Origin of the sequence: Streptomyces callyspongiae (genome assembly GCF_047200695.1) — a bacterium.
In the GTDB taxonomy this organism is placed as follows: Bacteria; Actinomycetota; Actinomycetes; order Streptomycetales; family Streptomycetaceae; genus Streptomyces.
The window spans coordinates 1-50,298 of record NZ_JBJZOM010000027.1; the positions used below are offsets into that span (position 1 = coordinate 1).

44 protein-coding genes and 1 pseudogene are annotated in these 50,298 nt (G+C 71.2%); 20 read left to right on the top strand and 25 right to left on the bottom strand.

Features of this window, described 5'->3' with window-relative positions; all coding sequences use genetic code 11:
* Positions 1-23: 23 nt before the first annotated feature.
* The 5 genes from ACL06G_RS20565 to ACL06G_RS20585 form a co-directional block, all read right to left on the bottom strand.
* Positions 24-764 carry a class I SAM-dependent DNA methyltransferase gene (locus tag ACL06G_RS20565; protein WP_412786447.1) on the bottom strand — a complete coding sequence of 247 codons (741 nt, stop codon included), beginning with the start codon at positions 762-764 and terminating at the stop codon, positions 24-26.
* A gap of 112 nt (positions 765-876) precedes the next feature.
* Positions 877-1,344, bottom strand: coding sequence for a MarR family winged helix-turn-helix transcriptional regulator (locus tag ACL06G_RS20570; protein ID WP_412786446.1), 468 nt, complete (start codon positions 1,342-1,344; stop codon positions 877-879).
* Positions 1,345-1,364: 20 nt separating this feature from the next.
* A complete protein-coding gene (locus ACL06G_RS20575) occupies positions 1,365-2,117 on the bottom strand; it encodes an AIM24 family protein (protein WP_412786445.1) in 753 nt (250 codons plus the stop codon).
* On the bottom strand, positions 2,114-2,764 hold the full coding sequence (locus ACL06G_RS20580) for an AIM24 family protein (RefSeq protein ID WP_412786444.1): 651 nt from the start codon (positions 2,762-2,764) through the stop codon (positions 2,114-2,116). Before ACL06G_RS20580 ends, ACL06G_RS20575 begins: the two co-directional genes overlap by 4 nt.
* The gene (locus tag ACL06G_RS20585) at positions 2,764-3,402 is read right to left on the bottom strand and encodes an AIM24 family protein (protein WP_412786443.1); all 639 of its coding nucleotides are present in this window, start codon (positions 3,400-3,402) and stop codon (positions 2,764-2,766) included. The genes ACL06G_RS20580 and ACL06G_RS20585 overlap by 1 nt, the downstream gene beginning before the upstream one ends.
* Positions 3,403-3,494: 92 nt before the next feature.
* Between ACL06G_RS20585 and ACL06G_RS20590 the strand changes: the two genes are divergently transcribed.
* From ACL06G_RS20590 to icmA, 6 genes are all read left to right on the top strand, one after another.
* Positions 3,495-3,845, top strand: coding sequence for a DUF3817 domain-containing protein (locus tag ACL06G_RS20590; protein WP_412786442.1), 351 nt, complete (start codon positions 3,495-3,497; stop codon positions 3,843-3,845).
* Positions 3,842-4,132: an MTH1187 family thiamine-binding protein gene (locus ACL06G_RS20595; protein ID WP_412786441.1), complete on the top strand. Its 291-nt coding sequence runs from the start codon at positions 3,842-3,844 to the stop codon at positions 4,130-4,132. The genes ACL06G_RS20590 and ACL06G_RS20595 overlap by 4 nt, the downstream gene beginning before the upstream one ends.
* 124 nt (positions 4,133-4,256) lie before the next feature.
* Positions 4,257-6,014, top strand: a complete 1,758-nt coding sequence (locus ACL06G_RS20600; RefSeq protein ID WP_412786440.1) for a glycosyltransferase family 2 protein — start codon at positions 4,257-4,259, stop codon at positions 6,012-6,014.
* 79 nt (positions 6,015-6,093) lie between these two features.
* Positions 6,094-6,606 carry a MarR family winged helix-turn-helix transcriptional regulator gene (locus ACL06G_RS20605; protein WP_412786439.1) on the top strand — a complete coding sequence of 171 codons (513 nt, stop codon included), beginning with the start codon at positions 6,094-6,096 and terminating at the stop codon, positions 6,604-6,606.
* Between the two features lie 46 nt (positions 6,607-6,652).
* Positions 6,653-6,985, top strand: coding sequence for a DUF3817 domain-containing protein (locus ACL06G_RS20610; RefSeq protein WP_412786438.1), 333 nt, complete (start codon positions 6,653-6,655; stop codon positions 6,983-6,985).
* A gap of 185 nt (positions 6,986-7,170) precedes the next feature.
* Entirely contained in the window at positions 7,171-8,871 is a 1,701-nt protein-coding gene (gene icmA, locus ACL06G_RS20615; RefSeq protein ID WP_412786437.1) for a coenzyme B12-dependent isobutyryl-CoA mutase large subunit, read from the top strand.
* A gap of 43 nt (positions 8,872-8,914) precedes the next feature.
* Here icmA and ACL06G_RS20620 read toward each other — a convergent pair whose 3' ends face one another.
* A complete protein-coding gene (locus ACL06G_RS20620) occupies positions 8,915-9,505 on the bottom strand; it encodes a TetR/AcrR family transcriptional regulator (RefSeq protein WP_412786436.1) in 591 nt (196 codons plus the stop codon).
* A gap of 155 nt (positions 9,506-9,660) precedes the next feature.
* Here ACL06G_RS20620 and ACL06G_RS20625 point away from each other — a divergent pair, with 155 nt between their 5' ends.
* The 4 genes from ACL06G_RS20625 to ACL06G_RS20640 all read left to right on the top strand — a co-directional run bounded on the left by ACL06G_RS20625 (position 9,661) and on the right by ACL06G_RS20640 (position 13,783).
* Positions 9,661-10,626 (top strand): tetratricopeptide repeat protein, encoded by a 966-nt coding sequence (locus ACL06G_RS20625; protein WP_412786435.1) that lies wholly within the window; start codon positions 9,661-9,663, stop codon positions 10,624-10,626.
* Between the two features lie 587 nt (positions 10,627-11,213).
* The gene (locus ACL06G_RS20630) at positions 11,214-11,831 is read left to right on the top strand and encodes a DUF6230 family protein (protein ID WP_412786434.1); all 618 of its coding nucleotides are present in this window, start codon (positions 11,214-11,216) and stop codon (positions 11,829-11,831) included.
* Between the two features lie 91 nt (positions 11,832-11,922).
* The gene (locus ACL06G_RS20635) at positions 11,923-12,489 is read left to right on the top strand and encodes a DUF6114 domain-containing protein (protein WP_412786433.1); all 567 of its coding nucleotides are present in this window, start codon (positions 11,923-11,925) and stop codon (positions 12,487-12,489) included.
* The gene (locus ACL06G_RS20640) at positions 12,479-13,783 is read left to right on the top strand and encodes a hypothetical protein (protein ID WP_412786432.1); all 1,305 of its coding nucleotides are present in this window, start codon (positions 12,479-12,481) and stop codon (positions 13,781-13,783) included. The genes ACL06G_RS20635 and ACL06G_RS20640 overlap by 11 nt, the downstream gene beginning before the upstream one ends.
* Before the next feature lie 102 nt (positions 13,784-13,885).
* Here the strand turns inward: ACL06G_RS20640 and pyk are convergent, their stop codons facing one another.
* The 3 genes from pyk to pta are packed head-to-tail and all read right to left on the bottom strand — an operon-like array spanning position 13,886 to position 18,758.
* Positions 13,886-15,322, bottom strand: a complete 1,437-nt coding sequence (gene pyk / locus ACL06G_RS20645; protein ID WP_412836458.1) for a pyruvate kinase — start codon at positions 15,320-15,322, stop codon at positions 13,886-13,888.
* Positions 15,323-15,375: 53 nt separating this feature from the next.
* On the bottom strand, positions 15,376-16,635 hold the full coding sequence (locus ACL06G_RS20650) for an acetate kinase (RefSeq protein WP_412836459.1): 1,260 nt from the start codon (positions 16,633-16,635) through the stop codon (positions 15,376-15,378).
* Positions 16,632-18,758: a phosphate acetyltransferase gene (gene pta / locus ACL06G_RS20655; RefSeq protein WP_412786429.1), complete on the bottom strand. Its 2,127-nt coding sequence runs from the start codon at positions 18,756-18,758 to the stop codon at positions 16,632-16,634. Before pta ends, ACL06G_RS20650 begins: the two co-directional genes overlap by 4 nt.
* A 248-nt stretch (positions 18,759-19,006) precedes the next feature.
* Between pta and ACL06G_RS20660 the strand changes: the two genes are divergently transcribed.
* The 4 genes from ACL06G_RS20660 to ACL06G_RS20675 all read left to right on the top strand — a co-directional run bounded on the left by ACL06G_RS20660 (position 19,007) and on the right by ACL06G_RS20675 (position 21,803).
* Entirely contained in the window at positions 19,007-20,032 is a 1,026-nt protein-coding gene (locus ACL06G_RS20660; protein WP_412786428.1) for a 6-phosphofructokinase, read from the top strand.
* A gap of 19 nt (positions 20,033-20,051) precedes the next feature.
* The gene (locus ACL06G_RS20665; protein WP_412786427.1) at positions 20,052-20,552 is read left to right on the top strand and encodes a methylated-DNA--[protein]-cysteine S-methyltransferase; all 501 of its coding nucleotides are present in this window, start codon (positions 20,052-20,054) and stop codon (positions 20,550-20,552) included.
* A gap of 61 nt (positions 20,553-20,613) precedes the next feature.
* Complete coding sequence (gene paaI / locus ACL06G_RS20670) at positions 20,614-21,030, top strand: hydroxyphenylacetyl-CoA thioesterase PaaI (RefSeq protein ID WP_412786426.1); 417 nt, start codon at positions 20,614-20,616, stop codon at positions 21,028-21,030.
* Positions 21,027-21,803, top strand: a complete 777-nt coding sequence (locus ACL06G_RS20675; protein ID WP_412786425.1) for an SDR family NAD(P)-dependent oxidoreductase — start codon at positions 21,027-21,029, stop codon at positions 21,801-21,803. The genes paaI and ACL06G_RS20675 overlap by 4 nt, the downstream gene beginning before the upstream one ends.
* Positions 21,804-21,879: 76 nt before the next feature.
* Here ACL06G_RS20675 and ACL06G_RS20680 read toward each other — a convergent pair whose 3' ends face one another.
* From ACL06G_RS20680 to pstS, 6 genes are all read right to left on the bottom strand, one after another.
* Complete coding sequence (locus ACL06G_RS20680) at positions 21,880-22,335, bottom strand: hypothetical protein (RefSeq protein ID WP_412786424.1); 456 nt, start codon at positions 22,333-22,335, stop codon at positions 21,880-21,882.
* A 173-nt stretch (positions 22,336-22,508) separates the two neighbouring features.
* Positions 22,509-23,273: a response regulator transcription factor gene (locus ACL06G_RS20685; RefSeq protein ID WP_412836460.1), complete on the bottom strand. Its 765-nt coding sequence runs from the start codon at positions 23,271-23,273 to the stop codon at positions 22,509-22,511.
* Positions 23,274-23,310: 37 nt separating this feature from the next.
* Positions 23,311-24,090: a phosphate ABC transporter ATP-binding protein PstB gene (pstB, locus tag ACL06G_RS20690; RefSeq protein WP_412786422.1), complete on the bottom strand. Its 780-nt coding sequence runs from the start codon at positions 24,088-24,090 to the stop codon at positions 23,311-23,313.
* Between the two features lie 30 nt (positions 24,091-24,120).
* A complete protein-coding gene (gene pstA / locus ACL06G_RS20695) occupies positions 24,121-25,200 on the bottom strand; it encodes a phosphate ABC transporter permease PstA (RefSeq protein WP_412786421.1) in 1,080 nt (359 codons plus the stop codon).
* Positions 25,200-26,141: a phosphate ABC transporter permease subunit PstC gene (gene pstC / locus ACL06G_RS20700; protein ID WP_412786420.1), complete on the bottom strand. Its 942-nt coding sequence runs from the start codon at positions 26,139-26,141 to the stop codon at positions 25,200-25,202. Before pstC ends, pstA begins: the two co-directional genes overlap by 1 nt.
* Positions 26,142-26,268: 127 nt before the next feature.
* Positions 26,269-27,369, bottom strand: a complete 1,101-nt coding sequence (gene pstS, locus ACL06G_RS20705) for a phosphate ABC transporter substrate-binding protein PstS (RefSeq protein ID WP_412786419.1) — start codon at positions 27,367-27,369, stop codon at positions 26,269-26,271.
* Positions 27,370-27,664: 295 nt separating this feature from the next.
* Between pstS and ACL06G_RS20710 the strand changes: the two are divergent.
* A pseudogene (locus ACL06G_RS20710) lies at positions 27,665-28,006 on the top strand (phosphotransferase); the annotation flags it as partial.
* 28 nt (positions 28,007-28,034) lie between these two features.
* On the opposite strand, the gene ACL06G_RS20715 reads toward ACL06G_RS20710, so the two are convergent.
* Entirely contained in the window at positions 28,035-28,754 is a 720-nt protein-coding gene (locus ACL06G_RS20715) for a response regulator (RefSeq protein ID WP_412836461.1), read from the bottom strand.
* Positions 28,751-30,430, bottom strand: coding sequence for a sensor histidine kinase (locus ACL06G_RS20720; protein ID WP_412836462.1), 1,680 nt, complete (start codon positions 30,428-30,430; stop codon positions 28,751-28,753). Before ACL06G_RS20720 ends, ACL06G_RS20715 begins: the two co-directional genes overlap by 4 nt.
* 260 nt (positions 30,431-30,690) lie before the next feature.
* Here ACL06G_RS20720 and ACL06G_RS20725 point away from each other — a divergent pair, with 260 nt between their 5' ends.
* Positions 30,691-32,028 (top strand): cation:dicarboxylate symporter family transporter, encoded by a 1,338-nt coding sequence (locus ACL06G_RS20725; RefSeq protein WP_412836469.1) that lies wholly within the window; start codon positions 30,691-30,693, stop codon positions 32,026-32,028.
* A gap of 85 nt (positions 32,029-32,113) precedes the next feature.
* On the opposite strand, the gene glgB is transcribed toward ACL06G_RS20725, so the two are convergent.
* From glgB to ACL06G_RS20745, 4 genes are all read right to left on the bottom strand, one after another.
* Positions 32,114-34,495 carry a 1,4-alpha-glucan branching enzyme gene (glgB, locus tag ACL06G_RS20730; protein ID WP_412836463.1) on the bottom strand — a complete coding sequence of 794 codons (2,382 nt, stop codon included), beginning with the start codon at positions 34,493-34,495 and terminating at the stop codon, positions 32,114-32,116.
* 64 nt (positions 34,496-34,559) lie between these two features.
* A complete protein-coding gene (locus ACL06G_RS20735; protein ID WP_412836464.1) occupies positions 34,560-36,053 on the bottom strand; it encodes a maltokinase N-terminal cap-like domain-containing protein in 1,494 nt (497 codons plus the stop codon).
* Positions 36,054-36,217: 164 nt separating this feature from the next.
* Positions 36,218-38,023 (bottom strand): maltose alpha-D-glucosyltransferase, encoded by a 1,806-nt coding sequence (treS, locus tag ACL06G_RS20740; RefSeq protein WP_412786414.1) that lies wholly within the window; start codon positions 38,021-38,023, stop codon positions 36,218-36,220.
* Complete coding sequence (locus ACL06G_RS20745) at positions 38,020-40,059, bottom strand: alpha-1,4-glucan--maltose-1-phosphate maltosyltransferase (protein ID WP_412836465.1); 2,040 nt, start codon at positions 40,057-40,059, stop codon at positions 38,020-38,022. The genes treS and ACL06G_RS20745 overlap by 4 nt, the downstream gene beginning before the upstream one ends.
* A gap of 425 nt (positions 40,060-40,484) precedes the next feature.
* Between ACL06G_RS20745 and ACL06G_RS20750 the strand changes: the two genes are divergently transcribed.
* Positions 40,485-42,056 (top strand): alkaline phosphatase D family protein, encoded by a 1,572-nt coding sequence (locus tag ACL06G_RS20750; protein WP_412836466.1) that lies wholly within the window; start codon positions 40,485-40,487, stop codon positions 42,054-42,056.
* 83 nt (positions 42,057-42,139) lie between these two features.
* Here ACL06G_RS20750 and ACL06G_RS20755 read toward each other — a convergent pair whose 3' ends face one another.
* A complete protein-coding gene (locus ACL06G_RS20755; RefSeq protein WP_412786411.1) occupies positions 42,140-43,303 on the bottom strand; it encodes a PucR family transcriptional regulator in 1,164 nt (387 codons plus the stop codon).
* Positions 43,304-43,638: 335 nt separating this feature from the next.
* Between ACL06G_RS20755 and ACL06G_RS20760 the strand changes: the two genes are divergently transcribed.
* Together ACL06G_RS20760 and glgP are read left to right on the top strand one after the other, a co-directional pair.
* Positions 43,639-43,959 (top strand): hypothetical protein, encoded by a 321-nt coding sequence (locus ACL06G_RS20760; RefSeq protein ID WP_412836467.1) that lies wholly within the window; start codon positions 43,639-43,641, stop codon positions 43,957-43,959.
* Between the two features lie 207 nt (positions 43,960-44,166).
* Complete coding sequence (gene glgP / locus ACL06G_RS20765; RefSeq protein WP_412836468.1) at positions 44,167-46,749, top strand: alpha-glucan family phosphorylase; 2,583 nt, start codon at positions 44,167-44,169, stop codon at positions 46,747-46,749.
* Between the two features lie 5 nt (positions 46,750-46,754).
* On the opposite strand, the gene ACL06G_RS20770 is transcribed toward glgP, so the two are convergent.
* Together ACL06G_RS20770 and ACL06G_RS20775 are read right to left on the bottom strand one after the other, a co-directional pair.
* Positions 46,755-47,405, bottom strand: a complete 651-nt coding sequence (locus ACL06G_RS20770) for a response regulator (protein ID WP_412786506.1) — start codon at positions 47,403-47,405, stop codon at positions 46,755-46,757.
* 2 nt (positions 47,406-47,407) lie between these two features.
* Entirely contained in the window at positions 47,408-48,607 is a 1,200-nt protein-coding gene (locus ACL06G_RS20775) for a sensor histidine kinase (RefSeq protein ID WP_412786408.1), read from the bottom strand.
* Between the two features lie 181 nt (positions 48,608-48,788).
* Between ACL06G_RS20775 and ACL06G_RS20780 the strand changes: the two genes are divergently transcribed.
* Entirely contained in the window at positions 48,789-49,307 is a 519-nt protein-coding gene (locus ACL06G_RS20780) for a YceI family protein (protein WP_412786407.1), read from the top strand.
* A 156-nt stretch (positions 49,308-49,463) separates the two neighbouring features.
* Here the strand turns inward: ACL06G_RS20780 and ACL06G_RS20785 are convergent.
* A partial coding sequence (locus ACL06G_RS20785) for a M4 family metallopeptidase (RefSeq protein WP_412786406.1) occupies positions 49,464-50,298 on the bottom strand: 835 nt, incomplete at its 5' end.

Below are 50,298 nucleotides of genomic sequence, written 5' to 3' on the forward strand. Positions count from 1 at the left end.
CCCCGGGGGCCCCCGGTCGGCTCTCACGCCGGTTTGCGCCACACCGAGATGTGCTTCGTGGAGTCCTGCGCGAACGGCGTCCCGTCCCAGTCCGCGACGCGCCGTTCCCGCTCCAGCCCGGCGATCCGTGCCATCAGGTCGAGCTCCGCCGGCCAGGCGTACCGGTGCCGGGAGTGCTCGCGACGGTAGTTCCCGTCCCCGCCCTCGTGGGTGAGGTGGTGCGAGACGAGGATCTGCTCGACCAGGTCGAAGGTGTCGAAGCCGAGATGCTGCTCGGAGACGTCGAAGGGCACCGCGACCTGGCCGGGCGGCAGGAACCGCAGCGGCGGCACGCCCAGTTCGACGACGAACCGGCCGCCCGGTGCCAGGTGGCGCGCGGCGTTGCGGAAGCACTCGACCTGCTCGTCCTGGGTGAGCAGGTTCGTGATGGTGTTGTAGACGAGGTAGACGAGGCCGAACGTGCCGGGGACGACGGTGGTGGCCATGTCCCCGACGGCCACCGGGAGCGTCTCCTCGTCGACCTTGCGCCGCAGGACTGCTGTCATGTGCTCCGACAGTTCGATGCCCGCCACCGGCACGCCGCGTTCCCGGAGCGGTACGCCCACCCGTCCGGTGCCGATGGCGAACTCCAGCGCCCTGCCGTCCCCGGCGAGTTCGACGAGGAAGTCCAGGGTCGGTCCGAGTACGGCGGCCGACGACATCTCCGCCTCCTCGGCGTCGTACCGGTCGGCGGTCGCACGGCTCCACAGCTCACTGCTCGTCATGGGCAACCACTGTGGGGGCGTCGAGAAGCCCTGTCGACCCGTTTTCCGCCCCCGCCGGGGGCCGTCCGGCGGAGGCGGACCGGTGTGCGGGCCGGTTCCCGTACCTACCGGATCAGCGGTCGTGCACCGCGTGCAGATGGTCGGCGACCGCCGACAGCGAGGTCTGGAGCTGTTCCAGCTCCGCGGGCGACATCAGGTCGATGAAGTGCCGGCGCACCGAGGCGACGTGGTGCGGGGCCACCTCGCGCATCGTCTCCCACCCCTGCTCGGTGAGCACGGCGAACAGTCCCCGCCGGTCCGACTCGCAGCTCTCGCGGCGCACCAGGCCGGACTTCTCCAGGCGGGTGATCTGGTGGGAGAGGCGCGATTTGGACTGCCGGGTCCGGTGGGCGAGTTCGCTCATCCGGACCCGGTGTTCGGGCGACTCGGAGAGGTTGACCAGGATCTCGTAGTCGTTGTTGGTCAGTCCGAAGGGCTGCAGATCCCGCTCCAGTTGGTACATCAGCAACCGGCTGACGTCCAGGTGTGTCCGCCATGCCTGCTGCTCCGCGGGCGTGAGCCAACCTCTGTCGGTGTTCATGAGCGGGACCCTATCCAGCGCTAGAGACCGAAGCGCCGCTGGAGGTCGCCGAGCTGGCCCGGGAGCCCGGGCGACTGCGGGCCGCCCGTCCCGTGCCCACCCCCGTGGTGCGGGCCCTCCCCGGTGGGTTGGGCGGGCATCACCTGCTCGGTCGACTGGACGAGTACGGTCCCCGAGCCGGTGAACTCGTACTGGTGCTCCTCGCCCGAGGCTCCGCCCCAGCCGGTCAGGGCCCGCACGCCGCCCATCACACCGCGCAGGTACTGGTGGTCGTAGTGGTGGCACGGCGACGGGCAGTCGGCCCACCCGACCAGCGCCTCCGGGTCGACCCGCACCGGTGGTTCGACGAAGTGCACCTCGCCGTTGGACGCGGCCACGAACTTCCCCGTGCCGATCAGCGTGAGGAAGCCGGGGATGATCGATTGCTTCAGCGACAGGGAGGGCTCGAAGGCGAGCAGGTTCCCGGACCGGACGGTCAGGTTGCCGTCCTCCAGGTCGTAGGAGTTGACGTCGAAGGCCCGGTCGGCGAGCAGCATCTTGCCGCCGCCCTCGGCGACCACCCAGTCCGCGGCGTGCAGCGGTGAGTGGAAACTGCCGGCGATCAGCCCGTCCAGCGGTCCGTGGCCGATGCCGTGGAACGCGATCTGCCCGTAGTAGGCGATCATCTTTCCCTTCTGCAGGAACCAGCGGCTGCCGCGGAGTTCCACGCAGAAGGTGTACGGGTTCACGTTGTCGTCCGCCGGCAACGTGGTGAAGTCCAGAGGGGTGGTCACAGCTTCTCCTCGCTCGCCTGCACGTAGACCGTGCCGTTGCCGGAAAGCTCCAGCTGGAACGCCTCGCCGGAGCCTCGCCCCACCATGTCGCGCCAGCCCAGCGCCGTGGACAGCTTGTTGTTCACGTCGCCGCGATGGGCCACGTAGGCCTGCGGGTCGACGTGCACCGGACGGTCGGGGGTGATGGGCAGTTCGACGACGCCGCCGTGCGCCATCACGGCGAGCGAACCCTGCCCGCGCAGTGTCGTGGTGAACAGGCCCTGTCCGGTCACCTGGCCCCGCACCATGCCCATCACGCCACCCTGCGAGCCCATGAACATGGTGCCCTGTTCCAGCGTTCCGTCGAAGGCGAGCAGCCGGTCGGCCTCGGCGTGGAGCGTCTCGCCCCGCAGTTCGATGATCTGCACGTGGTGACCGCCGTGCCCGAACATCACCGATCCGTCGCCCTCGACGGTCATCAGGGGCGTGTCCTCTCCCGCGGCCCGTCGGCCGATCATGGCCATGACGCCGCCCTGGCCGCCGGTGAGGTTGGGGGTGAAGGACACGTCACCGCGGTAGGCGAGCATCGCCCCCCGCTGGCTGAACATCCGCGAGCCGGGTGTCACCCGCGCCTCGACGATCTTGGAGTTGATGCGCCGGAACGGCATCAGATCTGCCCTCCGATCGTGTTGCGCTCGCTGGGCTGCACGTACACCAGGCCCTCGCCCTCGAACCGGATCTGGAAGGACTCGCCCGAACCCTCGCCCATGAAGGTGCGGAAGGTCACCCCCGACTGGAAGTCCTGCCGCAGGTTCCCGGTGTGCGCCACGTACGCGCCGGGGTCGACCTGGAGCGGCTGGCCCTGCGAGACGCGGAGCACCACCGGGGTCCCGGCGGACATGAGGGCCGCCCGGCCCGTCCCCTCGACGGTGGTGGTGAACAGGCCGTTGCCCTGGGACGCGCCCCGCAGGCCGGTGAAGTTGGTGCCGGTGCGCAGCGAGGCGTCGGCGCACAGCAGGTTCGACGACTCCACGTACAGGGTGTCGCCGTGCAGGTCCACCAGGCTCACGTCGCTCGCGCGGTCGGCGAACCAGCAGGTGCCCTCCCCCTTCACCTCCATCATCTCCATCTGCTCGCCGGTGATACGGCGGGTCACCATGCCGCGGAGGCCTTCGCCTCCGCCGGTGAGCTTCTTGAACGACATCCGGCCGTCGTAGGCGACCATCGCGCCGTTCTTCGCTTTCACGGCGTCGCCGGTCATGGTGACCGCGAGCACCTTGCTGCCTTGAAGTCGGAACTGAGCCACATGGGTGAACCTACCCGGCGCGTGCCCGTTCCGGGGGGAGTGCCACAATGGCAGGGCTTGTGCATCCGTTCACAAAGATCGAGGAACCCGCTGTGGACTCCAGGACCGCTGCCGCCGTGCACCGTCTGCGACTCGTCTCCGTGCCGGAGGCGCTCTCCTTCCCCGCGCTGCTGGTGTTCGGCTCGCTGCTCAGCCGCGTGTCCGACATCGACTTCCTGATGATGCCGCTCGGCATGATCCACGGCGTGCTGTTCGTGCTGTACGTCGTGATGCTGGCCGACGTGTGGAACCGCGCGAAGTGGCCCGTCAAGCGGGTGGCGCTCTTCTTCGTTCTCGCCCTGCTGCCGTTCGGCGGTCTCTACGGCGACCGGATCCTCAAGCGCGAGGAGAGCGAGGCTGCCGCGGAGTCCCGGCCGGCCGCCGACGCGGTGTCCGCCTCGTGATCGTCGCCTTCTCCGTCACGCCGCTGGGCGTCGGCGAGGACGTGGGGGAGTACGTGGCCGACGCCGTCCGGGTGGTCCGCGCATCCGGCCTGCCGCACCGCACCGACGCGATGTTCACCTCGATCGAGGGCGACTGGGACACCTGCATGGACGTGGTGCGGCGTGCCGTCGCCGCGGTGGAGGCCCGTGCGCCGCGCGTCTCGCTGGTGCTGAAGGCCGACATCCGTGAGGGCGTCACGGACGGCCTGACGTCCAAGGTGGAGACGATCGAGCACCACCTGTCCTGAGCGCCGCCCGTCCCGAGCGGCACGCGGCTCTCCGCCCGCACGGACCCTTCCGGCTCGACACCCGCAACGGTCTCCCTTTGGGTGGACATGTCCGTTGTTCGCGGTGGGCGAGGTGGAGGGCTCCGTGGCGTCTGTCGGGTACGACTACGCGGCCTGCAGCCGCCTGGCGGGACCCGTCGGTCCGGCCGGCCCGGACTACCGCGTGCAGTACCGCAGCCTGCTGTCGCGGGAACCGCACCGGATACGCGCGGTGCTGCTCATACTCGCCGCGCCGGTGCTGTCGGCGCTTCTGCTCGGCTGGCTCGTCCTGCCGGAACACTGGACCAGTCGCGAGGCCGCTCCCGGCCGGCCGTTGGTCGCCGACACCCTGATGCTGGTGTCGGTCGCGCTGATCGAGCTGTTCCGGCTGTGCAACGTCCTCTCCATCGCCCACGCGACTCTCGTGGCGCGCGACCCCGTGCCGGTCCGCCCCGGGAGGAACACGAAGGTCGCCTTCCTCACCACGTACGTGCCCGGCAAGGAGCCGATATCCATGGTCCGCGCGACGCTCCGCGCGGCCGTGCGGATCCGCCACCGCGGCCGCCTGCACGTCTGGCTGCTCGACGAGGGGGACGACCCCGAGGCCCGCGCCCTCTGCGAGGAGCTCGGCGTGCGGCACTTCACGCGGCGCGGCGTCCCCGAATGGAACCGGCCCCGGGGGCCGTTCCGCGCCCGTACCAAGCACGGCAACTACAACGCCTGGCTGGAGGCGCACGGAGACGCCTACGACTTCTTCGCGGGCGTCGACACCGACCACGTCCCGCTCCCGGAGTACCTGGAGCGGATGCTCGGGTACTTCCGGGACCCCGATGTCGCCTTCGTCGTCGGACCGCAGGTCTACGGCAACTACGACACCCCGGTCACCAAGTTCGCCGAGAGCCAGCAGTTCCTCTTCCACGCACTGATACAACGCGCCGGCAACCGCTACGGCTCGCCCATGCTGGTCGGCACGAACAACGTGGTGCGCATCGCGGCGCTGCGCCAGGTGGGCGGCCTGAGCGACTCCATCACCGAGGACATGGCCACCGGGTTCGAGATCCACCGGCGCCGCAACCCCCGCACCGGACGCAGGTGGCGTTCGGTCTACACCCCGGACGTCCTCGCGGTGGGGGAGGGCCCCGTCTCGTGGACGGACTTCTTCACCCAGCAGCTGCGCTGGTCCCGGGGGACGTTCGAGACGCTGCTCCGCCAGTACGGCCGGTCGCCCCACCGGCATGCCGCCGGGCGGCTCCTCAACTACTCGCTGATGCTGGCGTACTACCCGATGAGCGCCGCGACCTGGGTGCTCGGCGGTGTGAGCTGCCTGCTCTTCCTGTGGCTGGGAGCGTCGGGCATCACCGTCGCGCCAGAGGTGTGGCTGATGCTCTACGGGGACGCGGCGGCCCTGCAGATGGGGCTCTACCTCTGGAACCGGCGGCACAACGTCTCGCCGCACGAGCCGGAGGGGTCGGGGGGCCTGTCCGGCATGGCGATGTCCGTCCTGGCCGCACCGATCTACGCCCGGTCCCTGGGTGCGGCGCTGCTGCGCCGGCCCTGCCGCTTCGTGGTGACCCCCAAGGGGGGCTCGGTGAGCCAGGACCGCGCACGTACGTTCCGTACGCATCTGGGATGGGCTCTGGTGCTCGCGACGTCCCTGGGGGCGTCGCTGGTGCTGGGCCACACGCACTCGATGATGAGCACCTGGGCCGTACTCGCCCTGGTGGTGTCCCTGACGCCGCCGCTGCTCTGGGTGGCGGCGGCGTGCCGCACCCGGGCGTCCGCCCGGTATCCTTCCCGCGCGGTCGCGTCCGGATCCGCGGCCACGGCGGCCCCGGTGCTGCGGCGCGATGCCGGCTCGGCCTGACACCTCGCCCGTTCGCGTTGGCCGTTCGCGTCGTGAGACGTCTGGGCCCAGCATGTGACCAGCCGGTAGGGTCGGCCCCGTGCCGAAGCCGCTCAGCCTGCCGTTCGACCCGATCGCCCGTGCCGACGAACTGTGGAAACAGCGATGGGGTTCCGCGCCCTCCATGGCCGCGATCACCTCGATCATGCGGGCCCACCAGATCCTGCTCGCCACGGTGGACGCCGTGGTCAAGCCGTACGGACTGACCTTCGCCCGCTACGAAGCCCTGGTCCTGCTGACCTTCTCCCGCGCCGGAGAACTGCCGATGTCCAAGATCGGCGAGCGTCTGATGGTGCACCCCACGTCCGTCACGAACACGGTGGACCGCCTGCAGCGGGCCGGCCTGGTCACGAAGCGCCCGAACCCGGAGGACGGCCGGGGCGTCCTCGCCTCCATCACCGATCGGGGACGCGAGGTCTGCGACGCGGCGACGCGCGACCTGATGGCGGAGGAGTTCGGCCTCTCCGCGTACGACGACGAGCAGTGCGGCGACATCTTCGCGCTGCTGAGGCCGCTGCGGGTGGCCGCACGCGACTTCGAGGACCCGGTATGAGGACCGCGCGGAGGCCGGGACTCCGGCGCCCGCTACCCTCGGCGGCATGAAGAAAAGCGTGCTGACCCGCTACCGGGCCATGGCCTACGCCACCGCGATCATGCTGCTCGCGCTGAGTACCGCCATGGTCTTCAAGTACGGCTTCGGTACCGGAGCCGGCACCACCCTGGTGATCTCGCAGATCCACGGTGTGCTGTACATCGTCTACGTGGTCTTCGCCTTCGACCTCGGCCAGAAGGCCCGCTGGCCGTTCGGAAAGCTGCTGTGGGTGCTCCTCTCCGGCACGATCCCGCTGGCGGCCTTCTTCGTCGAGCGCAGGGTCACCGCCGAGGTCGCGCCGCTGGTCGAGGAGACGGTCCCGGAGACCGCCGAGGCCTGAGCGCCCGAGTCCGCCGGCCACCGGCGCGTGGCGTGCGTGGTCGGCGCCGTCGGCCTTTCGCGGGGCCGTCCCCGCCCGCGCCTTTCCGTCAGGCCTTGCATCGCGACCCCTGTCGGGCGGACACTTAGTAGGACGTCCTAGTACTTCGTCCCGGTTTCGGGGGACAGAGAGGCAGAAGACACCGCATGGATGCTGAGGCCATCGAACAGGGGCGCCTGCGCTGGCAGGCGCGTTACGACGCGGCTCGCAAGCGCGACGCGGACTTCACCACGCTCTCCGGCGACCCCGTGGAACCGGTGTACGGCCCGCGTCCCGGAGACAGCTACGACGGCTTCGAGCGCATCGGCTGGCCGGGTGAGTTCCCTTACACCCGCGGGCTGCACCCGACCGGCTACCGCGGCCGTACCTGGACCATCCGCCAGTTCGCGGGCTTCGGCAACGCCGAGCAGACGAACGAGCGCTACAAGATGATCCTCGAGGCGGGCGGCGGCGGGCTCTCCGTCGCCTTCGACATGCCGACGCTCATGGGGCGCGACTCCGACGAGCCCAAGTCGCTGGGCGAGGTCGGCCACTGCGGTGTGGCCATCGACTCCGCCGCCGACATGGAAGTGCTGTTCTCCGGCATCCCGCTCGGCGACGTCACCACCTCCATGACCATCTCCGGCCCGGCCGTCCCGGTGTTCTGCATGTACCTGGTCGCGGCGGAGCGCCAGGGCGTCGACCCGGCGGTGCTGAACGGCACGCTGCAGACGGACATCTTCAAGGAGTACATCGCGCAGAAGGAGTGGCTGTTCCGGCCCGAGCCGCACCTGCGCCTGATCGGCGACCTCATGGAGCACTGCGCGAGCGGCATCCCGGCCTACAAGCCGCTCTCCGTCTCCGGTTACCACATCCGCGAGGCGGGCTCCACGGCAGCCCAGGAGCTCGCCTACACCCTCGCCGACGGTTTCGGCTACGTCGAACTGGGCCTCTCGCGCGGACTGGACGTGAACCGGTTCGCCCCCGGGCTGTCCTTCTTCTTCGACGCGCACGTCGACTTCTTCGAGGAGATCGCCAAGTTCCGTGCGGCCCGCCGCATCTGGGCCCGGTGGATGCGCGACGTCTACGGCGCCACCTCCGAGAAGGCGCAGTGGCTCCGGTTCCACACGCAGACCGCCGGTGTCTCCCTGACCGCGCAGCAGCCCTACAACAACGTGGTCCGCACCGCGGTGGAGGCACTCGCGGCCGTACTCGGGGGGACCAACTCGCTGCACACCAACGCGCTCGACGAGACGCTGGCGCTGCCGAGCGAGCAGGCCGCGGAGATCGCGCTCCGCACCCAGCAGGTGCTCATGGAGGAGACCGGGGTCACCAACGTCGCCGACCCGCTGGGCGGTTCCTGGTACATCGAGCAGCTCACCGATCGCATCGAGGCCGACGCCGAGAAGATCTTCGAGCAGATCAAGGAGCGGGGTCTCCGCGCCCACCCGGACGGCAAGCACCCGGTGGGACCGATCACCTCGGGCATCCTGCGCGGGATCGAGGACGGCTGGTTCACCGGTGAGATCGCGGAGGCCGCCTTCCAGTACCAGCAGGCGCTGGAGAAGGACGAGAAGAAGGTCGTCGGCGTCAACTGCCACACCGGTTCGGTGACGGGGGACCTGGAGATCCTCCGGGTCAGTCACGAGGTCGAGCGCGATCAGATCCGCATTCTCGGCGAGCGCAAGGCCGCCCGTGACGACGCTGCCGTCCGCAAGGCACTGGACGCCATGGTCCAGGCCGCCCGCGGTGACGCCAACATGATCGAGCCGATGCTCGACGCGGTGCGCGCCGAGGCGACGCTCGGCGAGATCTGCAACGCGCTGCGGGACGAGTGGGGCGTCTACACCGAGCCGCCCGTGTTCTGATCCCCGGAGCGGACCACCGTGCGGGAGGCCGGGCGGGCAGCCGTCAGGTCACGGCTCCCATTCCTCCCAGGAGCAGACGGGAGAAGGTGGACGCCCATGCGGCGTCCACCTCCTCGGCGCTCACCAGGGCGCGGTGCACCACAGCGCCGGCGATCACGTCGAAGATCAGGTCCACCTGCCGCGCGGCCGCGGTCTCGTCGGCGTCGGGGGGAAGTTCACCCCGCGCCTGGGCGCGGGCCCTGCCCTCGAGGACCAGGCGCTTCTGCCGGTCGACCACAGTGGTCCGGATCCGGCTCCGCAGCGCCGGATCGCGGGTTGACTCGGCGACCACCGCCATCAGCGAGGTCTTCGTCTCGGGGCGTGCGAGCAGGTCGCCGAAGGAGAGCACCACGCCCTCCACGTCGGCCCGGAGGCTGCCCCTGTCGGGCAGCTCCAGCGCGTCGAACAGTTCCGCTACGGCGTCCACGACCAACTCCGCCTTGCCCGGCCACCGTCGGTAGAGCGTGGTCTTCGCCACACCCGCGCGGGCGGCGACGTCGCCCATCGTCACCTTCGTCCAGCCGAGTTCGACGAGCGCGGCGCGCGTGGCGTCGAGGATCGCACTGTCGGCGGCGGCGCTGCGGGGTCGTGCCATGGCCGGAAGCCTATCCGTTCGGGGTCTTCGGAGCGCTGCTCCACCCGTGTTACGCTACATGCCGTAGCGAAATGTTGGCGGCGATGCCGCGACGACCACCGGAGCCGGGTGGGGACCCGGCTTCACGTACTGCGCGAAAGGGGGAGACTGGTCCCATGCAGCCACGCAACATGTCCATCAGCGGAGCAGTCGACCTCGCCGCGGTGAAGGCGGCCGGAGAGGCCAAGCAGAAGGCGGAGGAGGCGCGAGCCCAGGCCGCCGAGGGGGGAGGCAGTCCGGCGCCCGCCGGGCTGGTGATCGATGTCGACGAGGCCGGATTCGAGGCGGACGTCCTGCAGCGTTCCGCGGAGGTCCCGGTCGTCATCGACTTCTGGGCCGAGTGGTGCGAGCCCTGCAAGCAGCTCGGCCCGCTGCTGGAGCGCGTCGTCCAGGAGTACGCCGGCAAGCTCATGCTGGCCAAGGTCGACGTCGACCGGAACCAGATGCTGTTCCAGCAGTTCGGCGTGCAGGGCATTCCCGCGGTCTTCGCGGTGGTGGCCGGCCAGGCGCTGCCGCTGTTCCAGGGGGCGGCGCCCGAACAGCAGATCCGGCAGACCCTCGATCAGCTCGTCCAGGTCGCGGAGCAGCGCTTCGGCATCACCGGGCTCCAGGGCGTCCCCACGGACGAGGAGGCCGGCGCCGCGCAGGACGCGGAGCCCCAGGAGCCCGAGGATCCGGCGTTGGCGGCCGCCCACGAGGCACTCGACGCGGGGGACCTGGACGGAGCGGTGCAGGCCTACCGGAACGTGCTCTCCGACGACCCCGCGAACGTCGAGGCCAAGCTCGGCCTCGCGCAGGCGGAACTGCTCGGCCGGGTTCAGGGTCTGGACGCCCAGCAGGTCCGCAAGGAGGCCGCGGACCGGCCGACCGATGTGGCGGCCCAGCTGCGCGCCGCGGACCTCGATCTGGTCGGGGGACACGTGGAGGACGCCTTCGGGCGGCTCGTGGAGACCGTTCAGCGCACGGCCGGTGAGGACCGCGAGGCGGTGCGGCTGCGACTGCTGGCGCTCTTCGAGGTGATCGGGGCCGAGGACCCCCGCGTCGTCACGGCGCGTAGCGCTCTCGCACGCGTCCTGTTCTGACCGGGCGGACGGCGAGATCGTCCGCACATGGATTTAGCGACACGGCGGTCGTGTTTTGCCAAAACTTGGCAATCACGGCCGCCGTTACCCATGGTGACACTCCGCGCCGGTTTGATGGTGCGATGTCCGTCTGATCCCCCTGGCGGGAAACCCCCTGCGAGCACGGGCTGTTGTGGCCCTATGCTGAGGAGCTCGCTTCCGGTCGCTCTATCGTTACTCCCAAGTAATGAACCCCTTGTGCGACGGCCGCAGATGCACCACGATCGGCCACGCTCGGTCCGTTGTTCCACAACCCGGCACCACCCGGGTGGCAGGGTTCACGGGTCCCCACCGAGTGGACCGGCGGCACACGCGCCGGTCACGGACAGGGGGGTCTCTGTCGCCTGACAGGGCCTGTCCGGTAGTGCAGGTTGCGCGAGAGCGTGGCCAGTGGTTGTCGCTCGGGGGTGATCGCCGGCAGCTCGAACGCGACTCTGTTCGCGCTTCGTTGGTGACGGCGCTCTCCTTCCCGAGGACGTAGCACTTCTCCCATCCCGTGCGGGACCGCAGCCCGCATCGGAGATGTACGTCCGAGAAGGAGGAAAGTCATGGAGTCCCTGGCTCGTGGCGGGACCAGATGGAAGCGGTTCGCCGTCGTCATGGTTCCGGGCGTGGCCGCAACGGCCGCGATAGGTGTCGCGCTCTCGCAGGGTGCGCTGGCGGCGTCGTTCAGCGTCTCCGGTCAGCAGTTCAAGCTGACCGCCGAGCAGATCGAGGCCACCGGGTTCACGCAGTACGGTGCCGTCGACAACACCGCGAAGGGCGCCAAGCCCGTCACGGTCGTCGGCATGGACCAGGCGCAGATCAGTGGTCTGTGCCAGTCGGTCGTCGTGCCCGTTCCCGGGTTCGGCGACGTGTCGATGAAGCTCGGTGCCGGTGAGGGCGAGAGCCCGGTCGTCGCGAAGAAGCTCTACGTCGACGCCGACAGCCTGTCGACCGACGCCACGTTCAAGAACATCGACATCGGCGTCTCGGTCTCCGACAGCAACATCAAGGGCCCCGGTCCGAACAAGGGCGACAAGTACCTGCCGGGCTCCTTCGCCCAGGCGGCGGAGAGCGCCACGCTCACCGACGTCAAGCAGCGTGCCTGGTCGACCACGGCCGGAACCTTCAAGCTCAGTGGTCTTCACATGTCCGTCAAGACGGGCAAGCACGAGTGCTACTGAGGTACTGACCGTACGGGCGCGGTGCGCTTCCGCGCCCGTACGGGACGCTCCACCTGCAATACCCTGTGCCAGCCCCCGAGGAGCTGTACCTATGAGCGCCGACACGCGAGAGCGGCCCAACGACCGGTTCGCCCGGATGCGCCGGGATTTCCGGGTATGGCGCGGACAGCGCCCGTTCTGGGGCGGGATGCTGACGCTGCTCGCTGGCATCCCCATCATGTACGTCCCCTACCAGAACCTGACGCTGGGGGACCTCACCATCCGTATGTCCACCACGGCTGGTGCCGGTTCTCTGATCATCGGCATCCTGCTGGTGGTGCTCGGGATTTCGATGTGGTTCCAGCCGCACTCCCGGGTCTTCTCCGGCGTCGCCGCGATCCTGCTGGCTCTGGTTTCCCTGGTCGTCTCCAACTTCGGAGCCTTCCTGATCGGTTTCCTGCTGGGCATGATCGGCGGCGCCCTCTGCCTTTCCTGGGCCCCCGGCGAGTCCTCGCCCCGCAGGCCCGCCCACGCTGCCGGGAAGGACGACGACGCTGCCTCGGCTCCGCACACCGGGACGGGCAGTGCACTGGACGACCTGTCAGCCACCGCAGCGCCCTCGTTCCCCGCGACGGGGGCGGACCCGAACAACGCGAACGGGAGGCACCGTGCCGGGTGACGAGCTGCACGAGGAGGCCACGGGGCAGACCATGTCCGCCCCCGGCGCCGGCCGGGGCAGAACCGGTCCGCGGCACGCGGCTCCCAGGAAGCCCTTTCTGACACGGCTGCACGTGCCGGCCGGCAAGGCCGTCGCCATGGCCGCCATGCCGTCGGCCGTCCTGATGAGCATGGGCATCACGCCGCAACTGGCCTACGCGAAGTCGCTGCCCAAGAACCCCTTCGGCGACGGTCACTGCGTCTCACAGCAGGACCAGGCGGAGGACCAGGCCGAGGAGGAGGCCCGTCAGGAGGCCGCGGCGGAGGCCGAGCGCAAGGCCGCCGCGCAGGAGGAGGCCGAACGCAAGGCCGCCCAGGAGGAAGCCGCGTCCGACGCTTCCGACTCCTCCGCTTCCGGCTCCGCGGAGCCGTCCGACGGCGGCGCGTCCTCCGACGCCTCGGGTACGTCCGACCCGACGGCGGAGCCGGAGCCCAGCACCTCCGCCCAGGAGGACTCCGAGGAGGGCCTGCTGACCGGCATTCTCGGAGGCCTCGGCGACTCGCTGAAGGGCGACGGGGGGCAGTCGGACGCGACGGCCGAGCCCGAGCCCGAGCCGTCCACGACCGGAACCCCCTCGGCGACGCAGCAGACCTCCTCCGAGGAGGAGTCCTCCGCCACCGGGAAATCCTCCGACCCCGTCGGCGACGCGGTCGGGAAGGTCGGGGACACGGTCGACGGGATCACCGGCGGGCTCACGGAGGCCGGTTCCTCGCCCGACGAGCAGCAGGGGGCCGAGGAGAGCGGCGCCGCGGCCGACGACGCGGAGGACGCCGACGCCTACCCGTGCGTCGAGGAGAAGAAGGTCGCGGGTACCGACGAGCAGACCCCGAACACGCTGCCGAACCAGCCGTGGACCCTCAAGGCGTCCACGCTGAGCATCCGGGGGCAGGACTACAAGGGTGTCGTCAACGTCCGCACCGCCAACGGCGAGTCGAAGCAGGTGCTGAAGTTCACCGCGGACAGCCTCGACATCGGCGACCTGCACCAGATCGTGCAGGGGCCGGACGGCCTGCAGTACCACGTCGAGGCGGCGCCGGGCTCCACCTCCACGATCCGTGAGAGCCAGGTGACGCTGTACACCGAGCGGCTCGAGGGCAAGCTCTTCGGACTGGTCCCGATCGTGTTCGACGCGGAGCACCCGCCGCCGCTGAACCTGCCGAACGTCTACTTCACCGACGTCACGGTCGAGCAGGCCGGCCAGTTCGGGGGTACGCTCACCATCCCCGGGCTCCACTCGACGATCACCCAGGGCTGAACCGACCCCCGGGTTCGGCCGGAAGGGGTCCGCACCTCCACCGAGGTGCGGACCCCTTCGTGCTCGGTCGGGCGCCGCCCCGCGCCCAGGCGACGTGCGGTGTCAGACCGCCGTCTGCTCGGCGCCGCCGAGGTGGTGCACCCGGACCATGTTGGTGGTCCCCGGGATCCCGGGCGGTGAACCGGCCGTAATGATCATCTTGTCGCCCGCGTCGTAGCGCTGGAGCTTCAGCAGCTCGGCGTCCACCAGCTCCACCATCTCGTCGGTGGTGTCGACGTGCGGAACGATGAAGGAGTCCACGCCCCAGCTCAGGGTGAGCTGGTTGCGGGTGGAGGCGTCGGTGGTGAACGCCAGGATGGGCTGCGCGGCGCGGTAGCGGCTCAGCCGGCGCGCGGTGTCGCCGGACTTGGTGAAGGCGATGAGTGTCTTCGCGTGCAGGAAGTCGGCGATCTCGCAGGCGGCGCGTGCCACCGAACCCCCCTGGGTGCGGGGCTTCTTGCCCTTGACCAGCGGCTGCAGTCCGTGGCTGAGCAGTTCCCGCTCCGCGGCCTGCACGATCTTCGACATGGTCTTCACCGTCTCGATCGGATACTGGCCGACCGACGATTCGGCGGAGAGCATCACGGCGTCCGCTCCGTCGAGGATCGCGTTCGCCACGTCCGACGCCTCGGCGCGGGTGGGACGCGAGTTGGTGATCATCGACTCCATCATCTGCGTGGCGACGATCACCGGCTTCGCGTTGCGCCGGCAGAGCTCGATCAGGCGCTTCTGCACCATGGGCACGCGCTCCAGCGGGTACTCGACGGCCAGATCGCCGCGGGCCACCATCACGCCGTCGAACGCGAGGACGACCTCCTCCATGTTCTCCACCGCCTGCGGCTTCTCCACCTTGGCGATGACCGGCACCCGGCGGCCCACCTCGTCCATCACGCGGTGCACGTCGCGCACGTCGGCAGCGTTGCGCACGAAGGAGAGCGCGACCATGTCGCAGCCCATCCGCAGCGCGAACCGCAGGTCCTCCACGTCCTTCTCGGACAGCGCGGGCACGTTCACCGCGGCCCCGGGCAGGTTGATGCCCTTGTGGTCCGAGATCACGCCGCCCTCGATGACGATGCACCGCACCCTCGGGCCGTCGACCTCGACCACTTGGAGCGCCACGTTCCCGTCGTTGATCAGGACCTGATCGCCCCTGGTCACGTCGCCGGGCAGCCCCTTGTAGGTGGTGCCGCACTGCGAGCGGTCCCCCGCCACGTCCTCGGTGGTGATGGTGAACTCCTCGCCGCGCACCAGCTCCACCGGGCCCTCGGCGAAGGTCTCCAGCCGGATCTTCGGCCCCTGCAGGTCGGCGAGCACACCCACGGCCCGGCCCGATTCCTCGGCGGCCTTGCGCAGCCTGTGGTAGCGCTCCTCGTGCTCGGGGTGGCTGCCGTGGCTCATGTTGAAGCGGGCCACGTTCATGCCGGCCTCGAGCAGTGTCTTCAACTGCTCGTAGGAGTCGACGGCGGGACCCAGCGTGCAGACGATCTTGGAACGGCGCATGGAGCGATCCTATCGGTTTTGTTCAAATGCGGAACGTACGGGGATGGGCCGGCTCACGACATTCCGCGATGTCGTGACGGGGCGCGACCGGTCACCAGACGGAACGTCCGACGGGCGATCTCCAGCTCCTCGTCGGTCGGCACCACGGCCACCGCGACCTCCGCCCCGGGCGGCGAGATCAGCCGCGCCCGACGGTCGCGTACCCCGTTGCGCCCGGGATCCACCGACGCTCCCCAGCCCGACAGCCCCTCCAGCGCCGCCGCCCGCACCTCCGCCGCGTTCTCCCCCACGCCCGCGGTGAACACCACCGCGTCGACGCGGCCGAGGACGGCCCAGTAGGCGCCGATGTACTTCTTCAGACGATGGACGTAGACGTCGAACGCCAGGCGGGCGGCCTCGTCGCCCTCCCCGACGCGTCTGCGGATCTCCCGCATGTCGTTCTCCCCGCACAGGCCGGCCAGTCCGCTGCGGCGGTTGAGGAGGGTATCCACCTCGTCCACCGACATCCCGGCCACGCGTGAGAGGTGGAAGACGACCGCGGGATCCACATCGCCGCTCCGGGTGCCCATGACCAGGCCCTCCAGCGGCGTGAGCCCCATGGAGGTCTCCACGCAGACCCCGCCGCGCACCGCAGCCGCCGAGGCGCCGTTGCCTAGGTGCAGCACGATGAGGTTGACGTCGGCCGGGTCGCGCTCCAGCAGCTCGGCGGCCCGGCGGGAGACGTAGGCGTGCGAGGTGCCGTGGAAACCGTAGCGGCGGATGCGGTGCGCGTCGGCCGTCGCGACATCGATCGCGTAGCGGGCGGCGTGCTCGGGCAGCGTGGTGTGGAAGGCGGTGTCGAACACGGCGACCTGCGGCAGGTGCGGAGCCAGCGCGCGGGCCGTGCGGATGCCGGTCAGGTTCGCGGGATTGTGCAACGGTGCCACCGGCACCAGCCGCTCGATCTCGGCGATCACCGCATCGTCGATCACCGTGGGGGCGGTGAACCGCTGCCCGCCGTGCACGACCCGGTGCCCGACGGCGGCCAGCCGGGGGGACTCCAGCCCCGTGCCGTCGGCCGCCAGCTCCTGTCCGACCGCCTTCAACGCGTCCTCGTGGTCGGCGATCCGGCCCTCACGCGTGCGCCGTTCCTCTCCCGGGCCCGAGCCACCGTGGCGGGTGTGGGTCAGGAGCGAGGTGCGCTCCCCGATCCGCTCCACCGCACCCGTGGCCAACCGGGAATCGTCCCGCATGTCCAGGAGCTGGTACTTCAACGACGACGAGCCGGAGTTGAGCACCATCACCAGCGTGTGCCCGGAGCCGCTGCCGGTCATCGGCGGACCCCTGTTCCGGACCCCTGCGCCTGGACGGCGGTGATGGCCACGGTGTTGACGATGTCGCTGACCAGGGCACCGCGCGAGAGGTCGTTGACCGGCTTGCGCAACCCCTGCAGCACCGGCCCGACCGCCACCGCGCCGGCCGAGCGCTGCACCGCCTTGTAGGTGTTGTTGCCGGTGTTCAGGTCGGGGAAGACCAGGACCGTCGCCCGGCCGGCCACCTCGGAGCCGGGCAGTTTCGTCGCCGCCACCGACGGTTCCACCGCCGCGTCGTACTGGATCGGACCCTCCACCGGCAGCTCGGGCCGCCTGGAGCGGACGAGGTCCGTGGCCCGGCGCACCTTGTCCACCTCGGTCCCCGACCCCGAGCCCCCGGTCGAGTAGGAGAGCATCGCGACGCGCGGCTCCACCCCGAACCGGGCGGCGGTGGCGGCCGACTGCACCGCGATGTCCGCCAGTTGCTCGGCGTCGGGCTCCGGGACGACCGCGCAGTCGGCGTAGGCGAGTACGCGGTCCGCCAGGCACATGAAGAACACCGACGACACGATCGCGGCCTCGGCGTTGGTCTTGATGACCTCGAAGGCGGGCCGGATCGTGGCGGCGGTGGAGTGCGCCGCCCCCGACACCATCCCGTCGGCCAACCCCTCGCGCACCATCAGCGTGCCGAAGTACGACACGTCCGCCACCACGTCGTAGGCGAGTTCCCAGGTCGCGCCCCGGTGCGCCCGCAGCCGCGCGTACAGCTCGGTGAACCGCTCGCGCAGCGGCGAGGTCTGCGGATCCACGACGCGGGCCGTCGCCGCAGGAGTCTCGGCGATCTCCCCGTCCGCCAGGAGCGGGAGATCGATGCCCAGTTCCGCGGTGCGCCTGCGCAGCGCGGTCGGATCGCCGAGCAGCGTCAGGTCGCACACGTCCCGCCTCAGCAGTACCTCCGCCGCGCGGAGCACCCGCTCCTCGGACCCTTCGGGCAGGACGATCATGCGTCGCTGCGTCCGGGCCCGTTCGATCAACTCGTGCTCGAACATCATCGGAGTGACCCGCACGCTGCGGACCACCGAGAGCCGGTCCGTGAGCTGTGCGGTGTCCACGTGCCGCTCGAACAGGCCGAGCGCCACCTCGGCCTTCCGCGGTGTGGCGGCCGTCAGCCTGCCCTCCAGCGCGAAGAGCTCAGCCGCCGTGGGGAACGAGCTCCCCGTCACCGCCAGTACGGGCGTGCCCGGGGCGAGCCGCTCGGCGAGCGCCATCGTCTCGGGCCCCGGACGTGCGTCCAGCGTCAGCAGCAACCCGGAGATCGCGGGGGAGCCCGCCGAGTGGGCGGCGAGCGAGCCGACGATCAGGTCGGCCCTGTCGCCCGGCGTGATCACCAGGCACCCTTCGGTGAGTGCGGGCAGGAAGGTCGGAAGGTGGGCGCCGCCGAAGACGAAGTCCCGCACGTCGCGGGAGAGCCCCGCCGGGTCGCCCAGCAGCACCGTGGCCCCCAGCGCCTCCTGCACCTGCGCCACCGTGGGCGCGGAGAGCGCCGGTTCCTCCGGCAGCACGTACACCGGCTCGGGCACGCGGCTGTCGAGTTTCCGGGCGAGACCGCGGGCGTCGGCCCCCTGGAACCGGTTGGCGACCACGGCGAGGATCTCGCAGCCCAGCGAAACGTAGGTGTGATGCGTGTTCCGGACCTCGGAGACCACGGAGTCGGCCGTCCGGTCGTGGGCCCCGACGACGGCCAGCACGGACGACCCCAGCTCGTTCGCCAGCCGGGCGTTGAGCGCCAGCTCCGCGGGCAGGCCGGTATCGGCGAAGTCCGTTCCCAGCACCAGTACGGCCTCGTAGTCGGCCGCCACGGCATGGAACCGGTCGACGAGCCGCGCCACCAGTTCGTCCGTGCCCTTCTCCGCCAGCAGCGCGGCCGCCTCGTCGTACCCGAGCCCCACGATCGCGCCCGCGGGCTGCCTCAGCCGGTAGCGCGCCCGCAGCAGATCGTGGATCGGATCCGGTCCGTCGTGGGCGAGCGGCCGGAACACCCCGACGCGGTCCACCTGCCGGGTCAGGAGTTCCATGAGCCCCAGCTCGACGACCTGGCGGCCGTCCCCCCGCTCCACACCGGCCACGTACACACTGCGCGCCACGCGTGCTCTCCCTCGCTCCCTCGGCGACGGTCACCGTGCGCCGCCCACCGCGATGCCGCGTCCCGCCGGGCGGACCCTACTCCTGACGGTAACCGCGAGGACTGTCGGCGGGCGCGTCGGAGCGGACCGCATGCCGGACAGGCCCTGCCCCCTGTGTTCACTTCGTGAAACAATCGACCCGCTCAGCACCCGACGCTGCCACAGCTGCCAGCGTGCCCTCAGCTCAGCGAGCAGGAGAAGCGAAGCTCATGCGCATCGGAGTCCTCACAGCGGGCGGCGACTGCCCCGGCCTGAACGCGGTGATCCGGTCCGTCGTCCATCGTGCCGTCGCCGACAGGGGCGACCAGGTGATCGGTTTCGAGGACGGCTTCCGCGGCCTCCTCGAGGGCCGCTACCGGGAACTCGACATCAACTCCGTCAGCGGCATCCTCGCCCGGGGCGGCACCGTCCTGGGTTCCTCCCGACTCGAACGCGCACGGCTCGCCGAGGCGTGCGAGAACTCCGAGGAGCTCGTCGAGAGCCTGGCGCTCGACGCGCTCATCCCCATCGGCGGCGAGGGCACGCTGAGCGCGGCCCGCATGCTCGCCGACGCGGGCCTGCCCGTCGTCGGGGTGCCGAAGACGATCGACAACGACATCTCCGCCACCGACCGCACCTTCGGTTTCGACACGGCGGTCGGCGTCGCCACCGAGGCGATGGACCGCCTCAAGACGACCGCGGAGTCCCACCAGCGCGTCATGGTCGTCGAGGTCATGGGGCGCCACGCCGGCTGGATCGCCCTGGAGGCGGGCATGGCCGCGGGCGCCCACGCGATCTGCGTGCCGGAGCGCAACTTCGAGGTGGACGAACTCGCCAAGATGGTCGAGGAGCGTTTCGCCCGCGGCAAGAAGTTCGCGTTGATCTGCGTCGCCGAGGGCGCCCACCCGGCCGAGGGGTCCATGCCGTACGAGAAGGGCGTCATCGACCAGTACGGGCACGAGCGCTTCGCCGGTATCGGCAACCGGCTCGCCGCCGAACTGGAACACCGCGTCGGCAAGGAGGCCAAGCCCGTCATCCTCGGCCACGTGCAGCGCGGCGGTACCCCGACCGCGTACGACCGGGTGCTGGCCACCCGCTTCGGGTGGCACGCCGTGGAGGCGGCCCACCGCGGCGCGTTCGGCATGATGACGGCGCTGCGCGGCACGGACATCCTGATGGTTCCGCTGGCCGACGGCGTCAGCGAGCTCAAGCGGGTGCCGCAGGACCGCATGGACGAGACCGAGTCGGTCTTCTGACAGCAGAGGGAGGAGAGCGGTGACCGTCCGGCACACCCGGATCGCCTCGCCGCTGGGTGAACTCACCGTGGTGGCCGACGGCGACGCCCTGACGGCGCTGTACTTCCCCGGCCACCTGCGGATGCCGCCGCGCGAGACCTTCGGGCCGCGCGAGGACGCCGCGTTCCCCGGGACGCGGCGTCAGCTGGCGGAGTACTTCGCGGGCGAACGCACCGTGTTCGACCTGCCTCTCGCCCCGCGCGGCGGTGCGTTCCGGCAGCGCGTGTGGAGCCTGCTGCGAGCGATCCCGTACGGCGAGACCCGCACCTATGGCGATCTGGCCCGCGAACTGGGCTCCCCGGGCCTGGCCCAGGCGGTCGGCACCGCCAACGGCAGCAATCCGCTGAGCATCGTCGTGCCCTGCCACCGGGTCGTGGGAGCCGACGGAACCCTCACCGGGTTCGCCGGAGGACTGCACCGCAAACGGTTCCTGCTCGCGCTGGAGGAGCCCCCCGCCGCCACCGCGGACCGGCTGTTCTGAACCGCTCCGCAGCGGCGGCACCCCGCTCCTGCGGAGCCGCTGCGGCCGATACGATCGGCGGATGAGCAGCGAGAGCAACGCGGCACACCGGATGTTCGAGGCCGACGACGCCTCGCGGCGGCTCGGGATGGAGCTGCTGGAGGCCGGTGACGGCGCGGCACGGGTGAGGATGACCATCACCGAGGACATGGTGAACGGTCACGGCATCGCGCACGGCGGGTTCGTCTTCACCCTTGCCGACACCGCGTTCGCCTGCGCCTGCAACAGCCACGGGCCGGTCACCGTCGCCGCGGGGGCCGATGTCACGTTCGTGGCCTCCGCCAAGGAGGGCGACGTGCTCACCGCCGTTGCCACCGAGCGCACCCGCTTCGGCCGCAGCGGTCTCTACGACGTGACCGTGCTCCGGGGCGACGAGGTGGTCGCCGAGTTCCGTGGCCGCAGCCGTACCGTCCAGCGCACCAGCGAGGGCCGATCATGACAAGGGAACCCCTGACGGGGCAGAACGCTCCCACCGCGGTCGTCACCGGCGCGGGCAGCGGCATCGGTGCCGCGACGTCCCGCCGGCTGGCGGCCGAGGGCCATCACGTCGTCCTCACCGGGCGGCGCACGGACCGCCTGGGTGCCGTGGCATCCGCGATCGCGGAGGAGGGCGGCAGCGCCGAGGTCCGTCCGCTGGACGTCACCGACCGCGAGGCCGTCGGAGAGCTGGCCCGTTCGCTCGGCCCCGTGAAGGTGCTGGTGAACAACGCCGGTGGCGCGCTCGGCGTGGAGCACATCGGGGATGCCGACCCCGCGGACTGGCGCACCATGTACGAGGTGAACGTGCTCGGCACTCTGCACCTCACGCAGGCACTGCTGCCCCGGCTCGAGGAGGCGGAGGGCACGGTGGTGGTCCTCTCCTCCACGGCCGCCTTCGTCGCCTACGAGGGCGGGGGCGGCTACGCGGCGGCCAAGCACGGCCAGCACGCGCTCGCGGCGTCGCTGCGACTGGAGCTGTGCGGCCGCCCGGTGAGGGTCGTGGAGGTCGCCCCCGGCATGGTGCAGACGGAGGAGTTCGCCCTCAACCGCATGCGGGGCGACGCGGAGAGGGCCGCAGCCGTCTACGAGGGAGTGCCGGACCCGCTCACCGCGGAGGACGTCGCCGACACCGTGGCATGGGCGGCCGGCCGTCCGCCGCACGTGAACATCGACCTGCTCGTGGTCCGGCCGCGTGCGCAGGCGGCGCACCACAAGGTGCACCGCACCGGTTAGCGTCCACGCGGCGGGGAGCCCTGGCCGTGTGCTCGGGCGAGGGCTCCCCGGGTGCTGCAGCTTTCGTGCTGGAGGATCAGCCGCAGTGCACGGCCGTGCGCGAGGTGGCCGCCACCTCCACCTGGGTCGGGTCCCAGATCTCGGTGGCGATGTTGATGCACTTGCCCGCCGCGTTCAGGGTGATCGGCCCGGCGTAGTAGGCGTACTGGCCGCTGTCCTCGACGGAGGCGTCCGTGTCTCCGCACACATGCGGTGTCGACGACGAGCAGCGCTCCAGCTGCACCCTGGTGAGAGAAGCGGTGCCCTTGTAGCCGAGGTCGCTCTTCACCGTGACGGCGCAGTTCTCACCGGAGGAGGCGTCGTAGTACAGGTAGGTCGTTCCCCAGTTGCTGCCCTGGTTCCCGACTTCGTAGCTGTCGATGAGGGAACCGCTGCAGCCGTAGTTGCCGGCGGCGTGCGCGGCGGGTGCGAAGGTGAGAGCGGCAGCGGTCATGCCGCAGGCGGTCAGGAGGGACGCGAGTGTCCTGCGCACAGGTGATCTCCCCGTAGTTCGGGCGCATCGGCGGTCGGCCCGATGCGCAGGTGGTGTGGCGTCAGTCTACGGGTGGTGCACATGACATTCCACTCGGTGCAGGAGTCGTGCGGGGGGGGGGCGAGGAGCAAACGCAGCGGCCGTCACCGCCGAGACTGCCGCCGCCCCTCCGGTCAGCGCCTTCCCCCGCCGTCCGGGGGCACGAGCCGGTACCCCACCCCCCGGACGGTCTGTATCGTCCGGGGACGCTGCGGGTCGTCCCCCAGCCTCCGGCGCAGCCGCTGGATGTGCACGCTCAGAGTGTTGGAGCGCGGCGCGCGCGGGCCCCACAACTGGCTGATGATCCGCTCGCGGGGCACGATCCGTCCCGCGTCGCGCATCAGCAGGCGCAGGAGCCGGAACTCCAGCAGCGTCAGCTGGATCGGCCCTGAGCCACCCACCTCCACGGTCAGGGCCGCCTCGTCGAGCGTCAATGTGCCGTACCTCAGTTGATGTCCCCGCGGGTGGTCGCTGTGGCTCACCAGGCGCAGCAGCCGTCTCATGTCCCGCGGCCCGTAGGGCCTGCGGATGCATTCGTCGGCGCCGGCAGCCATGGCCGACGCCGACAGCGCGCCCTGCCCTCCCGCGAGGCCGAACACGACGGGCAGCGTCATCCGCCGGCGCACCGTCCGCAGCACGGACAGTCCGTCGAGCACCGGCAGGTCGGCGGCGAGGAGCAGCAGTTCCGGCTGCAGCACACCGGTCTCCAGCAGCGCCGACGCGCCGTCCCCGCACTGGATCACCGTCACGTGCTGCCCGCTCCACCGGTCGGCGACCTCCCGCCGGAGGTCCGGGTCCGGGTCCGCCACCAGCATCATCGGTGCGGAGGGGGTCTGGTGGCGGCGGGCCACCGCGGCGCGTGCGGCCGCGTGTTCCGCAGTGTCCCGGACTGTCGTCATCCGCTGCACCTCCGTCTGCCGGCACCCGCCGCGGCGCTCATCCGAAGCGGCCGGAGACGTAGTCCTCCGTCGCCTTCTCCGCGGGGTTGGTGAAGATCTGTGCGGTGCTGCCGATCTCCACGAGTTCTCCGGGGCGTCCGACCGCCTGCAGGTTGAAGAACCCCGTGGTGTCGCTGATGCGTTGCGCCTGCTGCATGTTGTGCGTGACGACCACGATCGTGTAGCTGGACTTGAGTTCGACGACGAGATCCTCGACGGCCTGCGTCGAGATGGGGTCGAGCGCGGAGCAGGGTTCGTCCATCAGCAGCACGTCGGGCTGCACCGCGATGGCGCGGGCGATGCACAGGCGCTGCTGCTGCCCGCCGGAGAGGGCCGAACCGGGGCGGTGCAGCCGGTCCTTGACCTCGCTCCAGAGATTGGCGGATCGCAGGGCCTCCTCCACCAGCGGATCGGTCTCGGACTTCCGTGCCTTGCGCTTGTTCAGGCGGAGCCCGGCGGCGACGTTGTCGTACACCGACAGCGTGGGGAAGGGATTGGGACGCTGGAACACCATGCCGATGTGGCGGCGCACCCGCACCGGATCCACGGCGGGCCCGTAGAGGTCCTGTCCGTCCATGGTCACACTGCCCGACACCCGGGCTCCGGGCACGAGTTCGTGCATCCGGTTGAGCGCGCGCAGGAAGGAGGACTTGCCGCAGCCGGAAGGGCCGATGAGCGCCGTCACCGCTCCCGGGTCGATGTGCATCGAGACGCCCTGCACGGCCAGGAAGTTGTCGTACATGATGTCGAGGTCCTTGACCTCGATGTGCTTGGCCACGGGTTCTTCCTTGTCGGAGTGGGGGTCGGCTCAGCCACGGGCCTTGGGCGCGAACAGCCGGGACACCAGGCGCGCCACGAGGTTCAGAGCCATCACGATGATGATCAGGACGAGTGCCGCCCCCCAGGCGCGGTCGAGCGAGGCCTCCGCGGGGAAGCCGGGGGTGACGTACTCGTAGTAGGAGAAGACGGACAGCGTGGCCATCCGGGAGTCGAACGGGTTGAAGTTGTCGCTGCTGGTGATGCCGACCGTGATCAGGAGAGGGGCCGTCTCCCCGATGACGCGGGCGACGGCCAGCGTGACGCCGGTGGCGATGCCCGCGAGGGAGGTGGGCAGCACCACCTTGGAGATGGTCCGCCACTTCGGTACACCCAGCGCGTAGGACGCCTCGCGCAGTTCGTTGGGGACGAGCTTGAGCATCTCCTCCGCGGAGCGCACGACGACGGGGATCATCAGCACGCTCAGCGCGACGGCGCCCATGATGCCCATCCGCACCCCCGGTCCCAGCACCAGGGCGAACAGGGCGTAGGCGAAGAGGCCGGCCACGATCGAGGGGATGCCGGTCATGACGTCGACGAAGAAGGTGATGGCCTTCGCCAGCTTGCCGGTGCCGTACTCGACCAGGTAGATCGCGGTCAGGAGCCCCACCGGCACCGAGATGAGTGCCGTCATGCCGGTGATGATGAGTGTGCCCATCAGCGCGTGGTGGATGCCGCCGCCCTCACCGACCACGCCGCGCATGGAGTTGGTGAAGAAGGTGACGTCGAACCGTGCGAGACCCTGGGTGACGACCGTCGTCAGCACCGAAACCAGCGGCAGCATGGCCAGGCAGAACGCTCCCGCGACGACGGCGGTGACCAGCCGGTCCGCCGCCGACCTGGCGTCCTCGACGACGCGGGACCACAGATAGACCGTCGCCGTGTAGCCGACGGCCGCGACGATGCCGCACAGTGCCGGGTTCCAGCCCGCCCACAGCAGTGCGGTACCGAGCAGCAGGAAAGCGGCGAGGGTGGCGGGTGCCGCCTTCCGCGGCAGGGTGCCGTGGGTCAGGGGTTCCGCGTCCGGGGAGGCGGGCGCGTCCTTCGTGTCGAGTGTGCTCGGAGTGGACATCAGTTGGCTCCCGAGAATTCGCGGCGACGGTTGATCACCGCGCGGGCCGCCATGTTGACGGCGAGTGTCACGGCGAAGAGGACGAGGCCGGAGGCGATCAGCGTGTTGATGTTCAGCCCCGTCGACTCCGGGAACTGCAGCGCGATGTTGGCGGCGATCGTCGAGGGGTTGCCGTTGCTGATCAGGTTGAGGGTGACGCCCCCGGACGGGGAGAGCACCATGGCCACGGCCATCGTCTCGCCGAGCGCGCGTCCCAGGCCCAGCATGGAGCCGCCGACGATCGCCGACCTGCCGTACGGCAGCACCGCCATCCGGATCATCTCGAACCGCGTGGCGCCGAGGGCCCACGCGGCCTCCTCGTGCAACCGCGGTGTCTGTACGAACGCTTCCCGGACGACTGCGGTGCTGATCGGAAGGATCATGATGGCGAGAACCAGCGAGGCGGTCAGCATGGTGCGTCCCGTCGCGGAGGCCGGGCCCTCGAAGAAGGGCACGAAGCCGAGGTTCTGCGCGAGCCATCCGGTCGGCTCCACGGTCAGCGGTGCGAGCCGGGAGAGCCCCCACAGGCCGAAGATGATGCTCGGTACGGCCGCCAGCAGGTCGATGACGTAGCCCAGCGCGGAGGCCACCCGGCGGTTCGCGTACCGGGTGAGGAAGAGGGCGATGGCCACCGCGAGCGGTGCGGCGATGAGCAGCGCGAAGGTGGCGGACAGCAGTGTGCCGAAGAGCAGCGGCCACACGTACAGGACGAGGCCCTCGCCTCCGGACACGCGTTCCGCGGGCGCGGTGAGGGCCGGCCAGGCTTCGGCGACCAGGAAGGCCGCCACGCCGGCGAGCATCGCGAGGATGAGGATGCCCGCACCGGTGGAGGCGCCGGCGAACAGCCGGTCCCCGGCGCGCACGGGCGCCTTCGCGCGTTGTTTCTCGGTGGTCGGAGCCACTGGTGTTCCTACCTTCGTCAGGGCCGTTCGGTGCGGCGTCCGGCGTCCCGGCACGCGGCTGCGCCGGGACGGCCGACGGCCCGGGCAGCCCGAGAGAGCTGTCCGGGCCCGTCGGCCGTGTCGGCGATCAGCCGGCGGAGATGGCCTCGACCGCGGGCATGATCTGCTTGCGCAGCTCGTCCGAGAGCGGGGCGGAGCCCGCGGCGTCGGCGGCGGCAGCCTGGCCGTCCTCGCTGACCATGTAGGAGAGGTAGCCCTTGACCAGCTCGGCGGTCTTCTTGTCGTCGTACTCCGAGCACGCCATGGCGTAGGAGACGAGGACGATCGGGTAGGCGCCGGACTCCTTGGTGTCGCGTGCCAGGTCGTAGGCGAAGTCGTACTCGCCGCGGCCCTTCACGCGCTCGGAGACCTCGACGACCTTGGCCGCGGCCTCGGGGGAGTAGCCGACGAACTCCTCGCCGACGCCGACCTGGACGGTCGAGAGGTCGCCGGCCTGGCTGGCGTCGGCGTAACCGATGGTGCCCGAGCCGTTCTTGACGGCCTGGACGACACCGGAGGTGCCCTGGGCGGCCTCGCCGCCCTTCACCGGCCAGTCACCGCTGACTTCGTGCGGCCAGGCGTCCGGGGCGGCGGCCGAGAGGTACTCGACGAAGTTCTCGGTGGTGCCCGACTCGTCGGAGCGGTTCACCGGGGTGATCGCCGTGTCCGGCAGCTTCGCGTCGGGGTTCGTCTTCGCGATCTCCGGGTCGTTCCACTTGGTGATCTTCTGATTGAAGATCTTGGCGACCGTCTCCGGCTTCAGCTTCAGCTCGTCCACGCCGTCGACCTTGAAGATCAGGGCGATCGGGGAGATGTAGACGGGCACCTCGACCAGCTCGCCGCAGCGCTTCTCGGCACCGGCGACTTCCTCGTCGTCGAGGTAGGCGTCGGTGCCACCGAAGTCGCTGCCGCCGTTGATGAACTGCTCACGACCGCCACCGGAACCGATCGGGTCGTAGTTGATGGTCACGTCGGGGTTCTTCTCGAGGAAGCCCGCCGACCAGCCCTGCTGGGCGGCGTCCTGGGAGCTGGCGCCCGCTCCGGACAGGGTGCCGGACAGCTGCATGCCCTTGTCCGAGCCGCCGCCGTTGTCGCCGGACTCGTTCGACGATCCGCAGGCGACCAGACCGAACGCCATGGCCGCCGCAGCCGGGATGGCGACCATCCGCTTCAGGGGAAAGCCCTTCACAATTGACCTCTTCCACACTGTGTCCGCTCGGCTCCGGCCGACCGGTGAACAACAATCGATCGCCCCAGAACGTAGGAGCGGGACGTGGCCCCTCCGTGCGACTCGGGTGAACGGCCGAAGAACGCCGGGCGGCGGAGGCGGGTCGTCACGGTCACATCGCGTCGGGGTAACCGTTGGGTCTCGCGCGTGCCGATCCACGTCGGAGAACCCGCAGGACCCAGCCCGTCCGGCCGCGTGCGCGTGTGCGTGCGGAAACCGTTGGCGCGGCCGCCCGTCCCGCGGTGAGACTCTCCGGGTGGTACTTCACGAGGACGAGATCCCGGTCGACGAAGCGCTGATCAGGGCACTGCTGGAGGAGCAGTGCCCGCAGTGGGCGGGTCTGCCGCTGTTCCCCACCGGCGGCGGCACCGACAACACCATGTACCGGCTGGGCCACGACCTCCTGGTCCGCCTTCCCCGGACTCCCGGCGGGGCGCCGTCCCTGCGGAAGGAGCAGGAGTGGCTCCCCCGCCTGGCGCCGCTGCTGAGCTGGGCGGTGCCGCGGCCCGTGCACGCCGGAGCGCCCACCGGGCGCTACCCGTTGGCCTGGTCGGTGTACCGGTGGATCGACGGTGCGGAGCCCGGGCCCGGCACCGTCGCACACTGAACCGCCCCGACGTCCCCTGTCACCACCTGCCGGTGCCGTGCCCCGTGGCCCGGTAACGGAACTCCGGCCTGCCCACCTGACCGTACTGCGGCCGCCGTTCCGCCTGCCCCGTGACGGTGAGGTGCTCCAGGTAGCGGCGGGCCGTGATGCGGTTGACCCCGAGACGCTCGGCGGCGGCCGCCGCCGTCACCCCCGCGTCCCCCGCCTCGCCGAGCGCGGCCGTGACCGCCTCCAGCGTCGCCGCCGCGAGGCCCTTGGGCAGCGTCACGGGCCGCGGGGCGCGCAGGGCGGACAGCGCCTTGTCCACCTCGTCCTGGCTGTGCGCCTCTCCCGCTCCGTCGCTCCCCGCCGTGCTGTGGCGGAACTCGGCGTACTGGCACAGCCGGTCACGGAGCGTCGGGAAGGTGAACGGCTTGAGGACGTGCTGCACGACGCCCAGCGAGACACCCTCCCGCACCACCGTCAGATCGCGTGCCGAGGTCACGGCGAACACGTCGGTGGTGTGCCCCGATGCCCGCAGTGCGCGCAGCAGCGCCAGCCCGTGCCCGTCCGGCAGGTAGAGGTCCAGCAGGATCAGGTCCACCCGCAGGCGCTCCAGCGCGCGTGCCGCCTCGGCGCGCGTCCGCGCGAGGCCGGCGACCGCGAACCCGGGAACCCGGGAGACGTACAGCGCGTGCGCGTCGGCCGCGACGGGATCGTCCTCGACCACCAGCACACGGATCTCGCCCTGCCCCGTCATCTGCTGCCCCCGGTCGGCTGCGGCACCGGGCGCAGCGGCAGACGGACCGTGAACTCGGCGCCGCCACAGGCCGCGTGTGCCGCGAGCGCGTCGCCGCCGTGACGGCGGGCGGTCTGCCGCACCAGCGCCAGGCCGAGGCCGCGGCTGTCCCCTCCCCGCGCCTTCGTCGACCAGCCGCGCCGGAAGACCTCCTCCACGTCCTGGCGCGGTATGCCGGGGCCCGAGTCGGTCACGCGCACGAGGAGTTCGTGCCCACCGCTCTTCTCGTGCACGAGCACGGTGACCGTCACCCGGGCCGGCTGCTCCGCCGCTCCGGCAGGGTGCGCCGACGCCTCGACGGCGTTGTCGACGAGGTTGCCCACCACCGTGACCAGATCACGGGCCGGCAGCTCGGGCGGGAGGAGCCCGTCGTCGATGCGGCTCTCCGGCGTCAGCGTCAACTCCACGCCCCGTTCGTTGGCCTGTGCCGCCTTGCCGAGCAGCAGCGCCGCCAGAACGGGCTCCGCGACGGCCGCCACGACCTGGTCCGTCAGGGCCTGCGCGAGTTCGAGCTCCTCCGTGGCGAACCGCACCGCCTCCCCGGTCCGCCCCAGTTCGATCAGGGAGATCACGGTGTGCAGCCGGTTCGCCGCCTCGTGGGCCTGCGAGCGGAGCGCCTCTGCGAAGCCGCGCGCCGTGTCGAGCTCTCCCGCCAGCGCCTGGAGTTCGGTGTGGTCCCGCAGCGTCACCACCGTGCCGCGCTGCTCCCCGCCGGAGACCGGGGAGGTGTTCACCACCACGACACGGTCGTCGGTCAGGTGGACCTCGTCGACCCGCCGCTCGGACGCCAGCAGGGCCCCCGTCAGTCCCGGCGGCAGACCGAGGTCCGCCACGTGCCGGCCGACGACCCCGGTGGCCCGTCCGGTGCCGTCCCCCGCGCCCTCGACGGCACCCGTCAGGCCCAGCAGTTCCCGTGCTCCGTCGTTGAGCAGCGCGACGCGCCGCTGCCCGTCCAGCATCAGCAGCCCCTCGCGCACGGCGTGCAGGGCGGCCTCGTGGTAGTCGCGCATGCGGCTCAGTTCGGTGGCGTTCATGCCGTGCGTGTGGCGCCGCAACCGGGCGTTGACGAGGTAGGTGCCGACGCCGCCGGTCAGCAGTGCGAGTCCGGCCACGGCCAGGAGCGTGCCGACCTGCCGGCCGACCTGTTCGCTGATCTCCTCCACCGCGATGCCCGCGCTGACCAGTCCGACGATCTCCCCGCCGTCCCGCACGGGGGTCACCACGCGCACCGACGGTCCGAGCGTGCCGGTGTAGGTCTCGTGGAACGTGCGTCCCCGGAGAGCGGGGCCGCGGTGCCCGACGAAGGTGCCCCCGATCTCCTCGGGAGTCGGGTGCGTCCACCGCGTGCCGTGGGGATCCATGATGGTGACGAAGGTCACTCCGGTGTCCCGGCGGACGCGTTCGGCGTACGGCTGCAGCACCTTCGTGGGATTCTCGGTGCGTATCGCCGCACGCACCGAGGGGGAGTCCGCCACGGCCGTGGCCGTGGCCGTGGCCTGCCGCTGAGCCGACAGCTCCGCCTGCTCGCGGTCGTTCGCCCAGGCGTAGGTCGCGCAGCCGGCCACCAGCAGAGCGACCAGCACGACCTGCATCGCGAAGAGCTGGCCGGCCAGGCTGCGGGGGCGGGGGACACGCATGTCGGCCAGTGTGCACGCGCCGGCTCCGAAAGCGCATGCCCGGTGCACGCCCCCCGTTCTCGTGCACGAAATGCACGCAACCGTGACCTGTGCCACGCCGGGGGTGCATAGTCGCCGGGATCCAGACAGCCCGCACACCCCGAGGAGTCGACGTGCCAGGCCAGAAGCCGCCGTCCGAGACCCGGCCGCAGGACACCGAGGGAGCGTCCTCAGCGGCCTCGCAGTCCCGGCGCAAGCGGGACCGTACGCACTATCTCTACATCGCCGTGATCGCCGCGGTGCTGGCCGGCATCCTGGTCGGCTTCACCGCCCCCGACCTCGCCGTCGGGCTCAAGCCGCTCGGGTCCGGCTTCGTCAGCCTGATCAAGATGATGATCTCCCCGATCATCTTCTGCACGATCGTCCTGGGCATCGGGTCGGTCCGCAAGGCCGCCAAGGTGGGCGCGGTCGGCGGTCTGGCCCTGGGCTACTTCCTGGTGATGTCGACGGTGGCGCTGACGATCGGCCTGATCGTCGGCAACCTGCTCGAACCCGGCTCCGGGCTCGACCTGACCGCCGAGGCCGCCAAGGCGGGCGCCGCGGAGGCCGAAGGAGGCAGTGGCAGCACCACGGACTTCCTGCTCGGCATCATCCCGACCACGCTCTTCTCGGCGCTCACCGGCGAGGAGGTGCTGCAGACCCTGCTGGTGGCCATGCTCGTCGGCTTCGCGCTGCAGGCCATGGGCACCGCCGGTGAACCGATCCTGCGGGGCATCGGCCACCTGCAGAAGCTGGTGTTCCGCGTGCTCTGGATGATCATGTGGGTCGCCCCGGTCGGTGCGTTCGGCGCCATCGCCGCCGTCGTCGGCGAGACCGGTCTCGACGCGCTCAAGTCGCTCGCCGTGATCATGCTCGGCTTCTACACCACCTGCCTGCTGTTCGTGTTCGTCGTGCTGGGCCTGGTGCTGCGCCTCGTCGCCGGCGTCAACATCTTCACGCTGCTGAAGTACCTGGGCCGGGAGTTCCTGCTGATCCTCTCCACCTCCTCCTCCGAATCGGCGCTGCCGCGCCTGATCGCGAAGATGGAGCACCTCGGCGTCAGCCGGCCCGTCGTGGGCATCACGGTGCCGACGGGATACTCCTTCAACCTCGACGGCACGGCCATCTACCTGACGATGGCATCCCTGTTCGTCGCGGAGGCCACCGGCAACCCGCTGGCCCTCGGCGAACAGATCTCGCTGCTCGTCTTCATGGTCATCGCCTCCAAGGGGGCGGCGGGCGTCACCGGCGCCGGTCTCGCCACGCTCGCGGGCGGCCTGCAGTCCCACCGGCCCGACCTGGTCGACGGTGTCGGCCTCATCGTGGGCATCGACCGTTTCATGAGCGAGTGCCGTGCGCTCACCAACTTCGCCGGCAACGCCGTGGCGACGGTGCTCGTCGGCACCTGGACCAAGGAGATCGACAGGCAGCGGGCCTCCGAGGTGCTCGCCGGGAGGCTGCCGTTCGACGAGTCGCAGCTCGACTCCGGCGACGAGGCGGCCGGGCGGGCGGCACACGACGCCGAGCAGGGCGGGGACCCGGTCTCCACCGAGAAGGAGGAGCCGGCGCGGGTCGGCTGACGCGGAGCGCCCGGCACGCGTGTGCCGGTACGGCCACCCGGAAGGGGTGCGCCGTACCGGCACGGGCACAAGACCTGACGTGGCGTCAGGCCGGGCGGAGCCAGAGTGTCGACAGCGGCGGCAGGGTGAGCGTGAGTGAGTGGTCCCGGCCGTGCGCCGGGACGGGCTCCGCGGCGATCCGGGCCCCGTTGCGGACGTCGCTGCCGCCGTAGGCGGCAGCATCGGTGTTGAGCAGCTCCCGCCAGCCGTCCGAGCCCGCGACGGCGGGCACACCGAGGCGTGTTCCCTCGCGGACGACGGGGGACATGTGGGAGACGACCATCAGCGGCCGTCCCGCCCCGTCGAAGCGGAGGAACGCGAACACGTTGTCGTCGCGGGCGTCGGCCTCGATCCAGGCGAACCCCGCCGGGTCCGTGTCCCGCTGCCACAGCGCGGGTGTCCCGCGGTAGAGGCGGTTCATGTCGCGGACCAGATCCCGTACCCCGCGGTGGTCCGGTTCGGCCGCGTACGCCGGGTCCAGCAGCCACCAGTCCGGTCCGGTCGCCTCCGACCACTCGCCTCCCTGGGCGAACTCCTGCCCCATGAACAGCAGCTGCTTGCCAGGGTGCCCCCACATGAAACCGAGGTACGCGCGGTGGTTGGCGCGCTGCTGCCACCAGTCCCCGGGCATCTTGGAGACCAGGGCTCCCTTCCCGTGGACCACCTCGTCGTGGGAGATGGGGAGCACGTAGTTCTCCGAGTAGGCGTAGACCATGGAGAACGTCATCTCGCCGTGGTGGTGGCGGCGGTGCACGGGGTCCTTGGACATGTAGACCAGCGAGTCGTGCATCCAGCCCATGTTCCACTTGAAGCCGAAGCCCAGGCCGTCGTGGTGCGTGGCCCGGGTGACGCCGTCCCAGGCCGTGGATTCCTCCGCCATGGTGACCACGCCCGGACAGCGGCGGTACAGCGTCGCGTTCATCTCCTGCAGGAACGCCACCGCGTCCAGGTTCTCCCGTCCGCCGTGGACGTTCGGGGACCACTGGCCGTCCTCGCGGGAGTAGTCGAGGTAGAGCATGGAGGCCACGGCGTCGACGCGCAGTCCGTCGATGTGGAACTCCTCGCACCAGTACAGGGCGTTGGCCACCAGGAAGTTGCGGACCTCGCGGCGTCCGTAGTCGAACTCCAGCGTTCCCCAGTCCGGGTGCTCGGCCCGCGACGGGTCGGCGGGCTCGTACAGGTGCGTGCCGTCGAACCGTGCCAGCGCCCAGTCGTCCTTGGGGAAGTGCGCGGCGACCCAGTCCATCAGGACGCCGATGCCCGCCCGGTGCAGGGCGTCGACGAGGAGCCGGAAGTCGTCCGGGGTCCCCATGCGTGCGGTGGGGGCGTAGAAGCCGGTGACCTGGTACCCCCACGAGCCGCCGAAGGGGTGCTCCGCCGCAGGCATCAGCTCGACGTGCGTGAAGCCGAGATCCTTCACGTACGCGGGGAGCTGCTCGGCCAGTTCGCGGTACGTCAGACCGGGCCGCCACGAGGGCAGGTGCACCTCGTACACGGACAGCGGGGCGGTGTGCCACTCCGTGTCCCGCCGCTGTGCCAGCCACTCGGCGTCCTGCCACCGGTGGTGGGAGGCGGTGACCACGGAGGCGGTCGCGGGAGGGCATTCCGTGCGGCGGGCCATCGGGTCGGCGCGCAGGGAGCGCGAGCCGTCGTGCCCGATCACCTCGAACTTGTACAGCGTGCCCTCGCCCACACCGGGCACGAACAGCTCCCACACCCCGCTGGAGCCCAGCGATCGCATGGGGTGTGCGGTGGGGTCCCAGCTGGTGAAGTCGCCGGCGAGCCGTACGCCCCGCGCGTTCGGGGCCCACACGGTGAACCGGGTTCCGGCGACGCCCTCGTGCGTGATCGGGTGGGCCCCCAGCGCCTGCCACAGCTGTTCGTGGCGGCCCTCCGAGATCAGGTGCAGGTCGAGTTCGCCGAGCGAGGGCAGGAAGCAGTACGGGTCCTGCGTCCTCACCTCGCTCGCTGTCGAGGGGGAATCGCCGTAGCGCACGAGGAGTTCGTAGGCGGGGAGCTCGGGGATCGGCAGCAGTCCGGAGAACAGGCCGCCGCCCTCGCTGCGCAGTTCGGTCCGCAGCCCGGTGGCGAGGAGCGTGACGGACCGGGCGAACGGGCGCAGCACCCGGACCACGTAACCGCCGCGCTCCTGGTGGGCGCCGAGCAGCGCGTGCGGGTCGTAATGCCCGCCGTCGAGCAGCTGCTCCCGCTCCCGGCCGGAGAGCGGCTCCGGCTGCCGCAGCCCGGCGGAGCTTCCGGCCGCGGTGCCGCGGTGGCCCGGCGGCGCGGTCGGCAGCGTGGCCGCGCTGTGCGCCGCGGCGGCGAACAGCGCGGCCTGGCCGCCGGTCACCGTGCTGCCGTGCTGCGGGACTGTCGGGGTGGCAGAAGCGGCGGAGGAGTCGAGGGGGCGGTCGGGACGGGATCTCACGGTGCGGCCTCCCGGGCGGGTCGGAGTGGGCGTGGGGGCGCCACGGCGGGGAGCCCGCGGCGGGTCACGGGGCGGAGGGAGCCGCGGCCAGGCGGCGGATCGCGGCCAGTGGGACGGGCAACCATTCCGGGCGGTGGCGCGCCTCGTAGAGCACCTCGTAGACGGCCTTGTCGGTCTCGAACGCCCGCAGCAGCACGGCGTCCTCACGCGGGTCGGTGCCCGTGATGGCGGCGTAGCCGGCGCAGTACGCGGCTCGGGCGGCCGTCGCCCATTCCTGCGCCCAGGAGTCGTGCTGTGCACCCGGCCGCGTGTCCGTCGGGCGGCAGGCGGCCGCGTAGTCGAACGACCGCAGCATGCCGGCGACGTCCCGCACGGCCGGTTGCGGTGTGCGTCGCTCGGCGAGGGGGCGGGCGGGCTCGCCCTCGAAGTCGATCAGGGTCCACCGGCCGTCGGGTGTGTGGAGGGTCTGGCCGAGGTGGAGGTCGCCGTGGATCCGCTGCGCGGACCGGTACTGCCCGGCGTCTGCCAGGCCGGCCAGTGCGGTGAACGCCGCCTGCACTCCGTCGCGGTGCGGGCGCAGGGCGGGCACGGCGCGTGCCGCGTCCTCCAGCCTGGCCGTCATGGCGGCGGCGGTCCGCCGGAGCCGGTCCCCGTCGAGGACGGTGGCCGGGAAGGCTTCGGCCAGGCCGGCGTGCACCTGGGCGGTGGTGCCGCCCAGGCGGTGGGCGGGGCCGGTGAAGTCGGCACGGTCGGCGAGCGTGCGCAGCGCGAACTGCCAGCCGTCGTCGCCGTCCGCAAGGTAGGGCTGGAGGACGCCGAGGGTGAGTGACGCGCCGCGGCCCTCCGGATCGGCCGTCTCGAACCACGCGGTGGGGACGGGGACGCGGTCGCAGCCCTGGCGGCTCAGGGCGAGCGGCAGTTCGAGATCCGGATTCACTCCGGGGCCGACTCGGCGGAAGAGTTTCAGGATGTGGGACGTGCCGAACACGACCGACGAGTTGGACTGGTCGGTGTCGAGCGGCCGCCCCGGCAGGCCTGCGGGGGCCGCGGCCCCGGGGCCGTGTGCGAAGCGCAGCGGGCCGAAGCGTCCCGGGACGCGGAGTCGCTCCAGCAGGACCGCGGCGAGTCGTGGATCGTGCAGTGCCTCGTACACGGTGAGGCCGCACAGCGGTCCGGCCGCCGGGCTCCCGATGCGGGCGTTCGCGAAGTCCGGTGGCAGCACCTGCCGTACTCCCAGCAGGAGTTGATAGCAGTCGGCTGCGTCGTCCTCGCCCCGGTGATCCGCCGGAGGCGCGGCTCGCACGAGGAGGTGCAGCAGACCGGGAGTGGACGCGGGGCCTGCCGCGCCGCGGTCGCCCCGGGTGTCGGGCAGCGGCAGCAGTTCGGTGGCGGCTACCAGGGTGAGAGCGCCGGGCCGGCGTCCTCGTCCGGCGAACCAGCGTTGCCTGGGCAGCCAGTCGGTCAGTGCCGGGGCGAGGGAGCGCAGCAGCTCGGTGCCGCGTTCGTGCGACGCACTACGGCCGGTCGGTGCGGTCAGTGACGCAGTTCTGTCCGGCATGTCGTCCTTTCACCGAAACGCACGATACGGGGTGAGTGTCCCGTACAGCGGTACCCGCTGTCCCTCGGCGCGGGCCGTGTCGCCCGCGGGTCCGCCGCTCGGCTGAGGGCGGAAGGTGGCCGCGGCGCCCCGCCACGGTGGTCGGGAGGGCGCCGCGGTGCGGGTCAGAGGTTCGGGGGCGCCGCGGCCGGGGCGGCGTGGGCGCGGGCGGCTGCTTCCACCTCGGCACGTGCCGAGGCCTCGGCCTGGGAGGGCTTCGGAGCTGTGGCACCGGCGGGCCGGGGGTGCAACCGGAACCAGTAGAAGCCGTGGCCGGCCAGGGTCAGCAGGTAGGGCCACTCACCGATCGGCGGGAAGCGCACCCCGCCCACCAGCTCCACCGGCATGCGGCCGTCGAACTTCTTCAGATCGAGTTCCGTCGGCTGCGCGAACCGCGAGAAGTTGTGGACGCACATCACCAGGTCGTCCTCCCACTCACGGAGGAAGGCCAGCACCGCCGGGTTCGTGGAGGGCAGTTCGGTGTAGGTGCCCAGCCCGAACGCGGGGTTCTGCTTCCTGACCTCCACCATGCGCCGTGTCCAGTGCAGCAGGGAGGACGGTGAGCTCATCGCTGCCTCGACGCTGGTGACCTGGTAGCCGTGCACCGGGTCCATGATCGCCGGTAGGAACAGGCGGCCGGGGTCGCAGGTGGAGAAGCCGGCATTGCGGTCGGGCGTCCACTGCATCGGAGTCCGGACCGCGTCCCGGTCGCCGAGCCAGATGTTGTCGCCCATGCCGATCTCGTCGCCGTAGTACAGGATCGGCGAACCGGGCAGTGACAGCAGCAGGGCGGTGAACAGCTCGATCTGGTTGCGGTCGTTGTCCAGCAGCGGGGCCAGCCGCCGCCGGATGCCGATGTTCGCCCGCATCCGCGGGTCCTTGGCGTACTCGGCGTACATGTAGTCGCGTTCCTCGTCCGTCACCATCTCCAGCGTCAGCTCGTCGTGGTTGCGCAGGAAGATGCCCCACTGGCAGCCGGACGGGATCCGAGGGGTCTTGGCGAGGATCTCCGAGACGGGGTAGCGCGACTCCCGGCGCACGGCCATGAAGATCCGCGGCATCACGGGGAAGTGGAAGGCCATGTGGCATTCGTCGCCGCCCTCGGCGAAGTCCCCGAAGTAGTCGACGACGTCCTCCGGCCACTGATTGGCCTCGGCGAGGAGCACCCGGTCGGGATAGTGCTCGTCGATCTCCGCCCGCACCCGTTTGAGGAACGCGTGCGAGGCAGGGAGGTTCTCGCAGTTGGTGCCCTCCTCCGCGTACAGGTACGGCACCGCGTCGAGACGGAAGCCGTCGATCCCGAGATCCAGCCAGAACCGGAGTGCGGAGATCATCTCCTCCTGCACCGTCGGGTTCTCGTAGTTGAGGTCCGGCTGGTGGGAGAAGAAGCGATGCCAGTAGTACTGCTGGCGCACGGGGTCGAAGGTCCAGTTGGAGGACTCGGTGTCGACGAAGATGATCCGGGCGTCGGCGTACTGCTTGTCGTCGTCCGCCCAGACGTAGTAGTCGCCGTAGGGGCCGTCGGGATCGTTGCGCGACTCCTGGAACCACGGATGCTGGTCGCTGGTGTGGTTCATGACCATGTCGATGATGACGCGCATGCCGCGCTGGTGGGCGTTGTCGACGAACTCGACGAAGTCCGCCACGTCCCCGAACTCCGGCAGCACGGCGGTGTAGTCGGCGACGTCGTATCCCCCGTCACGCAGGGGCGACTTGAAGAAGGGCGGCAGCCAGAGGCAGTCGACGCCCAGCCACTGCAGGTAGTCGAGCCGCGAGGTGAGGCCTTTCAGGTCGCCGATGCCGTCGCCGTTGCTGTCCTGGAAGGAGCGTACGAGCACCTCGTAGAAGACCGCGCGTTTGAACCACTGCGGGTCGCGGTCCCGGGCGGGGGTGTCCTCGAAGGTGTCGGGTACGGGCTCGTTGACGCTCATGTGGTGGGTGACCCTCCGGTCGACGGGGACGGTCGCAGGGAGAAGACGTGCGCCGGTGCCGGACTCCGACCCGGTTCCAGTCGTACGTAGTTCTCCCTGCCCCAGTGGTAGGTCTCGCCGGTGAGCTCGTCGCGCACCGGGAAGGTCGCGGTGGGGCCGCCGTCCCCGGGGGAGGGCAGACCGAGCACCGCCGTGTTCAGGGACACCGTGGCCTCGTGGCCGCGGTGGGGATCGAGATTGACCACCACCAGGACGGTGTCGGTGGTGGACTCGTGCTCGCTCCCCGGTACACGTGCCTGCTTCGAGTACGCGATCACGTGCTCGTTGTCCGTCTCGTGGAAGTGCAGGTCGCGCAGTTGCTGCAGCGCCGGGTGACGGCGGCGCAGCCGGTTGAGCGCGGTGATCAGCGGGGAGATGGTGCGGCCCGATCGCTCGGCGGCCTCCCAGTCGCGCGGCCGCAGTTGGTACTTCTCCGAGTCCAGGTACTCCTCGCTGCCGGGCGCCGCCGGGGTGTTCTCGCAGAGCTCGTACCCCGCGTAGACACCCCAGGACGGGGAGAGCGTCGCGGCCAGCACGGCGCGGACCTCGAACGCGGCGCGGCCGCCCTCCTGCAGGTAGGCATGGAGGATGTCCGGGGTGTTGACGAAGAAGTTCGGCCGCATGTAGGCGGCGGACGCGCCGGTGAGCTCCGTCAGGTACTCGGTGAGCTCCTGCTTGCTGTTCCGCCAGGTGAAGTAGGTGTACGACTGCTGGAAGCCGACCTTGGCCAGGGTGTGCATCATGGCGGGCCGGGTGAAGGCCTCCGCCAGAAAGATCACGTCCGGGTCGGTGCGGCCCACGTCACCGATGACCTTCTCCCAGAACACCACCGGTTTGGTGTGGGGGTTGTCCACCCGGAAGATCCGCACACCGTGCTCCATCCAGAAGCGCAGCACGCGGAGGGTCTCGCGCACCAGCCCGCGGAAGTCGACGTCGAAGCAGAGCGGATAGATGTCCTGGTACTTCTTGGGCGGGTTCTCCGCGAACGCGATGGTGCCGTCGCCCCGGTGCCGGAACCACTGCGGATGCTTGTGCACCCACGGATGGTCCGGGGAGCACTGCAGCGCGAAGTCGAGCGCCACTTCCATGCGCAGCTCCCGCGCCCGCTGCACGAAGTGGTCGAAGTCGGCGAAGGTGCCCAGGTCCGGGTGGAGGGCGTCGTGGCCGCCGTCGGGGGAGCCGATGGCCCAGGGCGACCCGACATCGTGCGGTCCCGCGGCCAGTGCGTTGTTCGGGCCCTTGCGGTAGGAGGTGCCGATGGGGTGGACGGGTGGCAGATACACGACGTCGAATCCCATGGCGGCGACGGCGGGCAGCCGGTCCGCCGCGGTGCGCAGCGTTCCCGGGGCGGGCGGCAGCCCGTCCCGGAGCCGAGCGCCTTCCGAGCGGGGGAACATCTCGTACCACGAGCCGTACGCCGCCCGTCGGCGTTCCACCTGGAGGGCGTGCGAGAGCGAGGTGGAGACCAGTTCCCGCAGCGGGTGGCGGCCCAGTACCTCCACCACCTCGGGGGCCAGCGCGGCGGCGAGCCGTGCAGCCCCGGAGCGTTTCGGGTCGCGCAGCGCGTCGACCGCTGCCAGTACGACGGACCGACCGTCGTTCTTCGGCACTCCGGCAGCCGCGCGTTCGTGGAGCTCGGCGCCCTCGGACAGGGTCAGCTCGACGTCCAGCGCGGCGGGCACTTTGACGCGGGCGCACCTGCGCCAGCTCTCCAGCGGGTCGCTCCAGGCCTCGACCAGGTAGGTCCAGCGGCCCTCGGCGTCGGGGGCGACCTCGGCCCCCCACCGGTCGCTGCCCGGCGCGAGCTCCCTCATCGGAGTCCACGGGGCCTGACGTCCCGCGGGGTCACGCAGCACGACGTTGGCTCCCACCGCTTCGTACCCCTCGCGGAAGACGGTGGCGGAGACGGTGAACGTCTCGCCCACGACGGCCCGGGCGGGGCGCCGCCCGCAGTCGACGAGGGGTTGGACATCCAGCACGGGGATGCGTCCGATCATGGAGTCACCTGGGGATTCTGCGGGCGTATGAGGGCATTTGCCTTTTCTATCCGCTGCGTAGGAGCCCGCGAGGTTGCGCGACTTCTCGCGCGCCACCGCTTCATCCCTTCGGGTGATGCGGGCGTGGTTCCGGCGGGCGAGTGGCGGCAGGTCGGCCGTCGGAGTGGGATCCGGCCGTCGGGAGGTGCTCGTACGGGCGGCGCGGGGACCCACCGTCGCAGATGACGCGCCATCAGAAAGACAGTCCGAAAAGAAGGCTGGACAACCCAGGGTGCGTAACGGGACGCGCAACGTGCACGCAGCCAGGTCGAGGGAGCCCGTTCACGCGCCCGTGACGGAGGGGTCAGCCGCGCATGACCTGATGGTGCGCAGCCCCGTCACGCACCGATGGGCGGGCCGACCGACCCACGACCGGAGGGCCGCAGATGTCCCTGTCCCGCAGAGCGTCACAGTCCCGACCGTCCCTTTCCCGCCGAAACCTGCTCACCGCCGGGGCCGCCGGCGCGCTCGCCGCCTCCTCGCTCGCAGTCCCCAGCGCCCGCGCCGCCACCCGGAGGGGCGCGAAACCGGTGCGCGACCCGTTCACACTCGGCGTCGCCTCCGGGGATCCGCTGCCGCACGGCGTCGTGCTGTGGACCCGGTTGGCCCCGGAACCGCTGGCCGCGGACGGCCTCGGCGGCATGCCGGACCGCTCCGTGCCGGTCCAGTGGCAGGTCGCCGAGGACGAACACTTCCGGCGGATCGTCGCCGAGGGCGTGGAGACCGCCGGCACCGAGGGCGCCCATGCCGTGCACGCCGAGGCGAACGGACTGCGCCCCGGGGCCGACTACTTCTACCGCTTCCGCGCCGCCGGTGAGCTCAGCCCCGTCGGCCGGACCCGCACGGCTCCTGCCCCCGGAACCCGGGTCGACCGCTTCGCCTTCGCGTTCGCCAGCTGCCAGAACTATCCCGCCGGGTACTACACCGCCCACCGCCACCTCGCCGAGGAGGACCTCGACCTGGTGGCCTTCCTGGGGGACTACATCTACGAGGGGCCCGCCCAGGGGGAGATCGGTCGCGGCCACCTGCCCGCGACCGAGACCTGGTCGCTGGCCGACTACCGGATCCGGCACGCCCAGCACAAGACCGACGCCGACCTGAGGGCCGCCCACGCCGCCTTCCCCTGGGTCCCCGTCTTCGACGACCACGAGGTCGAGAACAACTGGGCGGACGACGACTCCGATTCCGGTACCGACCCCGAGGTGTTCCTGCTGCGCCGGGCCCGCGCCTTCCGGTCCTACTACGAGCACATGCCGCTCCGGCGCTCCCAGCGCCCGGTAGGACCCGACGTGCAGATGTTCCGCCGCCTCACCTTCGGCCACCTGCTCGACCTCCACGTCCTCGACACCCGCCAGTACCGCAGCGACCAGGTGGAGGACGTCGATCGCAAGGACCCCTCCCGCACGATCCTCGGCAGCCGTCAGAAGGAATGGCTGCTGGGCAACCTGGCCGGCCCCACCGCGCAGTGGAACGTCCTCGCGCAGCAGGTCTTCTTCTCGCAGCGCGACTTCGTCACGGGCGCCGCCACCGAGTTCAGCAACGACGCCTGGGACGGCTACTACGTCGAGCGGGAGCAGGTCCGCGACCGCCTCGCCGCCCCCGCCACCACGAACCCCGTGATCATCACCGGTGACGTCCACGCCTCGTACGTCAACGACGTCAAGGCCGACTTCGACGACCCGTCCTCCGCGACCGTGGCCACGGAACTCGTCGGCACCTCGATCTCCAGCGGCGGCGACGGCGTAGAGAACTGGCCCGGCGACGCCACGCAGTACGAGGAGAATCCGCACATCCGCTTCATCAACCGGCGCCGCGGCTACGTGCGCAACGTCGTCACGCCCACCGAATGGACCGCCGAGAACCGCGTCGTCGACTACGTCACCAGCCCCGGAGCCCCGGTGCGCACCCGCGCGAAGTGGGTCGTCGAGGACGGCCGGCCCGGGGCCCGGCAGGCATGAGCCCATCGTCGGGCCGGTAGGGCCGTGCCGCTCGGTGCTTCGTCAAGGGCGACGAAGCACCGAGCGCCGCGTACGCCGCCGGGTCACTCGTCCCGAGCGAGACGGGCGGCGCTCAGCGCCGCCCGAAGGACCTGTATGCCGTGGGCCGTCGTCGGGTCGAAGCCGCTGAGCTGCCTGATGCGCTGCAGCCGGTAGGTGAGGGATCGCCGGTGCAGGTGCAGCGCCTCGGCGGTCCGCCCGCGGTCCAGGCCGCAGTCGAAGAGAACCTCGAGAGTGTGCCGCAGGTCGGTACCGCTCCGGAGCGGTTCGAGAAGGCGGGTCAGCTGCTTCCGGATGTCCGGCTGACGGGCCAGGGCGAGCTCGACCAGGAACTCCTCGGCCCGGTACGGACGGCTCTCCGCGTCGGGTGCCGCGCAGACCAGCACGAGGGTACGGCGGGCCTCGTGGTGGGCCGCCGGAATGTCCCCCACGGTCGGGGCGTACGCCTCTGCCACGCGCAGCCGGTGCCCCCAGACCTCTGCGAGCGCCTCCGTCAGATCCGCCGCAGTCTTCCGCGCAATCGCCGGACGATCCTCCACCGGCACCAGCAGGGTCATTCCACCCACGGAGGGGCCGCCGCGCCAGAGCGCACCCTCCGACTTCAGCAACACCTGCTCGGCCGCGGTCTGCCGGCCGTCGAGGCGGGGCCTGTCCGCCGGCACCGGCCGGTACAGCAGGATCAGGTATCCAGCAGGCGGAGGAGATGTACCCGCCGGGCGGCGGCCCGCCAGCAAAGCCTCGAGGAGCAGTTCACGGGCGGCCGACCGCCTCCCCCTCTGCCGACACGCCTCCAGGTAGCTCTCCGTGACGGCGTCCAGGACACGGGGCAGCTCACGGACTCCCCACCGGGTGAAGGCCACCGGATGCACGGTGTCTCCCGGTTCGGCGAGAGCGAGGCACTCCCGCAGGCCGGCGGTGTGCGCGACCTCGAAACCGGAACGGAAGTCGGCGAAGGGGAAGGCCTGCAGCGCCCGGGTGCGGGCCAGGGAGCGGTAGACCGCCAGATCCTGCTCGTCCAGCGGCTCGTCGCTCGCGGCACGGTCCAGAACCGGGCGCCACGTCTGGTGCACCTCGCGCAGCAGCAGCGACTGCTGTGTCGCCGACTGCGCGCCGTAGGAGGGCACGTGACGGATCAGTTCGTCGCGGATCGCGACGGCAGTGGCGTCCCGTCGTGCAGTGAGGCGCCCGAAGAAGGCCGTATCACCCATCGTCGCTCCCCGCGCTCCACCGCTCCGGCGGAACGGTCCCTGCGAGCCGGCAGCCCAGCACGGCCCGGCGACGCGGAGCAAGCGTAGTCGGCATGCTGCCGATACGCACCACCGGGATCGTGCGGCGGCACGGTCGATCCTCCAGGGTGCAGAGGCGGCACCGGGAGCGAACAGTGACCGGTTGGGAAGAAGCTCGGTTCCCGGTTGCCCGGGTGGGAGGAGTTCCGGTGCTCCGGCTCCGGTTGCACGGGAGAACCTTGTGGACGCGCCCGCCGCCTGCTCCGATGTGGTCTCCCGGTGGCGAGCGGCGCCACCCTCGGCTGAGAGAGCGAATCATGGGCAAGATGCGCAAGGCGCTGACCGCGGCGACCTTGACCACACTGATGGCAGGCGGCCTGAGCCTGGCGACGGCCGGACCGGCCCAGGCGGCGTGGCAGTGCTCCGTGCCTCCCGGTATGACCTACAACTGGAAGACCTGGGACGCCGGGTGCGGGGTGCCGAACGGCATGAGCTACAACGTCGTCGCCCCCTCGGAAGGCATGTGGGCCTGCCTGGTGCCGACCGGCTGGAACTGGACGGCCTCGCGCAGCAGCAACCTGTGCAGCGCCAACGCCGGGTTCCCGACCACCGAGTACCGTCTCACCAAGGCCGGCTGACACGCCCCCCGGAGGCCGTCGTCGACCTCTTCGTCGCCCAGGGTTCGGGCGCTCCCGGACCCTGCGGGCGACGGGCAGGGGCCGGAACGACCGCAGCTTCCGCCGGCGCAGCGACGTGCCCGGTGCCGGTGCCGTCGACGCGCATCACCCGAACGGCGGGCGTGCAGGCTGCCGGAGCACGGGCCCGCCCACGGGTACCGTCACGGTGTGAAGGCAATTCGTCGCTTTTCGGTACGTCCCGTCCTCCCCGATGCCCTGAGTGCGCTGCACGACCTCGCCCGCAACCTGCGCTGGTCCTGGCACGCCGACACCCGCGCGCTGTTCGGGACCGCGGCCCCGCAGCCGGGCGACACCACCGCCACGGACCCGGTCCGGGCGCTCGGCTCCCTGTCGGCCGAGCGACTGTCGGAACTGGCAGCCGACCGCGGCTTCCTGCGGCGGCTCGCCGTCGCCGCGGGTGACCTGCAGGACTACCTCACCGAGCCGCGCTGGTACCAGCGCGCAGGCGGAGAAACCCCCCGCGCCGTGGCGTACTTCTCCCCGGAGTTCGGTATCACCAGCGCCCTGCCGCAGTACTCCGGCGGTCTGGGCATCCTCGCGGGCGACCACCTGAAATCCGCGAGCGACCTCGGTGTGCCGCTGATCGGCGTCGGTCTTCTCTACCGGCACGGCTACTTCCGCCAGAGCCTCTCCCGCGAGGGCTGGCAGCAGGAGCACTACCCCGTCATCGACCCGGACGAGCTGCCGCTCGAGAAACTCCGCGAGGAGGACGGCACCCCGGCCCGCGTCGAACTGACGCTCACCGGAGGGCGTCAGCTGGCGGCCCAGGTGTGGATCGCGCAGGTGGGCAGGGTGCCGCTGCTGCTGCTCGACTCCGACGTGGAGGGCAACGAGCCCGCCGAACGCGAGGTGACCGACCGCCTCTACGGAGGAGGCAGCGAACACCGGCTGCTCCAGGAGATGCTCCTGGGCATCGGCGGCGTCCGTGCCGTCCGGGCCTACTGCCGGGTCGCCGGCCACCCGGCCCCGGAGGTGTTCCACACCAACGAGGGCCACGCCGGGTTCCTCGGCCTGGAACGCATCCGGGAACGTGTCGCGGACGGTGCCGGGTTCGACGCCGCCCTGGAGACCGTACGGGCGGGCACCGTCTTCACCACCCACACGCCCGTGCCGGCGGGCATCGACCGCTTCGACCGCGATCTGGTCGCCCGCCACTTCGGTGAGGACGGCGAACTCCCCGGCATCGACGCCGACCAGGTCCTCGCACTCGGCCGCGAGACCTACGACGGCGGCGACCCCACCCTGTTCAACATGGCCGTCATGGGCCTGCGGCTGGCCCAGCGGGCCAACGGCGTCAGCACGCTCCACGGACGGGTCAGCCGCGAGATGTTCGCCGGGCTCTGGCCCGGGTTCGACCCCGCGGAAGTGCCCGTCACCTCCGTCACCAACGGCGTCCACGCGCCGACCTGGCGCTCGGAACGCGTCCCCGCAGACCCGCACCGCCGCTCCGACGCCGAACTGTGGGAGATGCGCCGCGCCCTGCGGGAACAGCTGGTGCACGAGGTCCGGGAGCGGCTCCATGCCTCGTGGTGCCGCCGGGGCGCCGCACGCGCCGAACTGGGGTGGATCGACGGCGTGCTCGACTCGGACGTGCTCACCATCGGTTTCGCCCGGCGCGTGCCCTCCTACAAGAGGCTCACGCTGATGCTCCGCGACCCGGAGCGCCTCACCCGTCTGCTGCTGCACCCCACCCGGCCGGTGCAGATCGTCGTCGCGGGGAAGGCCCACCCCGCCGACGACGGCGGCAAGCGCCTCATCCGGGACCTGGTCCGCTTCGCGGACGACCCGCGGGTGCGCCACCGCATCGTCTTCCTCCCCGACTACGGGATGGCCATGGCGCAGAAGCTGTACCACGGGTGCGACGTCTGGCTGAACAATCCGCTGCGCCCCCTGGAGGCGTGCGGCACCTCCGGGATGAAGGCCGCCCTCAACGGCTGCCTCAACCTGTCGGTCCTCGACGGGTGGTGGGACGAGTGGTACGAGCCGGACTTCGGGTGGGCCGTTCCCACCGCGGACGGACAGGCCGCCGCGGACGACGAACGGCGCGACGACATCGAGGCGGACGCGCTCTACCGCCTCGTGCAGGACCGTGTGGCACCGTGCTTCTACGACCGCGGCGTGGCCGGTGACGGCCTGCCCGGCCGGTGGATCGACATGGTGCGGCAGACCCTGGGCCGCCTCGGCCCGAAGGTTCCGGCCGACCGCATGGTGCGGGAGTACGTGGAACGCCTCTACGTCCCGGCGGCCCGCGCCCACCGGGCGCTGGACGGTCCCGCCGCGGGACGTCTGGCGGAGTGGAAGGCCCGGGTGCGCCGCGAGTGGCCGCGCGTCGCGGTGGACCGGGTGGAGCACGCCGGTGCGGGGGCCGAGAACTCCTCGCTGGAACTCGGCGGTTCGCTGACGGTCAGGGTCCGTGTGGCCCTGGGGGCGCTCACCCCGGACGAGGTGGAGGTGCAGGCTGTCGCCGGGCGGGTGGACGACTCCGATGCCCTCGTCGATCCGGACACCGTGCGAGTGGTGCTCAAGCCCGACGGCGGACCGGACATGGAGGGCCGCTGGACGTTCCAGGGCCCGCTGGCGCTGGACCGCACCGGTTCGTTCGGCTACACGGTCCGCGTGCTGCCCGCCCACCCGCTGCTGCCGGTGCCGGCCGACTTGGGCCTGGTGGCGGCTCCCGCGGCCCCGGACGGGACGGACCCCCGCGCCGCGCCGGGAGTGCTGCTGCGCTGAGGTGCTCAGCGTTCCGTCATGCCGGCGTCCCGCGCGGTCAACCCGGCCTGGGTGCGGTTCCGGCAGCCCAGCTTGTCCAGCACGCGGGACACGTGCCCCTTGACGGTGGCCTCGGAGAGGTGGAGCCGCGCCGCGATCCGCCCGTTGGACAGCCCCTCGCCGAGGCCCGACAGCACCTCCTGCTCCCGCTCCGTGAGCGAGGCGACCAGGCGCCGCGCCCGCGCCCGACGGGCGTCCTGGTCGTCCGGGCCGGCCACCAGCCGGCGGGCGGCGGCCGCGGAGAGCACGGTGTGGCCCTCCGCGGCCACCCGTACCAGCCCGATCAACTCCTCCGGCGGAGTCGACTTGACCAGGAAGCCCACGGCACCGGCCCGCAGCGCACGCCGCACGTAGGTGTCGGCGTCGAACGTCGTCAGGACCACCACGGCCGGCGGGTCGGTGTCCCGGCCGAGGGCGTCGATGGCGGTGAGACCGTCGGTGCCCGGCATCCGCAGGTCCATCAGCACGACGTCAGGCCGGTGGCGGCGCACCGCCTCCACACCGGCCGCGCCGTCGTGCGCCTCGCCGACGACCTCGATGTCGTCGGCGGAGTCGAGGATGGTGCGCAGCAGCCGGCACACCATCGGTTCGTCGTCCACGACCACTACCCGGACCACCGTCACACCGCCGCTTCCGCCGTCGCCACGAAGGCAGGCAGGACCGCCTCGAGCCGGAAGCCGCCGTCCGGCGAGCTGCCCGCCCGCAACTCCCCGTCGACCAGCTCGACACGCTGCCGCAGGCTCGCGATGCCCGAGCCGGAGCCGGTCGCGGCCAGGCCGCTGCGTGCGGGGTCCTGGACCGCCGGGGTGTTGTGCACACTGAGGCGTACCCGCGAGTCCCCGTAGTGGACCTGCACCGTCACCTCCGCTCCGGGCGCGTGCTTGCGCACGTTGGTCAGTGCCTCCCGCACGATGCGGTAGGCGGTGCGGCCCACCACGGGCGACGCCAGCGAACGGTCGCCCTCCTGGCGGAGCTCCACGGTGAGGCCGACGGACCTGGATTCCTCGATCAACTGGGCGAAGTCCGCATCGGTGGGTGAGACGGCCACCTCCCGGGGAGTCCGGAGCACACCCACCAGGTCCCGCAGTTCCTCCAACGCCTGGCACCCGCCGGCCCGGAGTTCCTCGGCGATCTGCCGCACAGCGGTGTCGGAGCTGGTCACGCCCAAGGCTCCGGCCTGCAGGACCATGAGACTGAGTCGATGCGTCACGACGTCGTGCATCTCTCCGGCGAGGCGGGCGCGCTCCTCGGCACGGGCCTGCTCGGCGAGGAGATGGCGTTCCCGTTCGGCGCGCTCCGCCCGTTCGGTGAGGGCGCGCACCAGCCGTCGCCGTGCGTCGAAGTACAGCGCCAGCAGCGGGCCGACGGTGACACTGAGCAGCCCGACGACGGTGACCGGGAAGGACCACTCCCACACGCGGGAGACGATCACCGCGAGCACGCCGAGCGACAGGAGGGCCGTACGCCGGTCGGCGCAGTACAGCATCGGGCTGTAGGCGGCGAGCACCGTGGCGTACGGCATCCACAGATTGCCGGGCGTCTGCGGCACGATCAGGCCCAGCGGGGAGATCAGCAGGGTCACCGTCAGGGTGAAGGCAGCGAGGACGCCCACGACCAGTATCGGTGCGCGTCGGCGCCACACCAGGCCGAGGCAGGCGGCCGCCTGCACGGCGAGCAGTGCCCACGCCGTCGGCGACGGGGCCGCGGGCCACCAGGTCGCTCCGGCCAGGGTGGTCGCGGTGTCCAGTGCCGCGAAGAGGACCGCGAGCGCCAGATCGGTGGCCAGGTGGTGGCGCTGGTGCCACGCCGCTGCTCTCATGCCGCTCACGGTAGGGCACCTTCGCCGCGCCGCGGCCCGGGCGCGGGGGAACCCGGGACGGTCGTAGGGTGCCGGGCCCTACGAAAGGAGGGGGTGCCCGGTGGCGCCGGGCCGTTCGTCGGTGCGGGACGCGACGTCCTGCTCTGTCGCCGACCCGCCGGCCGGTGGTGTCCTCGAGGACATGAACGCTCACGGAGGATCCACCACGAAGCGCCCCCGGCTCGGCCGCTGCGCGATCGACACCGAAAGGTCGCGCATCGGGTTCGCGGGCCGGCACCTCTTCGGCCTGCTGCCGGTCCGGGGCACGTTCGCCCTCCGGTCCGGCACGGTGGACGTGGCCGAACCGCTGCAGGACTCCTGCATCGAAGTCGAGATCGACGCCGGAAGCTTCCGCACCGGCAATCCCCGCAGGGATCGCGACGTGCGGTCGGCGAAGTTCCTGGACACCGACCGGCACCCGGTCTTCCGTTTCTCCTCGGAGCGGGTGGACGAGGCCGGAGTGTCCGGTGGCCTCACGGTGCTGGGCGTCTCCCGTCCGGTCCGGTTGGAGATCCGGGAGTACACCGTCTCCGGGCCGGACGGCTTCACCGTACGGGCCACGACGCGACTCGACCGCACCGAGTTCGGGGTGACGGCGGCCCCCGGCCTGGCGGGGCGTCACCTCGACGTCACCGCGGAGGTCTTCTGTACCTACCGGTGACTGCCTCCCACCAGGGGGTGGAAGGCATCAGGGGGAGTCCACCGGCGGGGCCGGCGGGGGCCGGTGGGCACCAACGGGGGAGGGGCCGGTTCCGCGGACGTACCGCGGAACCGGCCCCCTTCATCGGCGTTCACCGGAGGTGGGGTGGACCTTCGCTCAGAAGGTCAGGCCCCAGCTGTCGATGTAGCCCGTGTCGTAGCTGTAGACGTCCTGGACGCGCAGCTTCCAGGTGCCGTCTGCGCTCTCCGAGGAGGCGTCGACCGTGTACGTGGTGTTCACGTCGTCGGCCGAGTCGAAGGCGCTGTCCTTCAGGCGGTAGGAGGTGCCGTCGGGAGCGACCAGGTCGATCACCAGGTCACCGCGGTAGGTGTGCTTGATGTCGACGCTGACCTTCAGGTCGCTGGGAGCGTTGCCGCCGACACCGCTCACGGCGATCGAGGAGGTCACGGCCGCACCGGCGTCCGGGATGGAGACGTCGGTGGTGTTCTCGAAGTCCGCGCCCGGGTCGCCGGAGCCGCCGGGACGGTCGCCGACGTTGACGGCGGCCCAGGCGTTCTCGACGGCCAGCTGCTCGGGGCTGTCGGTGCCGTACAGCTCGGCGGCGGCCTCGACGGTGTGGGTCCGGGCCTGTGCGAAGGACTCGCTGGAGACCATCTTCTCGGAGAGGGCCTTGAACCAGATCTTCTCGGCCTTGCCGATGCCGATGCCGGTCACCGGCAGCCCGTCGTAGGTCGGGCTGTCGTAGGTCACGCCGTTCACGGTCTTCTGCCCGTCACCCTCGGAGAGCAGGTAGAAGAAGTGGTTGGCGATGCCGGACGAGTAGTGCACGTCGGAGTTGCCGGCGCCGGAGGACCAGTAGTCGAGCGAGCTGCCGTCCTTGCTGGGCTCGTCCATGTAGCGCAGCGGCTCGCCGTTGCCGAAGATGTCGATCTTCTCGCCGACGAGGTAGTCGCCCGGGTCGGAGGAGTTGTTCGCGTAGAACTCCACGGCC

Coding starts and splice junctions, on each gene's coding strand:
- paaI (WP_412786426.1), top strand. CDS start 20,614: ATGAGCAGCGAGAGCAACGCGGCACACCGGATGTTCGAGGCCGACGAC.
- ACL06G_RS20675 (WP_412786425.1), top strand. CDS start 21,027: ATGACAAGGGAACCCCTGACGGGGCAGAACGCTCCCACCGCGGTCGTC.
- ACL06G_RS20650 (WP_412836459.1), bottom strand. CDS start 16,635: ATGACCGGCAGCGGCTCCGGGCACACGCTGGTGATGGTGCTCAACTCC.
- pstA (WP_412786421.1), bottom strand. CDS start 25,200: ATGTCCACTCCGAGCACACTCGACACGAAGGACGCGCCCGCCTCCCCG.
- ACL06G_RS20635 (WP_412786433.1), top strand. CDS start 11,923: ATGAGCGCCGACACGCGAGAGCGGCCCAACGACCGGTTCGCCCGGATG.
- ACL06G_RS20760 (WP_412836467.1), top strand. CDS start 43,639: ATGGGCAAGATGCGCAAGGCGCTGACCGCGGCGACCTTGACCACACTG.
- ACL06G_RS20780 (WP_412786407.1), top strand. CDS start 48,789: ATGAACGCTCACGGAGGATCCACCACGAAGCGCCCCCGGCTCGGCCGC.
- ACL06G_RS20715 (WP_412836461.1), bottom strand. CDS start 28,754: ATGACGGGGCAGGGCGAGATCCGTGTGCTGGTGGTCGAGGACGATCCC.
- ACL06G_RS20735 (WP_412836464.1), bottom strand. CDS start 36,053: ATGCCGGACAGAACTGCGTCACTGACCGCACCGACCGGCCGTAGTGCG.
- ACL06G_RS20685 (WP_412836460.1), bottom strand. CDS start 23,273: ATGACGACAGTCCGGGACACTGCGGAACACGCGGCCGCACGCGCCGCG.
- ACL06G_RS20775 (WP_412786408.1), bottom strand. CDS start 48,607: ATGAGAGCAGCGGCGTGGCACCAGCGCCACCACCTGGCCACCGATCTG.
- ACL06G_RS20750 (WP_412836466.1), top strand. CDS start 40,485: ATGTCCCTGTCCCGCAGAGCGTCACAGTCCCGACCGTCCCTTTCCCGC.
- ACL06G_RS20570 (WP_412786446.1), bottom strand. CDS start 1,344: ATGAACACCGACAGAGGTTGGCTCACGCCCGCGGAGCAGCAGGCATGG.
- ACL06G_RS20720 (WP_412836462.1), bottom strand. CDS start 30,430: ATGCGTGTCCCCCGCCCCCGCAGCCTGGCCGGCCAGCTCTTCGCGATG.
- ACL06G_RS20755 (WP_412786411.1), bottom strand. CDS start 43,303: ATGGGTGATACGGCCTTCTTCGGGCGCCTCACTGCACGACGGGACGCC.
- ACL06G_RS20660 (WP_412786428.1), top strand. CDS start 19,007: ATGCGCATCGGAGTCCTCACAGCGGGCGGCGACTGCCCCGGCCTGAAC.
- ACL06G_RS20610 (WP_412786438.1), top strand. CDS start 6,653: ATGAAGAAAAGCGTGCTGACCCGCTACCGGGCCATGGCCTACGCCACC.
- icmA (WP_412786437.1), top strand. CDS start 7,171: ATGGATGCTGAGGCCATCGAACAGGGGCGCCTGCGCTGGCAGGCGCGT.
- ACL06G_RS20620 (WP_412786436.1), bottom strand. CDS start 9,505: ATGGCACGACCCCGCAGCGCCGCCGCCGACAGTGCGATCCTCGACGCC.
- ACL06G_RS20565 (WP_412786447.1), bottom strand. CDS start 764: ATGACGAGCAGTGAGCTGTGGAGCCGTGCGACCGCCGACCGGTACGAC.
- ACL06G_RS20630 (WP_412786434.1), top strand. CDS start 11,214: ATGGAGTCCCTGGCTCGTGGCGGGACCAGATGGAAGCGGTTCGCCGTC.
- treS (WP_412786414.1), bottom strand. CDS start 38,023: ATGAGCGTCAACGAGCCCGTACCCGACACCTTCGAGGACACCCCCGCC.
- pyk (WP_412836458.1), bottom strand. CDS start 15,322: ATGCGCCGTTCCAAGATCGTCTGCACGCTGGGTCCCGCCGTCGACTCC.
- ACL06G_RS20745 (WP_412836465.1), bottom strand. CDS start 40,059: ATGATCGGACGCATCCCCGTGCTGGATGTCCAACCCCTCGTCGACTGC.
- ACL06G_RS20625 (WP_412786435.1), top strand. CDS start 9,661: ATGCAGCCACGCAACATGTCCATCAGCGGAGCAGTCGACCTCGCCGCG.
- ACL06G_RS20580 (WP_412786444.1), bottom strand. CDS start 2,764: ATGCCGTTCCGGCGCATCAACTCCAAGATCGTCGAGGCGCGGGTGACA.